Source organism: Pararhodobacter sp. CCB-MM2 (assembly GCF_001691415.1).
Classification (GTDB): Bacteria; Pseudomonadota; Alphaproteobacteria; order Rhodobacterales; family Rhodobacteraceae; genus Pararhodobacter.
Genome location: NZ_LRRR01000005.1, coordinates 115,344 through 171,705, shown reverse-complemented (window position 1 = coordinate 171,705; position 56,362 = coordinate 115,344). Strand labels below are relative to the sequence as shown.

Genomic DNA, 56,362 nt, shown 5'->3' with positions numbered 1-56,362 from the left:
GAGGCGCCGGCCGCAATGGCAATGGCCTCGTCGAATGTTGCCGGGGCGTGGTAACGCATCCTGCCTCCTGTCTTCCAGTGGGTTGGGGTGAACCTAACCCTTGGGGCGGCGCTGTCGATACCCTTCCTTCGCGCGTGCACGGAATTTGGCTTTGTCGGGTGAGGCCCGGATGGAAGAAGGCCCGGCGACAGTTTCCTGTCGCCGGGCCCTGTTTCCTGCCGCCGCAGGTTGGTTCAGGCGGGCAGCAGGAAGCAGGCCATGGCCGGCACCTGCAGCAGCTCGACGGAGCGTGCGACGGTGGCGGCGTCGAAGAAGTGTTCCGCGTCGAGCATGTTGAGGGTGCCGACTTGCGCGCCCTGCAGCTTGATCGGGATGTTCAGCACCGAGCCGAGGCCCAGCGAGCCGATCAGCTCGTGATCCGGGAACACCAGCGCGATCTCGGCCAAGGTGTTGCGGATGAAGCATTCGCCGCCCTCGATGACTTCCTCGTAGAAGGCGTCGCGGTCGATCGGCTTGTCGCCCGAGACCGGGTAGGCGGTCGCGTCATTGGTCCAGGCGCGCCGCGCGATCATCGTGTCGAAGTTCATCGTCGAGATGGTGAACAGCTTCACGCCCAAGGTGGCCTCGACAAGGCGGCCTAGCGCGTCGAAGGCCTCGGCCCGGGTCTGCGCCAATTCCAGCGCGGCGGTGAAGGTCGAAAGGGGGGTGGTCATGCCTGTTCCTGCCCAAGGTTGTCGTTCACGTCTTCATGCACGCTGAGCCGATAGAGCTCCCGTGCATACTCGGTCGCCAGCGTGCCGTGGCGCAGAGCCTCGGCGCTGGCGATTTCCTCGATACGGCCGTGCCGCATCACCGCCAGCCGGTCGCACATGAAGGCGACGACGGGCAGGTTGTGGGTGACCATGAGATAGGTCAGCCCGCGTTCTTTCCTGAGCCGTTTCAACAGGTTCAGGATCTCGGCCTGAATCGACACATCCAGCGCCGAGGTCGGCTCGTCGAGCAGTAGGAATTTCGGCTCCAGCGCCAGAGCGCGGGCGATGGCGACGCGCTGCCGCTGCCCGCCCGAAAGCTGGTGCGGGAAGCGGAAGCGGAAGCGCTCGTCGAGACCGACCTCCGCCAGCAGCTCCAGCACCCGCTTGTCGCGGTTGGGCTTGCCGTGGATCAGCAGCGGCTCGGCCAGCGTGGCGTCGATGGTCTTCCTCGGATGGAGCGAGCCATAGGGGTCCTGAAACACCATCTGGCAATGGGCCGAGAAGGCGCGGTCGGGGCCGTGGCTGCGCGGCTTGCCGTCCACGTCGATCGTGCCGGTCCAGTCGGGCGCGAGGCCCATGATCGCCTTCAGGATCGTCGACTTGCCCGAGCCGGATTCGCCCACCAGCGCGAAGCTCTCGCCCTCGGCTACATCCAGCGTCACGTCATGCACGACCTTGGTGTCGCCGTAGAAGATGTTCAGGTCTTTGAGATGGATCGCGCTCATGTGGCTGCCCATTGGCTGCGGTCGAGCGTCGGCAGCTCGGCCCGCGTTTCGTTCATGCGGGGGACGGCGGCGAGCAGGCCCTTGGTATAGGGATGCTGCGCCGCGTTCAGGTTTTTCGCGTCGAGCGTCTCGACGACCTGACCCGCGTTCATCACCATCACCCGGTCGCAATAGCGGCCCACCAGCTGCAGATCGTGGCTGACCAGCATCAGCCCCATGCCGTGCTCGCGCACCAGCTCGTCGATCAGGTCCAGCACCTGTCCCTGCACGCTGACATCGAGGGCCGAGGTCGGCTCGTCGGCGATCAGGATGCGGGGGCGGGGGATCAGCATCATGGCGATCATGATGCGCTGGCCCATCCCGCCCGAGACCTCGTGCGGATAAAGCTTCATCACCCGCTCGGGGTCATGGATGCGCACGGCGGCCAGCATCTCGGCCACGCGGTCCTTGAGCGCGCGGCGCGGCAGGCTTTCGTGGGTCTTCAGGGCTTCCTCGATCTGGCGCCCGATGGTCATCACCGGGTTGAGCGAGAATTTCGGGTCCTGCATCACCATCGAGATCCGCGCGCCCCGGATCTTGCGCATCTCGCGCGCCGAGAGGCCCTGCAACTCGCGGCCTTCAAAGGCCATGCGGTCGGCCTTCACCACGCCCGGCGCGCGGACGAGGCCCAGAATGGCCCGTCCGGTCATCGACTTGCCCGAGCCGCTTTCGCCGACGATGCCCAGCCGTTCGGTGCCCAGCTGGAAGCTGATGCCGTTGACCACATTCACCGGCCCCTTGGGGGTGGGGAAGGTGACCGAGAGGTTCTGGATGTCGAGCAAGCTCATGATTTGTCTCCGCTCTTCGGGTCCAGCACGTCGCGCAGCCCGTCACCGAGGAAGCAGAAGCCCAGGGAGACAAGGATGATCGCGAAGCCCGGCATGGTGGCGACCCACCATTGGTCGAGGATGAAGGTACGCCCGCGCGAGATCATCGCGCCCCATTCCGGCAGGGGCGGTTGCGCGCCAAGCCCGAGGAACCCGAGACCCGCTGCCGTCAGGATGATGCCGGCCATGTCCAAGGTCACGCGGATGATGGTCGATGACGAGCACAAAGGCAGGATATGCAGCCCGATGATGCGGGCATGGCTGCCACCGGCCAGCCGCGCAGCCTGCACGAATTCGGCGTTGCGGAAGGTCAGCGTCTCGGCCCGCGCGAGGCGCGCATAGGGCGGCCAGGCGGTGATGGCGATGGCGATGATCGCGTTCTCGATCCCCGGCCCGAGGGCGGCGACGAAGGCGAGCGCGAGGATCAGCTTCGGCATCGACAGGAAGATATCGGTGACACCCATGACGATCCGGTCGACCCAGCCGCCGAAATATCCCGACACCGCGCCGAGGATCAGGCCCAAGGGCGCCGAGATCACGGCCACGAGGCCCACGATCACCAGCGTCAGCCGAGCGCCATAGACCACGCGCGAGAAGATGTCGCGGCCCAGCTCATCCGTTCCCATCCAGTTGACGGCAGAGGGCGGCAGCAGGCGGTTGGCCAGATCCTGACCGACCGGGGAATAGGGCGCGATCCACGGCGCGAAACCCGCACACAGGATCAGCACCAGCAGGATCGCCATCCCCAGAGCCGCCAGCGGGTTGCGCAGGAGGCGGGTGAAGATGTCATAGGCACGCCCGAGGCTTGCCTGCAGGCGCGAGGCGGGGGCGTCGTCGGTCAGCCAGGTGGTCAGGCTCATGGATTTCCCCCTCAGGTCCGGCTGCGCGGGTCGAGAACGCGGTACAGCACGTCCGAGACCTTGTTGATGACGATGAACACCGCGCCGATCACCAGCGTCGATCCCAGCACCGCGTTCATGTCGGCGTTGAACAGCGCCGTGGTCAGGTAATTGCCGATGCCGGGCCAGCTGAACACGGTCTCGATCATCACCGAGCCCTCCAGAAGTGCGGCATAGCTCAAGCCGATCACGGTGATCAGCGGAACGCGGATGGTACCGAAGGCATGCACCCAGATCACCCGCCATTCCGGCACGCCCTTGACGCGGGCGGTGGTCACGTATTCCTGCCCCAGCTGGTCCAGCATGAAGCTGCGCGTCATCCGGGCGATATAGGCGAGCGAGAAGAACCCGAGGATCGTCGCCGGCAGGATGATGTGGTGCAGCGCCGAGAAGAACACGTCCAGATCGCCCTCGATCAGACTGTCCACCAGCAAGAGACCGGTGATCGGATCGACGAGGCCGTCATAATAGATGTCGACCCGCCCCGGACCGGCGACCCAGCCCAAGCCCGCATAGAACACCGCAAGGCCGACGAGGCCCAGCCAGAAGGCCGGCACCGAATAGCCCAGAAGCGCGAAGATGCGGATCAGCTGGTCGGTGATCCGACCGCGTTTCACAGCCGACAGCACCCCCAGCGGCACGCCCAGCAGGACACCGATGATGATGCCGATCGTCGCCATCTCCAAGGTTGCCGGGAAAACGCGCCGCAGATCCTCGGCCACCGGGCGGTTGGTCGAGACCGAGCGGCCCAGATCTCCGCTCAGCACGTCGCCGACATAGGTCACGAACTGCGCCGCCAACGGCCGGTCGAGGCCCATGGCCGCGCGGGCCGCCTCGTATTGGGCATTGGTTGCGCGATCACCCACCACAGACAGCACGGGGTCGATCGGAATGACCCGGCCGATGAAGAAGGTGATGGCCATCAGGCCGGCAAAGGTGAAGGCCAGAATCACCAGGAAACCGGCTGCGCTGCGCAGGCTCCGGACCCAGCGTGATCGTCCTATGGCGCTTGAAAACATGGGGCTCCTGCACGGGAAGGGTGGCCGCCTTGGCGGTCGGGGCAAGGGTGAAAAAGGTTGCCCGGATCGGCAACAATTTTCTTGGCTCTAACAAAAAGATTTGTTTAGATCAAAAAAATTTTGATGAACCGACAGGCGGAACCCCGACTCGCATGGCCAGACCGAAACCCCAGACCGATCCCAATCTTGGCTCGCGCATCCGCAAGCGGCGCAAGCAGATGGGGCTGACCCTGCAGCAGCTTTGCGACATGGCCGGGCTGTCTGCGGGGTTCCTCAGTCAGGTCGAACGGGGGCTTGCGACGCCGTCGCTTGGAACGCTGGCGCAGATCGCGCAGGGGCTGGGGCTGGGGATCGAGCATTTCGTCGGCGGCACGCGCCCCTCGGATGCGCTGACCCGCGCCAGCGAGCGGCGGCAATTCTCCATCGAGGGCTCGCAGATGGGCTATGAGCCGCTGGGCGCCTCGTTCCCCGGCGCCGAGCTGTCGTCCTATCTGCTGCACATTCCGCCGGGCTATGTGTCCGAAACCGTCTCGCACGAGGGGGAAGAGATCATCTTTCTCCTTGAGGGTGAGATCGTGAAGACACTGGGCGCGGAAACCTTTGTCCTGCGGGAAGGGGACAGCCTGCATTTCAGCGGCACCACCCCCCATTCCTGGGCCAACCAAACCGACACCACCGCGCGCCTGCTGTGGACCGGCACCCTGCCGGTTCTCAAGGGCCGCGAGGTGGAACGGCTGCCCGAGCTCATCCCCGAGATGATCCCCGAGGGGCTCAGAGCGACGAGCGACACCTGAAACACGAAAACCCAACTGGAGGTACGATGACCATGAATATCATCCGTCCCGCGCTGCTGGCCGCCGTTCTGGCCATGCCGCTGCAGGCCTATGCCGAGACCCCGGCAGACCTGCTGGTGGTCGCGCAGAACATCGACGACATCGTCGCGATCGACCCGGCGCAGGCCTACGAGTTCACCTCGGGCGAGCTGGTCACCAACGTCTACGACCGCCTCGTGCAATATGACGCTGCCGACACCACCGCGCTGGCCGCCGGTCTGGCGGAAAGCTGGGAGATCGACGCCGAGAACAAGGCGATCACCTTCACCCTGCGCGACGGCGCGACCTTCCACTCGGGCAACCCGGTGCGCCCTGAGGACGTCGTCTTCTCGCTGTCGCGTGTCGTGCAGCTGAACCTGACCCCGGCCTTCATCCTGACCCAACTCGGCTGGACGCCCGAGAACGTCGCCGAGATGATCACCGCCGGCGAAGGCAACACCGTCACCGTGCGCTATGACGGCGACTTCTCGCCCGCCTTCGTGATGAACGTGCTCGCTGCCCGTCCGGCCTCGATCGTCGACGAACAGACCGTCATGGCCAACGAAGTCGACGGCGACATGGGCAACGCCTGGCTCAACGCGAACTCGGCCGGTTCGGGCCCGTTCTCGCTGCGCATGTTCCGCCCGGCCGAGATGATCCGTCTGGAAGCCAACGCCGATTACTTCAACGGCGCCCCCGCCATTGAAGGCGTGATCATCCGTCACGTCGCGGAATCGGCCACCCAGCAGCTGCTGCTGGAACAAGGCGACGTCGACATGGCGCGCAACCTGACGCCTGACCAGATCGCCGGCCTCGACACCGATGCGATCACCGTCGAGACCTTCCCGCAGGCCGCCGTGCACTTCCTGTCGTTCAACCAGGCCGACGAGGAGCTGACCGACCCGGCCGTCTGGGAAGCCGCGCGCTACCTCGTGAACTATGAGGGCATGGTCGACACCTTCCTCGCCGGTCAGATGGAAGTGCATCAGGCGTTCTGGCCGGACGGCTTCCCGGGCGCGCTGAACGACACGCCCTACAGCTACGATCCGGCCCGTGCGGCGCAGATCCTCGCGGATGCGGGCGTCGAGACCCCGATCAACGTCACCCTCGACGTGATCAACGCGGCCCCGTTCACCGATATGGCGCAGTCGCTGCAGGCCTCGTTCGCCGAAGCCGGCATCAACTTCGAGATCCTGCCGGGCACCGGCAGCCAGGTGATCACCCGCTACCGCGAGCGTAGCCACGAAGCCATGCTGCTCTATTGGGGCCCGGACTTCATGGACCCGCATTCGAACGCCAAGGCCTTCGCCTATAACTCGAACAACGACCAGGACGCCTATGCGGCGACCACCACCTGGCGCAACTCGTGGGCCGTGCCCGCCGAGATGAACGAGGAGACGATGGCCGCGCTGACCGAGACCGACCCGGCGCGCCGCGAGGAGATGTATCTCGACCTGCAGCGTCAGGTGCAGGAGAACTCGCCCATCGTGATCATGTTCCAGGCGGCCTACCAGGTGGCGATGTCGAATGACGTGACCGGCTACGTGAACGGTGCGACCTCGGACTTCGTCTACTACCGTCTGGTCGAGAAAGCCGAGTGATCACGGCCTTCGCCTGACCCAAGACCGGGCCGTCCGCCACCGCGGGCGGCCCTTCCTTTCCCAAACTCTGCCAAGGGAGGCCCGCATGGGCATCTACGACACCCGCCTCGCCAGCCTGCGCAAGCTGATGGCCGACAGCGCGACCGATCTCGTCATCCTCGGTCCCTCGACCAACATGCTCTGGCTCACCGGCGTTGACCCGCATGGCGACGAACGCCCGGTGCTGACCGTCGTCTCCGCCGATTTCGCGGGCTTCCTGATGCCGGCGCTGAATGCCGACATGGCCCGCCAGCACACCGATCTGCCGTTCTTCGAATGGGCCGATGCGCAGGGCCCGGCCGAGGCGCTATCGGCGCTGCTCGATGCCGCCGATGCCAAGCGTCCCGGCCTGTCCATCGTCCTCGATGAGACGATGCGCGCCGATTTCGCGCTGATGGTCCTTGATGCGATGGACAGCCCCAAGCGCCGCTTCACCGCCGACACGATCGGCCGCCTTCGCGCCATGAAGGACGAGACCGAGGCGGATCTGCTTCGCACCTGCGCGCGCCTGAATGACGATGCCGTGCGCCATGCGATGACGCAGCTAAAGGCCGGCATGACCGAGCTGGACCTGCAGGCGATCCTCCATGATTATTACAAGGCTCATGGCGCCGCGCCGGAATTCACCATCATCGGCTTTGGTGCGAACGGGGCCTTCCCGCATCACCATACCGGCGACGCGGTGCTGGCGGACGACATGGCCGTGCTGATCGACACCGGCTGCCGGATCGGCGGCTATCCCTCGGACATGACCCGCAGCTTCTGGTTCGGCCCGAACGAGCCCGAGGAATACAAGACCGTACGCCGCGTGGTGAATGCTGCCGTCGAGGCCGCGATGGACGCTGCGCGTCCGGGCGTGAAGGCCTGCGACGTGGATGCCGCCGCCCGCAAGGTGATCGAGGACGCCGGCTATGGCCCGCGCTTCGTGCACCGTCTGGGCCATGGTCTGGGCATCGACGTGCACGAGACGCCCTATATCACCTCGACCGCCGAGACGGTTCTGGAAGCCGGGAACGTCTTTTCCATCGAACCGGGCATTTATCTGACCGGAAACTTCGGTGTGCGTCTTGAAGAGATCGTCATCCTGCGCGAGAAGGGCCCCGAGATCTTCAGCGGCCTCGAGCGCGTGCTGGATCTCTGATCCCATTTCGTGATCCCGCCTTCGGGCGGTGAGGAATCTGACAGGGCCGGGGGGCTTGTCAGGGGAAGGGGCGCGCGCCAGTCGCGCGCCCCACCTTATTCGCGCTGGATCATGGCTTCGGCCTCAGCCGCCGAACCTTTCGACCAGAAATGCGCCCAAAGCCCGCACCGCCTCCGACCGCGCCCCCTCGCGCGGGTAGAGCAACGTCATCGCCCGCGTGCCAGGCCGGGCATCCTCCAGCTCCAGCGCCACCAGCCGACCCATTGCCACATCATCGCCCACCAATCCCGCGGGCAGCATCGCCAGCCCCAAGCCGCGGCGCACCGCCATATGCCGCGCCGCGGTCGACGCTACGGCGATCCGCCAGCGCATGCGGGGCACTCCGTCGCCCAAAAGGCGGGTGAGCGGTTCGTCATCGCCGCTCGAGGCGACCATCTCGTGATCGGCGAGATCCGCCAGCCGTCGCGGCCGTCCCATCGCTTGCAGATAGGCGGGACTCGCGACCAGCCGATAGGCCTTGTCGCGCAACTGGACCGTGGCGATGTTGGTGTCCTCGATATGCCCGGTCATCAGCACGATATCCATCGCCTCACCGAGCGTGCCGCCGTCCTGCTCCTGAAGCGTCAGCGCGACCTGAACCTCGGGGTTGCGATCCAAAAACTCGCTCAAAGCAATGACCAGATCTGCCTGCCCAAATCCCGCCGGGGCTGACAGGCGCACCAATCCCATCGGTCCGGCGATCCGTTCGCGCATGCGACCGGCGGCCTGCTGCAGCGCCTCCAGATGCGGAACGATGCGGCCATGCAGCTCTCGCCCCTCATCAGTCAGAGCCCAGCTGCGGGTGGTGCGGTGCATCAGCTGCAGGCCCAACCCATCCTCAAGCGCGGCAAAGCGGCGGCTGAGCGTGGCCTTGGGCAGGTGCAATGCCGCCGAGGCCGCGGTCAGCGAGCCGTGGCTGACGATCGCATCAAAGATCACCAGTCCATCTAGGTCGTCGAAAATATCCGTCTCTTTCATCGGTCCCCACCCGACATCCCCTATCGCGCGGCCCCAGTAGCGGAAGCAGGTCAATCACACGCGCGGATACAAGGGAACACTACCAGATATGGTAGATCGGATCAGCACAGTGGGAAGGGAAATGTATGATTGCAATCAAAAGTTGAACAATCGTCGGTGAGATGCGGGGTTAAGGAGGCTGACACTGGCCCGTAGATGACCCGTGCGCGCCGCAGCATAGGCCGCGGCCTACCGGTGTCGTCCGTCAACGGATCAGCCAAATCCGTAGCGAGCATGGCGCGCGGATCGCGCCGCGTTGCAGGGGCGCGCCCCCTCCAACGGCGCAGCGGAAATCACAGAAGGTTCATTCGGGCGGTCAGTGCAGGCGCGAGACCATCCGTCCCGCAAACCACGCCGCCAATCCTTGTGTTCCCTCGGGGCGGCGGGGGCGACGGCCCAACGGGCCCGGAATCCCACGAGTGTTCTCGACACTCTCCAGAGCGAAGGGATTGCGCGCGCCCTTCATCGCGATGCTCTTGCCGTTCATGTCTTCGTCCTGTTTTCTCAGGGGCTCAAAGGCGTCATGCCAGCAGCCGGGATCTGAATTTCCCTTTGGATTAACCAACTCCCGCGCGGCGAATCGGTTCCCGGGCCGGGGGACACGGCCTCCCCACTGTGCGCCGTCCAGCCTTCATATCAGCGCATTTCCGGCACCGTCAGCTTGAGGGGGCGGCCTGAATACCGATCTCTGCGGCATGTCACCCTGTTCCGGCCGGAAACGACGCGTCACCGGAACCTTGGGTGCGGCGGGGCGTGGAAAGGCGCGGTCGCGGCATGGCCGTCTCTGCGCGCATCTGTCAGGCGCTCGCAAAAGCGGCAATCGTGTCGGGGCAGAGCGTATCGGGACCATTCCCTGCGTGCCCGTAGCAAGATTCCGCCACTTCAAACATGCCTATCAATCGCATGTTGCGATTGGCGCGGTTTGGGAAACAATCAAGCCTGATCAAGACGACCTTCAAAGAGAGGAGAGAAGGACGAGGGTCTGATCAGGAGGGGTTGTCCTCATCATGCGTCCAGCTCGCGCGCAGCCGGTGCGCAAGTCGCGTCAGCCATGCCGTATGTCCCACGTTGAACTAAATCGCGTTCTGCGCGTTATCCATCGGTTGCGGCTTTCAGAGGCTGCCGAAGCTTTGCCGATAGGTGTGACCAACGAGGCTCTCGCGCCAGAAACCGGAGATCTGAGCTGCTTGTGAATTTCTGTTCTTCCAAGGGAGGCACGTCTGCAACGTGCGTCTACGGCGCCGGGCAATGGCCTTTCGTCGCGCCGAGGTGGACGGCGCAAGCGAATAGTGCCCGCGGGCGCCCCGTATCCGGCCCCGTGTCCGGTCCCGTATCCGGCTTTGGCAAGCAGGATCGAGACCTGCCATGAAGACGATCGGACCGCCCCTTTTCCCGATGTCGGAGTCTGAAGCGCTGGCCGCCAAGGTCGTCGGCAAACCCATTGGTGTCGTTGCGACCATGTTGCCTCGGCTGTCTCCGCAGTGCCGTGTCACCACCGCGCAAGCGGTCAGCGTTGCGCTGCGCCTGGGCGCTCCGGCGGATGTCGCCACCGAGATCGTGCACCAGCATCTGCTGAAGCTTTTCGTCTCTTGGCCTGAGCATCTCGGGCTAGGCGCGCGGCCGCTTCCCGGAAACTGGGCGGATGATCCGGCAAGCGTTCTGGATGCCGTATTCGGCCCGCTTGGCGAACCCGTCAGCGCGGCGGACTTTGGCCAGTTCCTGCTTTCGGGGCATGGCGTGGCTCCCGTCTTACGCGCGATAGATCGGGTTTTCGAGAAGGGCGAGGCGTGCAGTGCCAAACTGCCGCTTGCGACTCCTCGTAACCTTTGGAGTGTCGCGCCGTTGGAAAACTCGGCCGCCATGCGGCACGTTTCGAACCCTGCGATGTTGGCCATCGAGGCGGCGCGGGGCCGGGGACCCCTGTGGCGCGCGACCGCACGGGTGTTCGACATTGCCGCTGTCTTCGACAAAGTGCTGCCCGCGCCATATTCTCCAGAGCCGGGGTCGGCAATCGTCTCCACCATGCGCGGCATCTATGGCCTGCAGCTGAAATCTGAAGCCGGGGTTGTGACCGCCTTCAGGCAGGTGACGCCGACCGATTGCCTTCTAGCCGCGGGCGGGGTGGTGCAGCAGAGCCTCGCGTCGCTGGACGTGGCGCGTCATGAACTGGCGCCTGTCGTGCTGGAAATCCTTGATCCATGTGGCCCTGCAAGCCTTCGAGAGTTGCTCGAAGCGCATCGCTAAGAGCCCGTCAGGCAGAGCAATTCACAAGCGACCGTCGATACCGCCACGAGAGGAACGTCCCGGCCTTCTCGCCGGGCAGGTCTCGGTCGCGGGCTCAGGTTTCGTGGATTTCGTACTCGCGCGCGATGCCGATGGTGGCACGGCCCCACTCACTGGCGCGTGTCCGCGACTGATGGGTATCGAAGGCCGCTCTGTCGACAAAACGCTCTTCGACATCCCATGTCATCGCCCCGGCGTGGCTCACATCGAAATAGAGGCAACCCGCTTCGTCCTTCGTCAGGCGAATATGCTCGGGCAGATACTCCCGAACGATGGCGGCTTGCTCCTCGCTGGCGCAAATCAGGCGCCCTGTCAGACGGATAGCCATACTGGTCTCTTCCTCGATCTTACATCGGTCCTCGGCAGCATGCGGTCGTGCTTGACTGCCTATGCTCCAAGCCCCGTAAAATGTCCGGATTCGGCGGCGGCGTAAACGTGGTCGTTTAGTTCTGTCCTCGCAGGGCGCGTCGAAACCGAGGCCCGTCGAATTGGCGCCAATGTCCTCGGATAGCCAGGCGCGGGGCGCTCGCTTCGGTGATCGCAGCGGTCGTTTCAGCAAGCCCGATCCTCGGGGGCGCGCTTGGGCGGATCCACGCCCGCACCGTCAATTCGAAGGTTCTTATTCCTCAAGCGGGCGAGTCGGATCGTGCTCCTTCGCTTGAGAGACGTGATAACCGGTGCCGGCGGCCTCGCGCGCTCTGTCTGGTCCGACAGTCGTTTCCCGGAGCCTTCCGCGCATCAAAAAGGCCCCGCAAGGGACCTGTTTTTGGGGGTCGCGATGTGCAAGTGGCGGAGAGACAGGGATTCGAACCCTGGAGACGGTCTCCCGCCTACACACTTTCCAGGCGTGCGCCTTCGACCACTCGGCCACCTCTCCGTGCGGTGCAGCAATAGCCTCGGGGCGCGGCGGGTGCAAGGGGTCTGATCCGCTGTCGAGGGCACAGAATGCTTTGCGTTCTCAGGCCGCCTTTGTGTATACGCAAGGCGGCAACAGATCGGGCATTTCGTGGCGAACCAAACCGAAACCATTCTGAGTACGCTCTTCGACTGGATTGACACAGGCCGGCTCAATCCCGGTGACGAGATCGAAGAGGCGACCTTGGTTCAGCAATTCGGCGTCTCCCGCACCCCGGTGCGCGAGGCCCTGATGCAGATCGAGGCGACCGGGCTCGTGAAACGACTGCCGCGCAAAGGTGTGGTCGTGTTCAAGCCGTCGCTCGAGGAGTTCCTCGCCATTCTCGAGGTCCATGCGAAGCTAGAAGGACAAGCGGCGGGCCTCGCCGCGCGCCGGTTGTCTGCCGGCGGCCGCGCCGCGCTGGAGGCGGCGACTGCGGCCTGCGAGACGCATTTTGCGACGCTGGGCGAGGCCGAGCCCGATGCCTATTACCAGCTCAACCTGCGCTTCCATGGCACGGTGGCCGAGGCGGCAGGTAACGCGTTTCTTCTGGAAATGATCAAGACCAATGCCCGCAAGCTCATGGCTTATTACCGTGCGCGCTACCGCTACGCGGGCTCGATCGAGGCCTCGGCGCGGGACCATCGGGCCATCGCCGAACTGATCTTCGCGCGTGACAGCGTGGCGGCGGAGGAGGCGATGCGGACGCATGTCCAATTCGATCAGGTGACCGCGATGGACCTGCTGGCGGCGCTAGGTTAACCCTTTTTCTGCCGTTCGGCCTCGCGCCGTGCCTGATGCAGGATCAGGCTGCGCAGGGCGATCCGGAGGCGCTGTGCATCCTCGCCATAGGGGTCGCCGAGAGGGGCGGTAAGTTCTGCGTCCAGAGCCTGAACCGCAGCCTTGGCCTCGATGATCTTGGCCTGACCCTCGTCGGTGAGAGAGAGCAGGATCGAGCGGCTGTCTTCCGGGTTCTGGAGGCGGGTGATGAGGCCCTGAGCCTCGAGCGCCCGAAGCAGTTTCGACGCGTAAATCGCTGATACGGAAAGCTTGTCCGCCAAGGCGCGCTGCGTCGGTTTCGCGCCGCGCCGGGTCAGCGAGGTCAGTGTCAGCAGCGCCGAATATTGCGCATGCGTCAGGCCGAGAGGGGTGGTGACGCGGTCGACTTCGGTCCGCCAGCGGGTGGAGAGCGTCCAGACGAGACTGCCGAGGGTCGTGCGATCCATGCGCCCTGTCCATGGTTAACGTATCCATGGACAGTACTGGGACCTGTGGACAAGTCAAGGTTGTGGCGTCAGCCGCGGGCTTGGGCGAAGAAGTGGGCGATCCATTCGGCCATTAACCCTGAATCCAGCGGATCCGCGCGCGATGTCCGGGCACGGGAGATGGCGTCGGGGGCGATCTCGTCCTCCAGCGCCTCGATCAGCTCGTCCATGAAGGCGCTGGTGATCTCGGGGTGGTATTGGGTGCTGAAGACCCTCGTGCCGAGCGCCAGATGGCCATGCGGCGTGGCGTCGGTCCCGCCGAGGACCTGCGCGCCGGGCGGGGGCACGAGCACCTGCTCGTTATGGGCAGCGTGCAGCCCGACCGACACCGGGGCACCCGTCATCCAGGGCGCGGGCGAAAGTGTGGGCACCTGCACCCGGCCCAGCACCCAGCCCTGCGGATTACGCCCGACCATACCGCCGAGCGCCTGCGCCACCGCCTGATGGCCAAAGCAGGCGCCGAAGACCGGCAGTTCCTGCGCCACCGCCGTGCGGATCAGGTCCAACAGCCGGGCGATCCAGGCGCCGTCGTCATTGACCGAGGCCGGGCTGCCCGAGACCATGATCCCGTCGAACCCCGTCAGCCCCTCGGGGAAGGCGCCCTCGGTCGCGCGGAAGTCGTGCAGCACCAGCTCGGGCGCATGGGGTTGCAGCAATGCCCGAAATTTCTCCGCCTCGCTGGGATTGCGGGCGGCGAGGGGGCTTCGGTCGGTGTTCGCGTCGAGAAAAGCGATATGCATGAAAATTCCATTTGCATACGTTGCAGATCCAATAATATACAAATCAAGCGAAGGTAAGCAAGGAGGTATGCATGACCATCTGGACGCCAACCGACGACGGGCAGGCCGACCTGACCTCGCATGACACCTTCGTGCACGGGGCCCCGCACAACACCTTCCAACGGATGCGCCGCGAGGATCCGCTCAGCTGGACCGATTGGGACGCGGGCGAGGGCTTCTGGTCGGTGACCCGCCATGAGGACATCCTCGCGCTGAACCGGCAGACGGACCTGCTGTCCTCGGCGCGCGGGATCCGGATGGAGGATCAGACCTACGAGGAATATCTCGCGCGGCGCACCTTTCAGGAAACCGATCCGCCTGAGCATACGCAGACGCGGATGAAGGTCGCGAAGGCCTTCTCGCCGAAGGTCATCGCCGGCTTCGAGCAGCAGATCCGCGATCTCTGCGACGAGATCCTCGAAGAGGCGCTGGCCGAAGACAGCTTCGACGCGACGAAGCGCATCGCGCGCGAATTGCCGATGCGGATGCTCGGTCGGATCATCGGCACGCCGGACGAAGACCTGCCGTGGCTGGTGTCGAAGGGCGACGCGCTCATCGCCAATACGGACCCGGATTTCACCGATCATGTCCTCGACAAGATGACGACCGATGAATACCGGATGATGCCCTTCAACTCGCCCGCCGGCGCGGAACTCTATGATTACGCGAAGAAACTCATGGCGGACAAGGCGGCGCGGGGCGATACGGAAGGCGTGCTGCACCTGATCCTGCAGCCCGGCCCCGATGGCAGCACGATCTCGGAGACCGAGTTCCGCAACTTCTTCTGCCTGCTAGTTGCGGCGGGCAATGACACCACCCGCTATTCCATCGCCGCCGGCATTCAGGCGATGGCGCATCAGCCGGAATTGCTGGGCCAGATGCAGGCGGGCGAGATCTGGGACACGGCACCCGACGAGATCATCCGCTGGGCCACCCCGGCGCTCTATTTCCGCCGCACCGCGATCCGCGATTTCGAGATGCATGGCAAGACTGTGCGCGCGGGCGACAAGGTGCTCTACTGGTTCTCGAGCGGGAACCGCGACGAGACGGCCTTCGACCAGCCCTTCCGCGTCGACCTCGGACGCAAGCCCAACAAGCATCTGAGCTTCGGGCAGGGCGGGCCGCATCTGTGCCTCGGGATGCATCTCGCGCGCTTGGAGGTGCGGGTGCTGTTCCAGGAACTGGCGAAGCGGCTGGCCGCCATCGAACCGGCCGGGCCGCATAAATTCCTCCGCTCGAATTTCGTGGGCGGCATCAAGGAACTGCCCGTGCGTATCCGCCGGGCGTGAAGAACAAAAAGAACAGGGAGAAGAACAACATGCGCGACCGCCTCAGACCCGTCTGGTGTGACCATCTGTCAATCCTGCGCGGCAAATACCTGCCGCAGGAGAAGATCGGCTCGGGCGCGACCCGTTTCGCCCAGCCCTGCTTTGCCGTGCATTACGACAAGGATCTGATCGTCGATGCGCCGGGCACCGCCTGCCTTGAAGGCCTGCCGGATATGGAGCTGCGCTGGGACGCGCATGACATTCGGCCGGGCTGGGAGCCGGGCGTGCATATGGTCACCGGCGACCTTTACGACCGGCATGGCGCGCTGATCCCGATCGCCGGGCGCGCGGCGCTGAAGAATGCGATCGCCGGCTGGGCCGTGCATGGCCTGACGCCCAAGGTCGGCATCGAACTTGAGGCCTTCGCTTTCACCCGCGCCGAGGATGGCAGCCTGCAGCCCTATGACGTGCCGGGCGGGCATGTCTATGGCGGCGGGCCGTTCAACGACCCCTTGGGCTTCATCGATGCGATCTGGGAGGTGGCAGAGGCCGCGGGCTTCAAGCTGGAGCTGGTCACCACCGAATACGACACGCCGCAATACGAGTTCACTTTGGCCTTCGACGAGGCTCTCGCAGCAGTCGACGATATCGTCCTGTTCCGCCAGTTGGCGCGCGAGGTGGCCTTCCGCAAGGGGGTGATCCTCAGCTTCCTGCCGAAGCCGTTGTTCGACCGGGGTGGCTCGGGCATGCATGTCAACCTCAGCTTCGCCGACAAGGCGGGCAATAACGCGCTCTCCTCGGGCAACACGGGCGGCATCGCGGGGCTGACCGAGCTGGGGCAGGGCTGTGTCTCGGGCTGGATGAAGCACCACAAGGCCATGGCCGCACTGACCGCACCCTCGGTCAATTCCTACGCGCGGCTGCAGCCGGCCTCGATGTCGGGCTATTGGTGCAACTGGGGCGAGGATCATCGCGGCGTGACCACCCGCGTCTCGGGCGAGGGCGGCAAGAAGGCGCGGCTCGAACACCGGATGGCGGATGCTTCGGCCAACCCCTATGCGGCGGTGGCGGCGGTCCTTCAGGCGGCACGGCTGGGCTATGAGAACCGCTACGACCTGCCCGCGGCCGAGACGCAGGATTGCTTCATGGGCCAGACGGCGGCATTCGGCGTGGCCGAGAGCCTCGGCGCGGCCCTCGATGACCTCGAGGCCGATACCGCGATGGTCGCGGCGATGGGGGCGGAGTATTGCGCCCACCACATCCACATGAAGCGCGTCGAGGTCGAGAAGACCAAGGACATGACCCCGGAACAGGCGCGCGATTTCGCGATCTGGTTCGTGTGACGGAGGGAGCGATGAAAGCCACCTGGATATTGCCCGACGGGCAAGAGATCAGCGCCGAAGTGCCGGCGGGCCACCATCTGATGGAAGCGGGCGTCAACGCGGGTGTGCCGGGGATTATCGGCGAATGCGGCGGCACGCTCAGCTGTGCGACCTGCCATGTCTATGTCGACGCGGCCTGGGCCGAGGCCGCCGGTGCGCCCGAGGATTTCGAGGACGCGATGCTGGACGCGACCGAGGCGCCGCGTTTGGACCGCTCGCGCCTGTCCTGCCAGCTGGTCATGGGGCCGGCGCTGGACGGCATTGTCCTGCGGGTGCCCGAGGTCTGAGGGCGCTCCCGAAGGCGAGTATTTGAGACAAGGTGAAAGGGCTGGCGGCGCGCTTAACGGGGCGCGGCGCTGGTCGAGCCGCGGATGACGAGATGCGCCTCGATCAGCTCGCGTTTGCGGGGCAGGGGCCGGCCTTCGGTCAGGGCGGCGATCAGGCTCTCGGCGGCGCGGCGACCAAGGCGTGCGCGCGGCTGGTGGATCGTCGTCAGCGCCGGGATGTAGCGGTCGGCGAAATCCACATCGTCGAAGCCCACCACGCTGACATCGCCCGGCACCGCGATGCCCATTTTCGCGCATTCCGACATGAAGCCGAAGGCGCATTCGTCCGAGGCGGCGAAGACCGCGCGCGGCCGGTCGGGCATCGTGGCCCAGTTTCGCGCCGCTTGTGCGCCCGAGCGCATCGTGAAGTCGCCCGCCACTTCCAGCCCCTCGACCCCACGCGCCGCCACCGCTTGCCAGAAGCCCGTCAGGCGCGAGGTGCCCAGCACGTTGTCCTGCGGCCCCGCGACATGCAGGATCCGGCGGTGGCCGAGATCGGCCAGATGCTCGACCGCCAACGCCACGGCAGCCTCGTTGTCGATGGCGAGGCCGGGCAGGTCATAGGCCGGGTTCCATTCGCAAAGCTCGACCATCGGCAGCGGCCAGCCGCGCACCATCTCGGGGTCGAGTGAGCCGTCGAGCAGGATGATCCCGTCCGCGCGCCCGTCATGGCCGAGGGTCGCCAGCCGCGCGGCCTCGGCCCGGCTATCCGAGATCTGCACCGTCAGCCCGGCTGCGCCGGCAACCTCCTGAATGGCCGCGATGATCCGGCTGAAGAAGGTGTTGGCGAGATTGGGCGCGAGCACGAGGATCGAACGCGCGCGTTGCTGGCGCAGATCGCGCGCGGCGGCGTTGATCCGGTAGCCCGTCGCCTGCACCGCCTCCATCACCCGCGCGCGCGTTTCCTCGCCCACCACCTCGGGATGCGAGAGGGCGCGGCTGACGGTGGCGGTCGAGACGCCGGCAGCGGCGGCGACATCGGCGAGGCGGGCTCGGGTTTTCATTCCTGCGGAAGATTTCGGCGGAGGGCAAAAGTCAAGCTTGCAATATGCGCATTCGCCTGTTGTAATCGATTACATGGCCCTGAGTCGAGCCGGATCGCGCGTTTTGCGCATCGCGGTGGCAGGGGGCCGAGGGAGGACATATGAAAACGATCAAGGGCCCCGGCCTGTTCCTTGCGCAATTCGCGGGGGACGAAGAGCCGTTCAATTCCTGGGACAGCATCACCCGCTGGGCCGCCGATTGCGGCTACAAGGGCGTGCAGGTGCCGAGCTGGGACGGACGGCTGATCGACCTCTCGCTCGCGGCGGAAAGCCAGGGCTATTGTGACGATTTCCTCGGACAGGCGCGGGCCAATGGCGTCGAGGTGACCGAGCTTTCGACCCATCTTCAGGGCCAGCTGGTTGCCGTGCATCCGGCCTATGACGAGGCTTTCGACGGCTTTGCCGCCGAGGCCGTGCGCGGCAACCCGAAGGCGCGGCAAGAATGGGCCGTCGATCAGGTGAAGAAGGCGCTGACGGCCTCGAAGCGGATGGGTCTGACGGCGCATGCGACCTTCTCGGGTGCGCTGGCCTGGCCCTTCGTCTACCCCTGGCCGCAGCGCGCGCCGGGGCTGGTGGAGACGGCCTTTGATGAGCTGGCGAAACGTTGGCTGCCGATCCTCAACCATGCCGAGGATTGCGGGATCGACGTCTGCTACGAGATCCATCCCGGTGAGGATCTGCATGACGGCGTGACCTATGAGATGTTCCTCGAGCGCACGGGCAACCATGCGCGGGCGAACATGCTCTACGATCCGTCGCATTACGTCCTGCAATGCCTTGATTATCTGGACAATATCGACATCTACAAGGACCGCATCCGGATGTTCCACGTCAAGGATGCCGAGTTCAATCCGACCGGCCGGCAAGGCGTCTATGGCGGCTTCCAATCCTGGGTGAACCGCGCCGGGCGCTTCCGCTCGCCGGGCGACGGGCAGGTGGATTTCGGGCAGGTTTTCTCGCGCCTCACCGCCGCCGGTTTCGATGGTTGGGCCGTGGTGGAATGGGAATGCTGCCTCAAGCATCCCGAGGACGGTGCGCGTGAAGGTGCGGCCTTCGTCAAGGACCACATCATCCGCGTGACCGAGAAGGCCTTCGACGATTTCGCGGGCGGCGGCACGGATGAAGCGGCCAACCGTCGCATGTTGGGGATCTGATCATGAAACCCATTCGTCTTGGCATGGTCGGCGGCGGGCAGGGGGCCTTTATTGGCGAGGTGCATCGCTTCGCCTCGCGGCTCGACGGGCAATATCAACTGGTGGCGGGCGCGTTGTCATCGTCACCGGAGAAAGCGGCGGCCTCGGGCGCGGCTTTGGGCTTGGACCCCGCGCGCAGCTATACGTCGTGGGCCGAGATGGCGAAGGCCGAGGCCGCGCGTGACGAAGGGATCGAGGCGGTCGCCATCGTCACCCCGAACCACGTTCATGCCGGCCCCGCGATGGCCTTTCTTGAGGCCGGAATCCATGTGATCTGCGACAAGCCCCTGACCGCGACCATGGCGCAGGCCGAGGCGTTGGAACAGGTCGTTCGCCGCTCTACCGCGTTGTTTTTCCTCACGCATAATTACACCGGCTATCCGATGGTCCGGCAGGCGCGTCAGCTGGTCGAGGACGGGGCACTGGGCAAGCTGCGGCTCGTGCAGGTGGAATATGTGCAGGACTGGCTGACCGATCCGGTCGAGCAGGCCGGCGACAACAAGCAGGCCGAATGGCGCACCGATCCTGAGCGTTCCGGCGCTGGCGGGTCGACGGGCGACATCGGCACCCATGCGCATAACCTCGCCTGTTTCGTGTCCGGTTTGACGGTGTCGAAACTGGCGGCGGACTTGGATGCTTTCGTCCCCGGACGGGCGCTCGATGACAACGCCCATGTGCTGATGCGCTTCGAGGGTGGGGCGAAGGGGATGCTGTGGTGCAGCCAGGTCGCGCCGGGCAATGAGAACGGCCTCAAGCTGCGCATCTTTGGCGACAAGGGCGGGCTGGAATGGGCGCAGGAAGACCCGAACCGGCTGTGGTTCACGCCGCATGGCGAACCCAAGCGCCTGATCACCCGCAATGGTGCGGGCTCGGGCCCCGGATCGCAGGCTGTCTCGCGTATCCCGGCGGGGCATCCGGAGGGGTATCTGGAGGGCTTCGCGAATATCTACACCGGCGCCGCTGAGGCGATCCGCGCCCATCAGGCCGGACAGCCGCTGCCTGAGGGCGCGGCGCTGCTGCCGGGCATTGACGCTGGTATGGCAGGCATGCGCTTCGTGGCCGCTTGCGTCGAAAGCTCCAAGCGTGATGCGGCTTGGGTGACGCCGTGACCCCGTTTCTGGCGCTGGACAATGTCTCGAAAAGCTTCGGCCCGATCGAGGTGCTGCACGGCATCTCGCTGCAGCTGCGCGCGGGCGAGGTCCATGCGCTGATCGGCGAGAATGGCGCGGGCAAGTCGACAACGATGAAGATCCTCGCGGGCTACCAGCCGGCGACCTCGGGGGCGATCCGGCTGGAGGGGCAGGCGATCGCGTTCCCCACCATGCGCGCCGCCGAGGAACGCGGGATCGTCATGATCCATCAGGAATTCAACCTCGCCGAGCCGCTGACGGTGGAGCAGAACATGTTCCTCGGGCGTGAGCTGCGGCGCGGCCCCTTCCTGCGCCGGGCCGAGATGGCGCGCCAGACCCGCACGCAGCTGGACCGGGTCCGGTGCCGGGCCGAGACGGATGCGCTGGTGCGGGATTTGTCCAATTCCGACAAGCAGATGCTGGAGATCGCCAAGGCGCTCTCGCGTGAGGCGAAGCTTCTGATCATGGACGAGCCGACGGCGGTTCTGACCCCCAACGAGACCGAGATCCTGTTCGAGCAGGTGCGCGAACTCAGGGCGCAGGGGGCGGCTGTGCTGTTCACCTCGCACAAGCTCGACGAGGTCAAGGCGATTGCCGACCGGGTGACGATCATGCGCGACGGGCGTGTGGTGCATTCCGGTCCCGCCAGCGAAATGACCGAGCACCAGATGGCCGAGGCCATGGTCGGGCGCGAGCTGTCGGATCTGTACCCGGACCGCGCCGTGCAGGCGTCGGGCGCTGTCGTGTTGCGGGTGCGGGACCTCGATGTGCCGGGCCATGCCAGCGGCATCGGGCTGGAGCTGCACAAGGGCGAGATCCTTGGCATCGCGGGCATGGTCGGCTCGGGCCGGACCGAGGCGATGGAGGGGCTGTGTGGCCTGCGCCCGGCGAAAGGCCATGTGGAGATCGACGGGCAAGCGGTGACGATCCGCCGCCCCTCGGACGCGCTGAGCCGCGGGCTGTGCTATCTGACCGAGGATCGCAAGACGCGCGGCCTTCTGCTGGGCAAGTCGATGCGCGAGAACGTCACGCTGCAGGCCATTCCCCGGACGGCGGGCGTGATGATCGACCGCGCGGCCGAGGAGGCGGTGCTGGACCGCGCCATTGCCGATTTCGACATTCGCGCCGGTGCGCGCAGCGTGAAGGCCGGCAACCTCTCGGGCGGGAACCAGCAGAAGCTGCTTCTGGCCAAGGTCATGCAATCCGATCCCCGGATCCTGATCGTCGACGAGCCCACACGCGGCATCGATATCGGCACCAAGCAGCAGATCTACCGCTTCCTGCGCGATTTGGCCGGGCAGGGGCTGTCGGTGATCGTCGTCTCGTCCGAGATGCAGGAACTGATCGGCCTGTGCGACCGGGTGATGGTGATGCGCGAGGGGCGGATCACCGGCCAGGTCACCGGCCAGGACATCAACGAACGTGCCATCGTCCGACTGGCGATGGGGCTGGCCGAGGCGGAGACCTCGCCGCGCAGGGAAGACGCTTACCATGACTGACACCGCCGCCACCGCACCCGCGCGCCCCAGCCGCCGCCTGCCGCCGATGAGCGTGCTGGGCCCGGTTCTGGCGCTGATCATCCTGATCGCCGTCGGCGCCATGCTGAACCCCAACTTCCTCAGCTATGCCAATATTTCCAACGTGTTGTCGCGCTCGGCCTTCATCGGCATCATCGCCGTGGGCATGACCTTCGTCATCACCGCAGGGGGCTTGGACCTCTCGGTCGGCTCGATGGCGGCGTTCATCGCGGGGCTGATGATCCTGGTGATGAACGCGGCGCTTCCGTCCCTTGGCGTGGGTCTGCCGGTGATCCTGCTGGGCATCGCTACGGCGCTGGTGGCCGGTCTGGTCGCGGGGTTGATTAACGGGCTGCTCATCACCCGAGCGGGGATCGAGGCCTTCATCGTCACGCTGGGTGCGATGGGCATCTACCGCAGCCTTGTCACCTGGCTCGCCGACGGCGGCACCCTGTCCCTGGCGTTTGAGCTGCGCACCTTCTACCGCCCGGTCTACTACGGCGGGATCATGGGCGTGTCCTGGCCGATCATCGTCTTCATCGCGGTAGTGATCCTGGGCGAGATCTTCATGTCGCGCGGCGTCTTCGGTCGCCATGTCGCGGCCACTGGCGCCAGCCTTGAGGTCGCCCATTACTCAAACGTCAATACCAACCGCGTGCGCCTGATCACCTATGTCGTGCTGGGCCTCTTGGTCGGCGTGGCGACGATCATGTATGTGCCGCGCCTCGGCTCGGCCTCGTCGACGACGGGCCTGCTGTGGGAGCTGGAGGCGATCGCCGCGGTGATCATCGGCGGCACGGTGCTGAAGGGCGGCTTCGGGCGCGTCTGGGGCACGGTGATCGGCGTGCTGATCCTCAGCCTGATCGAGAACATCCTGAACCTGACCGACCTTGTCTCGCCCTATCTGAACGGGGCCGTGCAGGGCGTCATCATCATTCTCGCTGTGATCCTGCAGCGTGAAGGAAAGACCGGCAAGTAACGGCCGGATTATTGAGTAACCGAATGAATTGGGAGGAATTCGGATGACCTATGCAGGGAAAATTCTGCTCACCGCCAGCGCCCTCGCGCTGAGCACCGGCGCCGCTCTGGCGCAGGACACCACCGTGATCGGCGTGTCGATCCCCGCCGCGACGCATGGCTGGGCCGGCGGCATGAACTTCCACGCGCAACAGACTGTCGCGCGTCTGGAAGAGACCTATCCGCAGCTCGATTTCGTGCTGGCCACGGCATCGAACGCGGCCGAGCAGGTGAACGACATCGAGGACATGGTCGCCACGCGCAACATCGCCGCGCTGGTGGTGCTGCCCTTCGAATCCGAGCCCCTGACCGGCCCGGTGCAGGCGCTGTCGCAAGCCGGCACCTGGATCACCGTCGTCGACCGCGGCCTCTCGGTCGAGGGGATCGAGGATCTCTACGTCGCGGGTGACAACCCCGGCTTCGGCCGCGTCGCCGGTGAGTATTTCACCGAAGCCATGCCGGACGGCGGCCAAATCGTCGTGTTGCGCGGCATCCCGACCACCATCGACAACGAGCGCCTCGCCGGGTTCGAGGGCGCGATCGAGGGCTCGGGCATCGAGATCCTCGCCGCCGAGCACGGCAACTGGAACCGCGACGACAGCTTCACCGTGATGCAGGACTTCCTGTCGCGCTATCCCAACATCGACGCCGTCTGGGCCTCGGATGACGACATGGCCGTCGGCGCCATGGCGGCCATCGATGCCGCCGGTCGTGAGGACATCCAGTTTGTCCTCGGCGGGGCCGGCATGAAAGAGATGATCCAGCGCACCATGGAAGGCGACGCGATGGTTCCGGCCAACGTGACCTATCCGCCGGCAATGATCGCCACCGCGATCGAGATGACCGCCGTCGGCATGGTCTCGAACGCGCCGGTTTCGGGCCAGTTCACCATCGGCTCGGTGCTGATCACCCAAGAGAACGCCGAGCGTTTCTACTATCCCGACAGCCCGTTCTGATCGCACCGATCCACTCCTGACGCGCGTAACGAGTACCGCCGGGCCCGAAAGGGTCCGGCTTTTTCGTGCCGGAACGTCACGACGAGAAAAGCGTTGACAGACCAACCCTTCGTCGATCACTCTCCAACCGTTGTCGTCTCAACGCTTCGGCCTTCGGTCGTGGCTCTGCCGACGACCTGGAGGAGGAAACCATGAGTCTGAATGAAAGCCCGCGGTCGCTCAGCGACCTGATGGCGACGGTGAGCAATGTCACCGATCACCTGTTCCGCAATGCGCCCAAGAACGCGCTGACCATCTACACGCAGATGATGCCCGGCGACGGCGTGCGGCCCGAATTCACCACCTGGCGCGACGAGCAATGGGCGTGGCGCAACACTATCGCCGTGCATGACCAGAGCTATCACATGCAGTCGCTGCATGTGCGCGGCCCGGATGCCCTGGCCTTCACGCAATACCTGTCGGTCAACACCTTCAAGAACTTCGGCATCGGCGCGGCAAAGCAGCTCGTGTGCTGCTCGCCCGAGGGGTATCTGATCGGCGACGCGATCCTCTACCGCATGGACGAGGACGATTACATGGTCGTCGGCAACCCGGCGACGACGGAATGGGTCGAGTTCAACGCCCAGACGCTGGAGTATGACGTCACCACCGAGCTCGACCCGATGTGGACGCTGAACCCGAAGAAGGCGCGCGAATTCTACCGCTTCCAGGTCGAAGGCCCGAAGGCGATGGAGCTGCTGGAGGAGCTGAACGGCGGCCCGCTGCCTGAGATCAAGTTCTTCAAATCGGCCGAAATCGGTCTCGGCCGCTTCCGCGCCCGTGGCATGCGCCACTCGATGGGCGGCATGCCGGGGCTGGAGATCTACGGGCCTTGGGCGGACTACAAGGACGTCAAGCGCCTGTTCCAGAAGGCGGGCGAGAAATACGGCCTGCGCATGGTCGGCTCGATCGCCTATTTCACCACCGTGATCGAAAGCGGCTGGTGGGCGGTGCCGGTCTCGGGCGTCTACACGGGGCAGGGGACGAAGCCCTACCGCGACTGGTGCTCGGCCAAGAACGCGGCGATGCGCATGTCGCTGGGCGGCAGCCTCTATAGCCAGAACATCGAGGATTACTACGTCACGCCCTATGACGTGAACTACGGCCATATCATCAAGTTCGACCATGATTACATCGGCCGCGAGGCGCTGGAGGCGATGGCCGACAAGCCGCATCGCCGCAAGGTGACGCTGGTGTGGAACGCCGACGACGTGCTGACGGTGATGCAGTCGCAGTTCGAAGAGGGCGAGGCCAAGGACAAGCCGCTGCCGATCACGCTGCCGCTCGCGGCGATCGGCCGGATGCATTACGACAAGGTCACCGACAAGGACGGCAAGATGATCGGTCTGGCCACCTATCCGGGCTATACCGCGAACGAGCGGGCGATGATGTCGCTGGCCTCGGTCGACATGGACCATGCCGAGCCCGGCACCGAAGTCGTACTGATCTGGGGCGAGGATGGCGGCGGCAGCCGCAGCGCGGGCAATATCGAGCCGCATAAACAGGTGAAGATCCGCGCCACCGTGGCCCCGAGCCCGATCAGCCGCGCCGCCCAGAGCTATCGCTCGGACATCGGCATCAAGCGCGGCTCGCTCAGCGACGTCTAAGGCATCGGGGGCGCGGCCGGGGAGGGTCGCGCCCCTTCACATCCGGGAGGGAGGAGCCCGCATGACCCATCCGATCAACCGGGCCGAGGAGACGCGGCGCTGGTGGCACGAGGTGCTCGAGACCTATCTCGAGGACCGCTCCGAGCCGTTGAATGACCGCTATTGGTCGCCCATGGACACCTGGTCGCGCGACCGTATCCGCGCTGTCCAAGACGAGAAGATCGCCGCCGTGGCGCCCTTCCTCTATGAAAACAGCGGTTTCTATCGCCGTCGCTTCGACCGCCTCGGCATCGCGCCGACCGATCTGCACTCGGTCGACAGCCTGCTCGCTAACTGGCCCGTCGTCACCAAGCAGGAGATGATGGAGGACGCGATCGCCAACCCGCCCTTCGGCACCTATACCACCTGTGGCGACGCGGAATGGGCGGACCGCGGCTGGATGCATTTCTCGTCGTCAGGCTCGACCGGCGTGCCGCGCGTGTTCCGCTACACCCATTTCGACCGCCGTTTCTGGGAGCAGGCCAATGCCCGCGCGCTGTATTCGGGGGGCTTGCGCAAGGGCGACATCGCCTTCCCGATGGTGGGCTTCGGGCCCCATGTCTTCGCCTGGGGCGTGCAATACACGCTGGCCAAGATGAACCTGCCGGTCATCCCCGGCGGCGGCATGGATGCCAAGGCCCGCGCCCATCATATCGAGCGGTTCAAGCCGACGACGCTGGTCTGTACGCCCTCCTACGCCTTCTACCTCGGCGGGGTGATGAAGGAGATGGGGCTCGATCCCGCTGCCTCGTCGGTCAAGTGGATGGTGACGGGCGGCGAGCCGTTTTCCGGCGTCGAGGGCACGATCGAGAAGCTGCAGGACCTCTGGGGCGCGAAGGCGGTCGAGTTCTACGGCTGCACCGAGGCCTCGCCCCATTGCGGCGGCTATTCCTGTCCCGAATACCAAGCGGGCGACGAGAATTTCGTCCATCTGATGGAGGATATTCAGGTCTGGGAAACCGTCGATCCCGACAGCCTGACCCCGGTGCCGATGGGCGAAAGGGGCCTCACCGTCTGCACCAACCTCAACTCGGAAAGCTCGCCTCAGCTGCGTTTCCTCGTCGGCGATTACACCCGCCTGTCGGACGCGCCTTGCGCCTGCGGACGCAATCATCTCAAGGGGATGGGCTGCATGACCGGGCGGTCGGATGACCTGATCAACCTGCGCGGCATCAAGTTCTTCCCGGTGCAGATCGAAGAGGCCGTGCGCGCCGTGAAGGGCACGGGCGATGAGTTCCAGATCCGGCTGAAGACGCTCGATGACGGGCTCGACGTGATGACGGTTCTGATCGAACATGCGGATGCTGCGGCCGGTGAGGCGGTAACGCGCGAGATCCGCTCGCGCTGCGAGATCCGTTGCGCGGTCGAGGTCGTGGCGCCGAACTCGCTGCCGAAATCCGAGATGAAGGCCAAGCGGGTCTATGACGAAAGGAACAAGGGCTGATGCTGTCGAACACTCTGAGCCGCCGCGTCGAATGGGGCGATTGCGACCCGGCCGGCATCGTCTTCAACCCGCAGTTCTTCCGCTGGTTCGACCACGGCACGACGATGCTGTACGAGGCCGCGGGCTGGCCCAAGCCCGAGATGCTGAAGCATTTCAACGCCGCCGGCTGCCCGCTGGTCGACACCCGCGCGGTGTTCAAGGCGCCCTGCCGCTATGGCGACGATGTCGAGATCACCACCCAAATCGTCGAGGTGAAGGACCGCAGCTTCGACATCCGCCACAGCCTGACGCTCAACGGCAAGCTCTGCGTCGAGGGGTTCGAGACCCGCGTCTGGACCGTGAAGGACCCCGAGCGCGGCATCAAATCCGCGCCGATCCCCGACGAGTTGCGCGCCCGTTTCAAGGGCGAGGCATGAGCGCGGATCGCGAAGGTCGCTGCCTGTGCGGCGACCTCACCTATGCCGTGGCGGGCGAGCCTGCCACGGTGACGGTGTGCCATTGTCGCTTCTGCCAGCGTGCGACGGGCGGGGCCTATCTGGTCGACGCGCTGTTCAAGCGCGATCGCTTCCGGGTGACCAAGGGCACGCCCGCGCGCTACGACCATCTGTCCGAGGGCAGCGGGAACATCGTCCACATCCAGTTCTGTGCCCGTTGTGGCACGAAACTCTGGTTGGAATTCCAACGCTTTCCGCAGCTGGTGGGGATCTATGCCGGGACTTTGGATGATCCTAACGGCATCGACCGCAGCCCAGCCCGCACGCATTACATCTTCACCGATCAGGCGGCCGACTGGACGGTTCTTCCCGCCGGCGCGCGGCTCTACCCCGGCGACACGACGGGGCCGGATGGGCAGCGGGTCACGCCCCTTTGCCTGACCGAAGCCCGGATTACTGGCGCTTGAAGATCAGAAGTCCTGACTGTCGATGGCCAGCAGGTCGGGGATGCGCTTGTGCATTCGGCGCAGAAGCTCGGCCAGCACCGTCACCTCGACGCGGCTGAGGTCGGACAGCATCAGCGCCTCGCGCCGGCGGGCGACGACGATGATGCGGTCGTGCAGGGCCCAGCCCTCGGGCGTCAGCTCCACCAGCTTGCGGTGGTTCTGCGGGTCCTCTTGCCAGCTTTTCACCAGCCCGCGCTCTTCCAGTCCCTTCAGCGCCCGGCTGGCAGCGGCCTTGTCCAGACCGATCACCTGACAGATGCGATAGGCGGTGATGCGCGGCTCGATCGCCAGCATGGCGATGGTGCGCCATTCGGTGACGCCCACGCCGAATTCCTTCAGGTACAGCCCCGACGAGCTGCGCGACCACTTGTTGCCGATGGCCGAGATCAGGAACGGGATATAGCCGTCGAGGTCCAGCACCGCATGCCCTTCACGGTCGAGGGCGGGCATATTGGTGCCGTCGATCTCGGGGGCATCCTTGCGCATGGGGTCTTCTCCGTTCAGGCGGGTCGTCCTTCGCTTCTAACGACGCGCTGCAGCGAAGGCCACAGATGATTGCAACCCTCAGGATGCCGCCATTCTGCCACCAAAAGCGTTGACAGCACAAATATTGATATGACAACGTTGACGCGTTCGGGGTGGAGGTCCCGGGCAGGTCGAAGGGGCAGGGCCCCGCGGCCGGGAGGAAAGTTTCGCGCAGATCACAGCTTGGCCGGTCACCTGTCCGGACAGTGATGGCGCTTGGATAACGTTTTGGGAGGACACCATGAATCGGACCATCGCCCTTGCGGCGGCGGCCGGCCTGTTTGGCACGGCTGCATCCGCACAAGACGCCTACCGCATCGGCCTCAGCGGCGCCCTGACCGGGCCGACCGCCGGCAGCTACGCCCCCGCCATCGAGGGCTTTCAGCTCTATATCGACCGTCTCAATGAAGCGGGCGGGATCGACGGCCACCCGGTCGAGCTGATCGTGCTCGACGACAGCGGCGAGGCCTCGCGCGGGGCCACCAATTCGCGGCGGCTGCTCGGGCAGGAGGATGTCCTTCTGATGATCAACGCGAGCCTGTCGTCGACCTTCGCGCCGATGATGGCCGATGCCAGCCGCGCCGGTGTGCCGCTGCTCTTTGCCGCCTCGGCCTGCCCGGCAGAGGTCTTCCCGCCCGCGCAGCCGCTCTTCTACTGCACCACCGCCTTCGGTGCGGTCTATGACAGCCGCGCGACCCTCGATTTCATCGAGGCGCAAGCCGGCAGCGACATCTCGCTGGGTCTGTCGGCCATGGCGATCCCGCTCTCGCGCGGCGAGATCGAGGCGGCGGAAGGCTTGGCCTCCGAGCGCGGCATGCGCCCGCAGGCGCCCACCATCGTCCCGCCGCCCACGGCCGATTACACGCCCTTCGCCACGTCGATCAGCCAAGCCGGCGCGGATTGGGTCTATTCCTGGGCCCCCTGGGTGACCGAGGTGCGCACTTTCGAGGCCCTTCGCCGACTGGGCTGGGAGGGTGAGTACATCGCCTGGGCGCATCTGGAAGCCGAGGGCGAATTGGCACGCCTGCAGGACCCGGGCTTCCACGCCATCGGCGCGAACTCGCTCTTTGCCGAGGATCTGCCCGTCCATCAGGAGATCCGCGCCGCTGCCGAGGCCGCCGGGGCCACCTACAGCCCCGACCAGATGGCCGAGGGTTGGGTCGCGGGCCTCGTGGTCGAGGCCGCCCTGCGCGGTGCCGGCTGGCCCGCCACGGCCGAGAGCGTCAACGCGGCGATGTCGCAGCTCGATGTTGACACTCAGGGCCTGCGCGGCGGGCCGATCCAGTGGAGCGCCGAGAACCATTTCCGCGCGACGCAATATTACCGTGTCTATCGCTGGGATGCCGACCAGTCCGCCATCGAGGTGGTGCAGGACTGGACGCCCTATACGGTCGAATGAGGGCCTGACCCGATGCAGCTTCTGGCGAATATCATCGTCCTCGGCGCGATCTATGCGCTGATCTCCTGCGGCTATGTGCTGATCTACCGCGTGAGCCGCGTTCTGAACCTCGCCCATGGCGAGCTGATGATGGTGGGCGCCTATCTGCTGCTGACCACGGCCGGGATGATCCCGAACCCGTGGATTGCCATCCCCGTGGCGGGGCTGCTCAGCCTCGCCATGGGGGCCTTGGTCTACCTCTTGCTCATGCGGCGGATGACCGGCGAGAGCGTGCTGGCCGCGATCCTGACGACCATCGCGCTGGGGATCCTGCTGCGCGGCGTCGTGGTGATCTTCTTCTCGGCCGCGCATCAATACCCCTCGGTGCCGCTGGGCCTGCATGCCAGCTCCGTCGAGGTTCTGCCGGGCGCGCGCATCTCCAGCCTGTCGCTGGTCCTCGTCGTGGTCACGGCGCTGGTCTATGGCAGCCTCTTCGCCTTCCTGCGCCTGTCGCGCTGGGGGCTAAGGATGCGGGCGGCGGGGCAGAACCCCTTGCTCGCCGCGCAAAGGGGCATCAACCTGCACGGCATCTACGCCATGGTCTGGGGGATCGCGATCTTCACGGGCTCCATCGCCGGGATGCTGATCTCGCTCGATGCGGGCCTTGATCAGACGCTGATCATGATCGGGCTGAAGGCCTTCCCCGGCGCGCTGGTCGGCGGGCTCGACAGCCTGCTCGGGGCCTTGGTCGGTTCGCTGATCGTCGCCGCTGCCGAGGTTCTGCTGATCCAATACGTCAACCCGCTTCTCGCGGATGTCGTGCCCTTCCTGATCCTGATCGCCATGCTGGTTTTCCGTCCCTGGGGCCTCTTTGGCACGCGCGAGGCGCTGGACCGTGTCTAAGACGAAACTCCTTGCCCTGATCCTCGCCGCTGCCGCGCTGCTGGCGCTGCCCTTCACCGTCTCGGGCGCGTGGATGGACATCGCCAACCAGATCCTGCTGGCCTCGATCGGCGCTTTGGCCCTGATGCTGCTCACAGGCTTTGCCGGGCAGATCTCGCTCGGGCATGCCGGGCTACTGGCCGCGGGCGCCTTCACCGCCGGCATCCTGTCGCGGGAGTTGGGCGCGCCCTTCTGGGTGGGCATCCCCGCCGCCGGGCTCACCGGCGCGTTGCTGGGGGTGATCTTCGGCCTGCCGTCGCTGCGCCTGCGCGGGATCTACCTCGCCGTCAGCACCCTCGCGCTGCATTTCCTCGTGGTCTATCTGGGCGGCGAATACGAGACACGGCGAGGCTTCTCGACCGGCATTCTGATCGACCCGCCGATGGTCTTCGGGATCGAGCTCTGGGACCCCTTCGCCTGGTATCCTGTCCTTCTGGTCGGCGCGATCCTGACCTATGCGCTGTCGCGCAACCTGTTGAAGTCCCGCACCGGCCGCGCCTGGGCCGCGATCCATGACACCGAGCCGGTCGCCGCCGCACTGGGGATCAACGTCGCCCGCACCAAGCTCTGGGCCTTCGTCATCACCTCGGCGATCACCGCCATGGCCGGCGCGCTCTTCGCCTATTACCGCGGTTTCGTCTCGATCGAGGCCTTCTCGCTCTTTGTCACCATCCAATATGTCGCGATGATCATCATCGGCGGCATGGGCAGCCTGACCGGCGCGGTGCTGGGCGCAGCCTTCGTCACCCTGCTGCCGCATCTGATCGAGGGCGCGACGCGCTATCTGCCGACCGGCGGCGCGATCTCGGGCTCGGTCTTTGCCATGAATTACGCGGCCTTCGGGCTCATCATGATCGCCTTTCTGGTCTTCGAGCCGGGCGGCCTCATGGGCATCGCGCGCCGTCTAAAGGGGAGGGGCTGATGGCATTCCTCGAGGTCAAGGACCTGCATGTCAGCTACCAGCGCGCGATCACCGCGCTGACCGGCGTGAGCTTCACCATGGAGGAGGGCCAGATCATGGCCATCCTCGGCGCGAACGGGGCGGGCAAGACCACGACCCTGCGCGCGCTCTCGGGCTTCATCGGGTTGGACAATGCCCGCGTCACCAAGGGCCGCATCGGTTTCGACGGGCAGGACCTGACCCGCCGCCCGCCCTATGAGGTGACGCGGCAGGGCGTGGTGCTGGTGCCCGAGCGGGACAAGGTGTTCCCCAACCTCTCGGTCCACGAAAACCTTGAGGTCGTCACCTCGCGCGCCTCGGGCACGCGGCGGTCGGAACTGACCGACCTCGTCTACACCCGCTTTCCCCGTTTGGCTCAGCTCAGGAAGCGCGAGGCGGGGCTGCTGTCGGGTGGCGAGCGGCAGATGCTGGCGCTGGGGTCCGCCATCGTCTGCGCGCCGCGGCTCCTTTTGATCGACGAGTTGTCCCTCGGCCTCGCCCCGGTGATCGTCGAAGAGATCGTCGAGCATCTGCGCGTCATCCGCCAGGACCTGTCGCTGACGATCCTGCTGGTCGAACAAAGCGCCGCCGTGGCTTTCCGCCTCGCAGACAGCGCCGTGGTGCTGGAACATGGCGAGGTGGCGCTGACCGGCACATCTGAGGCGCTGCAATCGGACAGCGCGGTGCAGAACGCCTATCTCGGCACCGGGACCGAGGGGCGGCGCAGCTACCGCGCGGTGGCCGAGGCAAGGCGGCTGGCAGAGCAGGAGGGCCGGGCATGAGGGATCTGGAAGTCGACGCGATCTCGCTCTCCTTCGGCGGGCTGCAGGTGCTGAACGAGGTCTCGCTCTCCGTCAGCAAGGGCGAGATCCTTGCCCTGATCGGGCCCAATGGCGCGGGCAAGACCACGGTGTTCAACTGCATCTCCGGCCTCTACCGACCCTCGGGGCAGATCCGCTTTAAGGCGCAGGACATCGCGGGGCTGAGACCGCATGACGTGGCAGCCTTGGGCATAGCCCGGACCTTCCAGCATGGCGAGGTCTTCGCCCGCCTCAGCGTCGCCGACAACCTGATGGCCGCGCGCCACCGGATGATCCGCTCGAACCCGCTGACGGAGCTGCTGGGCCTGCCCTCGGCCCGGCGGCAAGAGCGCGAACACCGGGCCGAGATCGCCCGGATCCTCGATCTCGTGGACCTGACACCCGTCGCCGACATGCCCGTTACGGCCCTGCCTTACGGGACGCAAAAGCTGGTGGGGTTCGCCCGCGCGCTGGCCTTGGGCCCGTCGCTTTTGCTGCTGGATGAACCCTCGGCCGGCCTGACGCGCGATGAACGCGAGGATCTGGCGCATTTCATCCTGAAGACCCGCGACGCGCTGGGCATCGCGATGATCTGGATCGAGCATGACATGCAGATGGTCGCTGATCTGGCCGACCGTATCCATGTTCTGGACTACGGCCGCTCATTGGCCGATGGCCCGCCGGCGCAGGTTCTGAACGACCCCGATGTGATCCGCGCCTATCTGGGAACGACAGGAGACTGACCCCCGTCCGTGCAACTGCAGCGCGATTCAGGCCCCATTAAGGTGAGTCGGGTACTCATATTGAGACTCAGCTTGTTGCACGGTGCCCCCATGACCGCAGATCTGTCCGATAAAGACCTCGAAACTGCCCGCAAGCAGCTCATCAAAGCCAGCATGCTGCTGCGGGTGAGCCTCAATGACGAAAAGGTGCTCTCGGCCAACCGCGCCGCCGGTCAATTGGTCGGCGGGGACAATGCGAACCCGGTCGGGTTGCATTTCCCCTCGGTGTTCCGGGAATCGGACTATGTGAAGGAATGCCTCAGACAGGCCGCCGATAGCGACCAGCCGGTCCAGTTCCACGTCCATCTCGCCGATGAGAATGCGATCGTCACCTTCTTCGGGGTCGCCTCGCAAGCCGATGAGAATGGCGAGATTTCGGTTCTGGTCGATGGCCGCCTCGTGCCCTTCGACAGTGAGACAAAATCCAAGCTCGACGCGGTCGAGCGGATGCAGGCGGTGATCGAATTCGACCTCGAGGGCAATGTCCTGCGCGCCAACGCCAATTTCCTCGGGCTGATGGGCTACAAGGCCGAGGAACTGCGCGGCAAGCATCACAGCCTGTTCTGCCCTGAATCCCTCGTGAAGAGCGCGGAATACCGCACGATGTGGGAGAAACTCGCCCGTGGCGAGGCACTGGACGGCGAGTTCGAGCGCAAGGACAAATCCGGCAAGACCGTCTGGATCCGCGCGAACTACAACCCGGTGTTCGGGCCGGACGGCAAGGTGCAGCGCGTCGCCAAATTCGCCATGGACGTGACCGAGGCGAAGCTGGCGCAGGCCGAGAGCACGGCGACGATGGCCGCGGTCGGCCGCTCGATGGCGCTGATCGAATTCGACCTCGATGGCCATGTACTGTCCGCCAACGACGCCTTCCTCAAGGTGATGGGCTTCCGGCGCGAGAATGAGAACGTCATCGGCCTGCATCACAGCACCTTCTGTGACAAGGATTACGCGGCCTCGCCCGAATACAAGGAATTCTGGCGCCGCCTGCGCAAGGGCGAGCCCGAATCCGGGGAATTCCCCCGCAAGGCCGCCGATGGCCGCCGGGTCTGGCTGCGCGCCAGCTACAACCCGGTGGTGGGGCCCGACGGCACGGTTATGAAGGTGGTGAAGGCCGCGCTGGACGTCACGGCCGAGCGCACCGCCAACAAGGAAATCGCCGAACGGATGGAGGCCGTGAACAGCTCGCAGCTGGTGGCCGAATACACGCCGGACGGTCTGCTTCTGTCGATGAACCAAGCCTATCTCGATCGCTCGGGCTACGAGCTGTCGGCGCTGCTGAACAAGCCCGCCGCCACCCTCTGGGTCCGCAACGGCGAGGAAACGCGCGAGTATCAGCGCTTCTGGCACGCCCGCACCGCCGGTGAGCGCATCACCGAGACCGGCCGTCGCTTCGGTCGTCGCGGCACGGATTTCTACGTCAACGCGACCTTCACGCCGATCCGCGACATCGAAGGCCGCGTCGTCCGCGTGTTGGAGTTGGGCCAGGATGTCACCGAGGAACGCAACCGCAACGCCATCTTCGAAGGCACGGTCAAGGCCATCAGCCGCGCGCAGGCGGTGATCGAGTTCGACCTCGACGGCACGATCCTTGGGGCGAATGACAACTTCCTCGACCTGCTCGGCTACAAGGAGCGCGAGGTTGTCGGCAAACATCACCGCATCTTCTGCCCACCCGAGGTTGCCAGTTCCGAAAGCTATCGCACCTTCTGGGAAACGCTGGGCCGCGGCGAGTTTGTGCAAGGCGTGTTCGAGCGTATCACCGCGCGCGGCGAGGAAATCAGCATTCGCGCCAGCTACAACCCGATCTTCGATGTCGATGGCAAGCCGGTGAAGGTGATCAAGTTCGCCACCGACATTACCGCGCAAATCCGCCGCAATGCGGAATTCGAGAGCAAGTTCAAAGCGATCGACCGTGCGCAAGCGGTGATCGAGTTCGACCTTGAGGGCAATGTCCTCGCCGCCAATGAGAACTTCCTGCGGGTCACCGGCTATTCCTCGCGTGAGGTTCTGGGCCAGCACCACGCGATGTTCTGCACGCCGGATCACGTCAAATCCCAGCAATACCGCGATTTCTGGATCGCGCTGCGCAAGGGCGAGGTCACCTCGGGCCGCTTCCACCGCGTCGCCAAGTTCGACCGGGATTTCTGGATCCACGCGACTTACGCGCCCTTGCTGGACAGCCATGGGAAGCCCGTCGGGGTGATCAAATACGCCCATGACGTCACCGCTCAGGTTGAGATGGAGACGATGATCCATGACCGCGCCGAGGAGATGCGTGGCATGGTCGGGCAGCTGGAAGCCTCAATCGGTCAGATCGACGCCTCGACCCGTTCGACCATCGCCGTCGCCAAGGATACCGAGGGTGCGGCGTCCGGCGGTTTCGCGGAACTGAACCGCGCCATCGAAACCATTGACGAGATCGCCCGCGGATCGAAAGACGTGACCGAAATGGCGCGCGTGATCTCTGAAATTGCGAACCAAACCAACCTTCTGGCCTTCAATGCCGCCATCGAGGCCGCACGGGCCGGCGAGTATGGTGTGGGCTTCTCTGTCGTGGCCGATGAGGTGCGCAAACTGGCCGAACGCAGCTCCAAGGCCGCGCAGGAGATCACGCGTCAGGTCAATGAGAGCAGCACGCAGGTCGCGCTGGGCAAGGACCGCTCCAATTCGGCCCGCGCCGCGTTCGAGCGGATCGTCGAAGGGGTGAACGAGACCGGCGGGGCGGTCGACCTGATCTCGCGGTCAGTCGAACAGCAGAAAGAGGTCTCCCGCGCCGTCGTCGGTTTGATCGGCTCGCTGGCCCAGGTGGCGAAGGCCGGCTGACATGGATGGTGCGACCCTGCCATCCCGGCGCGACGCGGTTGCGCCGGACGAGGACCTCGCCGAGCGCTCGACGCCCATCGCCTTGGTGGAACTGGGTGCCCTGACGATCGGCATCGATGTGGGCGATCTGCGGGAAGTGATGCTGGCGCCCACGGTCTTCGACCCGCTGCCGACCACCGCCCCCGGTGTCATCGGATCCGCTACCCTGCGCGGGCGGGTGATCCCGGTGGTGGACTTGGCACCCTTGCTGGGTTTCCCGGCCCTCCATCGGTCTGAGGATCGCAGCGCACCGGGCGTGGTGGTCATCGTCGGCGCGGGAGAGGAGGCCTATGGCATCCTTGCCGATGACGCCCGCCAGATTGTCCCGCGCGCGCAGTGCCAACCGCAAGGCATGGTGCGCCGGGGTGAGGCCCTGACCGACCGGCTGTTGCCGACCATCCTGTTGATCGATCAGCGCAGCATCGGCGTCCTCGATGCGACGGTCTTGCCGGGCCTCGGAATTCCCATGGCCCGTGGCGGCAGGGTGCGGCGGCAGCGGCGCGACAGTGCGGATCAGTTCCTGATCTTCCAACTCGGCACCCGGCGCTTCGGGCTGCCCTTGGGGGTGATCGCCGCGACCTTGCCGGAGATCGACATCGACCCCTCCGTGCTGCGGTCCGGCCCGAGCGAGGGGGGCGTCACCCATCTGGGCACTGAACGCGCCTTGGTGAACCTTGCGGTGCTCCTCGGCTTCGGCGCGACCAACAGCGGTGGCGTCAAGGGACGGGCCTCCTCCATTCTGATGAGCTATGGCGAGCGGGGATCCCTTGCGCTTAGGGCCGATCGGGTATGCGATATCCGTAGCTTCTCGGCCGATGAGATCGCCCCCATGCCCAGCCTGCTCAGCGGTCGGCCTGACATGTTCCGGGGCCTGAATGTTGATCCCGAGGCGGGGGAAACCTTCCTTCTGGACGGGGAGAAACTGCATGCGGACCCGGTCCTCGGGACGCTGTCGGAGCTTGCGCATCCCGTGATCGAAGCCGGCATTGACCCACGCGGCGTGGGGCATGACGGTCCGACAGAGCAATCGACCGGTCACAAGAAGGGCCGGCGCACGGTTGCGCTTTTGGTCGAGGCCGGTCTCAAGGGCGCCTTCGTGCTGGAAGACGTCCGCGAGATTGTCGAGCGACCGGCGCTCTCCGGCGATGACGGTGGCGACACCTACCTGGGGACGATGGCGCTGCGCGACGGTGGCTTGATCCCGGTCTTCGCGCTGGCGCCGCTGTTTGGTCACGCGCAAAGCCCGCGGCAGCCGGGATCTGCGGTTGTCGTCGTGCAACGCGATGGCGAACGGGTCGGTCTGGCGATCGATGCGGTTTGCGGCGTGGAGCCGATGACGGAACTGTGCCCCGAGAGCGGCAGCGAGGGCGCCATCCTTGAACGCCGGCGCGGCGACGACCAAACCTATTGGGAGGTCATTCGCCCAAGCCGCTTACCACTGATGGGCGGGCAGGGGGCCTGACCCCCTGCCGCAGTTTTCAGGTGATGACATCGGGCTCGGTGCGGCCCGTCCGCTCGACAATGCCGGCGATCTCCTGCGTGGCGGCGATCACCGGGGCCAGCGCCTGCCGCGGGTCTTGGCTGAAGTCTGCCGGGTCGAAACGTTCGAGATAGACGCGCAGGGTCGCACCCTCGGTTCCGGTGCCCGACAGGCGCAGGACGACGCGCGCGCCGCCCTCGAAGCGGATCTGCACGCCCTGTCCCGCCGAGACTGAACCATCGACCGGATCTGTGTAGGAGAAATCCTCGGCACTCTCGACGGTGAGACCGGCGAAGGTCTGTCCGGGCAGATCGGCCAGACGGGCTTTCAGATCGCCGACCAGCGTGTTTGCGACCGTGCTGTCGATCGCCTCGTAATCGTGGCGCGAGTAATAGGTCCGGCCGAACTCGGCCCAATGTTCGGCCATCACGGCGGCGACCGACTGCTTCTTCACGGCGAGGATGTTGAGCCACAACAGCACCGCCCACAGGCCGTCCTTCTCGCGGACATGGTCCGAGCCGGTGCCGGCAGATTCCTCGCCGCAGAGAGTTGCCATGCCGGCGTCCAAGAGATTGCCGAAGAACTTCCAGCCGGTCGGCGTGGCGAAACAGGGCATGCCGCGGGCCTCGGCCACGCGGTCGACGGCGCAGGAGGTCGGCATCGAGCGCGCGACACCCTTCAGCCCGGCAGCATAGCCGGGGGCGAGGTGGGCATTCGCCGCCAGCACCGCCAGCGAATCCGAGGGGGTCACATAGGCGCCCTTGCCGACGATCATGTTGCGGTCGCCGTCGCCATCCGAGGCGGCGCCGAAATCGGGCGCATCAGCGCCGTACATCGCGTCCATCAGGTCCTTGGCCCAGACCGGGTTCGGGTCCGGATGGCCGCCGCCGAAATCCGGCGAGGGCACGGCATTGACGACCGAGCCTGGTGCCGCGCCGAGCCGGCGCTCAAGGATTTCCAGCGCATAGGGGCCGGTGATCGCGTGCATCGCATCGAAGCGCACGCGGAAGCCACTTTGAAGAAGCGCGCGGATCGCGTTGAAATCGAACAGCTTCTCCATCAACGTGGCGTAGTCGGTGACGGGATCGACGACCTCCAGCTGCATCGGGCCGAAGGCGCGGCTGCCGATCTGGGCAAGGTCCGCATCGGGCGCGTTCAGGATGTCATAGCTGTCGATGATCTCGGTCGCGGCGAAGATGGCTGCCGTCACGCCTTCTGGGGCCGGGCCGCCATTCGCCATGTTGTACTTAATGCCGAAATCCTCGTCCGGGCCGCCGGGATTGTGGCTGGCCGAAAGGATCACGCCGCCATCGGCTCCGCGCACCCGGATCAGGTTCGAGGCGGCGGGGGTCGACAGGAAGCCGTTCTGGCCGACGATTACCTTGGCGGCGCCGGAGGCCGCGGCCATTTTCAGGATCGTCTGGATCGCGGCATCGTTGAAGAAGCGCCCGTCACCGCCGACCACCAGCGTCTTGCCGCTGATGCCGCCGATGCCGTTCCAGATCGACTGGACGAAATTCTCCAGATAGCCGGGCTGCATGAACACGCGGGTCTTCTTGCGCAGGCCCGAGGTTCCGGGCTTCTGACCGGCGATGGGTTTGGTGGCAATGCGTTCTACATCAGTCATTTAAGCAATCCTTCCGGCCTCGGCCATGATGAGGCTCGTGTGTTCCAGCGATGGGGCGGAAATGAGGCCCGACAACGGCAGCGGCAGTCTGCGGCACCAGTTCGGATGCTCGTAGACTGTGCCCGGCAGGTTGCATTGCTCGACCGCCGCCGCCAGATCCTCGCCCTGCACGGCGACCAGATGGCTGGCCGTCAGTGCCAGATGCCGGTGCATCGCCGCCATATCCGCCCCGCCGGCGAGCGCCTCGAAAGCGGCCACGTCGGCCGCCCGTTCCGCCCGCGCGGCAGGTTCGTCGGGAACCTCGCCCAATTGCGCCCGCCAGTCAATGTCGCGGCCCTGACGCCAGCCCTCCCAGGTCGGCAGGTCATGCGTGGCCCAGGAGGCCAGCGCGGTCGCGGTATAGGCCTCGGGCGGCAGGAAGTCGCGGGTGTCGTCCCAGTCACGCTCGAACATCGCGACGCGGCAGCCCATGACGCCCGAGGCATCGAGCGCGGTGCGCAAGCCGTCCGGAATGGTGCCGAGATCCTCGCCGATCACCGGGGCGCCGGCGCGGGTGGCCTCGATGCGAAGGACGGCCAGCAGCTCGTCGCGCGGCATGGTGACATAGAGGCCGGGCAGACCGTCGGGCAGCCAGAAGCTGCGCTCGAGCCCAAGGATATGGTCGATGCGCAGCAGGCCGCAGAGTTTCAGCTGGGCGCGGAGCGTCTGGGCGAAAGCGGCATAACCGGTCGCGCGCAGGACGTCGGGGCGCAGGGGCGCAAGGCCCCAGCGTTGGCCGGAGGGGCCCAGCAGATCCGGCGGCGCGCCGAGGCTGACACCTTGCGCAAAAGAGCCGCGTTCGGCCCAGGTTTCGGCGCCGTGGGGATGGGTGCCGACCGCGATGTCGAGGTACAGGCCAAAGCCCATCCCGGCCGATTTCGCGCGGATCTGGCTGTCAGACAATTGGCGCTCGGCCTGCCATTGGGCCCAAGCGTGGAAGCGAAGCCGGTCTGAGCTGTCCCGCGCAAAGCTTTGCACTGCTTCGCTTTTCGGGTCTTGAAGGGGTTCCGGCCAATTGTCCCAATACGGTCCGTAGCGTTCCGAGAGCGCTTGGTGTGTCGCGAATTCCGACAGCGCCGGGCCTTGGTCGATGCACCATTGATCGAAGGCGGGATCACCGGGGAAGGCCTTGAAGGCAGCCTCCAGCGCGGCGCGTTGCGCGGGAATCGCGCGGGCGTAGTCGATCAGCGCGCCGCTCTCGGGCAGATCGGCGCCCGCATCGACATGCATCGTGTTCAGCCGGCGCCGGTGCGAGGGTGCGTAGGGCGAGAAATTGCCGGGATCCTCGGGAAAGCCCGCGTGGATCGGATTGATCCCGAGGAAGGACGCGCCCTTCGCCGCCAGCCCCTCGGCCAGCGTGCCGAGTTGGGGATAGCTGCCCATGCCGGCCTGCGCGCCCTCCCACAGGGCGAAAAGCGGCAGGGTCACTCCCCAGCGACGGGGCGGCATCGGCAGGCGCGGGGGCTCCGCCAGAAGGTGGATCGTGCGGCCGTCGTGCTGCAGGCGGGGATAGCCCATCGGCAGCGCCGGGAGCGGACCCTCGCCGCGCAGTTCCTCGCCCGTTTCGGTGTGCAGCACCCAGGCGCCGGCGGGCCAGTCGGTCGTCATCCCGGCCTTCACCGCGCGCGAGGTGGCGCGCATCAGGGCGGCGGGCAGGGCGGCGGCGGGGTTGTCATGTCCGAGCGCCGAGAGGATCGCGCGCCGGCTTTCCTCGGGCGCCTCCTGCATGCGGCCGGCGCCGTCCTTGTAGACCCAGACCAGTCCGGCGGCAGCGCAGAGCGCGTCGAGATCCTGCGTCATGCGTCTTCCAACACGAGGGCCGAGACCGAGTGGCCCGGCACGATCAGCTTGCCGAAAGCGATACGCTCGGCCGGGGCCTTGGGGTTGAAACTGTTGATCCGGCGCGACCAGACCTTGCCGTCGGGCGCGGGCGTCAGTGTCACCTCGACCTGATCGCCGGCGTTGAAGACCAGAAACAACGCCTCCTCCAGATCGGCATAGGCCGGTGTGCCCGAGGCCGTCCGCAGCTCGACGCAGACATGGGCCAGCGCGGGGTCCTCCCAATCGGCGGGGGTCATGCGGCGGCCCTCGCGGTGCCACCACAGCACATCGGCTTTGCCGTCCGAGGTTCGGGCCTTGGAATGCAGGAACAGCTTCTGGCGCAGGATCGGATGCGCCTTGCGGAAGGCGATCAGGCGCTTGGTGAAGGCCAGCATGTCCAGATCCATGTCCGACCAATCGAGCCACGTCAGCTCGTTATCCTGACAATAGGCGTTGTTGTTGCCCTGCTGGGTATGGCCGATCTCGTCGCCCGCAAGGATCATCGGCGTGCCTTGGCTCAGCAAGAGCGTGGCCATCAGGTTGCGCCGACGCAGGGCGCGGGCCTGCACGATCTGCGGCTCGTTCGAAGGGCCCTCGACGCCCATGTTGTCCGAGAAATTCTCGGAATGGCCGTCGCGGTTGTCCTCGCCGTTGGCGCTGTTCTCCTTCTTGGAATAGGAGACCATGTCCATCAGGTTGAACCCGTCATGGGCAGCGATGAAGTTGACCGAGGCCGTCGCCCCGCGCCCCGAATGGTCGAACTGCATGGCCGAGCCGGTCAGACGCGCCGCGAGTTCCGGCGCCGGACGTGGATCGCGGCGCCAAAAGCGGCGCACGCCGTCGCGGTACTTGTCGTTCCACTCGTGGAAGGGATGCGGGAAGGCGCCCAACTGATAGCCGCCGGGGCCGATATCCCACGGCTCGGCGATCAGTTTCACGCGGTTCAGCACCGGGTCCTGACGGATCGCGGCGAAGAAATTACCGTTGGGTTGGAAGCCGCTCTCGTCGCGCGCCAAGGTCGAGGCGAGGTCGAAGCGGAAGCCGTCGACATGCATGACCTCGACCCAGTAGCGCAGGCTGTCGATCACCATCCGCAGGACCATCGGGTGGTCCATGTTCACCGTGTTCCCGCAGCCCGTGTCGTTGATGTAATGGCGCGGATCGGGGGCGAGGCGGTAATAGCTGCGGTTGTCGATGCCGCGGAAGGACAGGGTCGGGCCCAGTTCCGAGCCCTCGCAGGTGTGGTTGTAAACCACGTCGAGGATCACCTCGATGCCCGCCGCATGCAGGCGCGCGACCATGTGCTGGAATTCGTTGATCTGGCCGTTGACCAGATAGCGCGGATCGGGGGCGAAGAAGCCCAGCGTCTGGTAGCCCCAGTAGTTCGTCAGCTTCTTTTCGATCAGCCAGCGGTCGTTGAGGAAGCTCTGCACGGGCAGCAGCTCGATCGCGGTGATACCAAGGTCCACGAGGTGATCGACCATCCGGTCCGAGGCCACGCCAAGGAAGCTGCCCGGATGCGGCACGCCGGCCATCTGGGTCAGGCCTTTGACATGGGCCTCGTAGATCACGGATTCATTGGCCGGGATCACGGGCGGGCGGTCATTGCCCCAATAGAAGCTGGGGTCCTCGACCACGCATTTCGGCATGAACCGCGCGGAGTCGCGGGTGGAGAAGGTCAGGTCCAGCGACTTCGCCCCGGCGTTGTAGCCAAACAGCGCGTCCGACCAGCGCGGATGGCCGGTGAGCCGCTTGGCATAGGGGTCGATCAGCAGCTTGTTGGCGTTGAAGCGGTGGCCTTCCTCGGGCTTGTAGGGGCCATGCACGCGATAGCCATAGAGCTGGCCGGGGAACAGGCCCGGCACGCGGCCGTGCCAGACATAGCCCGTCCGCTCGGGCAGGCGCAGGCGCTGGGTCTCGCGCTGGCCGTCGGGCGAGAAGAGGCACAGGTCGACGGCGGTGGCGTGTTCCGAGAACAGGGCGAAGTTCACCCCATCCCCGTCGAAGGTCGCCCCGATCCGGTCGTGGCGGCCGCATTCGATGGTCAGGTTCATGCGGTTTCCGTTGCGGCTTCGTCGGCAAGGCGCGCGTAGAGCGCGGCATAGAGCGGGGCCGAGCCCTCCCAGCCGACGGGGTGTTTCATGGCGTTCTTCTGCAGGCGGCGGAAGACGGCCGGCATGGCATGCAGCGCGCAGAGCTGGCGCAGGGCCTCCTCCAGCGCGGGGACGGATTGCGGGTCATGCACGATGCCGGTGGCGCAGCCTGCGGCCAGCGCGGCGGCATTGGCGTGGATCACCGTATCGGCCAGACCGCCGGTGCGCGCGACGACCGGCAGCGCGCCGTAGCGCAGGCCATACATCTGCGTCAGGCCACAGGGTTCGAAGCGCGAGGGGACCAGCACCGCCTCGGCCCCGGCATAGAGGCGATGCGACAGGGCCTCGTCATAGCCGATCCGGACCGAAACCTGACCGGGATGGGCATCGGCGGCGGCGAGGAAGGCATGTTCCAGCTTGCGGTCGCCCGATCCCAAGAGCGCCAATTGCCCGCCCTGTTCCAGAAAGGCAGGCAGGGCATCGAGCAGCAGGTCCAGCCCCTTCTGGTCCGACAGCCGCGAGACGACGACCGCCAAGGGCCCGCCCGAGGCCGCGAGGCCGAATTCGGTGCGCAGCGCGCGGGTGTTGGCGGCCTTGCCGGGCGGGCCTTTGAACGGGCTGATGAGGGGATCGGCCTCGGGGTTCCACGTCTCCGTGTCGATGCCGTTCAGGATGCCGCTCACATCGGCCCAACGGGCACGGATCACCCCGTCGAGGCCCATGCCGAATTCGGGCGTCGTCAGCTCCTGCGCGTAAGTGGGGCTGACGGTGTTGATCGCCCGTGCGCCCGTCAGACCGGCCTTCAGCGCCGAGATATGGCCGTAGTATTCATAGCCATCGAGGTCGAAGCCCGCACCGGTCAGGCCCAGAGCCGACAGCCTCTCGCCGGGCGCAAGGCCGTGGAAGGCGATGTTGTGGATGGTCATCACGCAGGGAATGTGCAGCCCGCCTTGACGCAGGTAGACGGGCGTCAGCCCCGCCTGCCAGTCGTGCAGATGCACCAGCTCCGGCCGCCAGCCGTCCAGCGCGCCGCCGGCAATCCGCGCGGCGGCGAGGCTGAGGGCCGCAAAGCGCAAGTCGTTGTCGCGCCAGTCATTGCCGTCGGCATCGAGATAGGGCGACCCCTCGCGATCAAACAGCGCCGGTGCATCGAGGACCAGCAGGTCCAGCCCCTCGGCCTTGGCGCTGACGATCCGGGCTTCGACGCCCAGAAGGTCGGACCATTCGGCGATGACCTTCGCGCGTTTCAGCGCGCTCATGACCTTGCGATAGCCCGGGATCAGCGTCCGCACCGCCCAGCCCTGTGCCGACAGAACGGCGGGCAGGGCGCCGACGACATCGGCCAGCCCCCCTGTCTTGACCAGCGGCGCACATTCCGAGGCCACGGCGAGGACGGGACGGGGGGCTCTACTCATGTCATTTCACTCCGGCTCGTCGGTCGAGCATCGATTGGGTAATGAGCGTCACCCCACCCGGGGTCACGCGGAAGAACTTCGAATCCTCGTCCGGGTCCTCGCCGACAACCAGCCCCTCGGGGATGGTGACACCGCGATCGATCACCACCTTGGTCAGCCGCGCATGACGGCCGATGGTGGCAAAGGGCAGGACCACGGCTTCGGTCAGGGTGCTCCAGGAATTGGAATGCACGCCGGTGAACAGCAGCGAGTTGCGCACCTCGGTGCCCGAGATGATGCAGCCGCCCGACACCAGCGAGGACAGCGCCAGACCGCGGCGGTGTTCCTCGTCATGGATGAACTTCGCGGGGGGGACGCTTTCGGAATAGGTCCAGATCGGCCAGTCGCGGTCCCACAGGTCCAGCTCGGGGTCGAAGCCCGTGAGGTCGATATTGGCTTTCCAGAACGCATCGACCGTGCCCACGTCACGCCAATAGGCCGGGGCATCGGCCCGGTGGCGCACGCAGCTGTCCTCGAAGCGGTGAGCGACGGCCTTGCCGTTCTTCACCACGGTCGGGATGATGTCGCCGCCGAAGTCATGCTTGGAATTCGGGTCATGGGCGTCATCCATCAGCATCTGCCGCAGGAACTTCCAGCGGAAGACGTAGATCCCCATCGACGCGAGCGACAGATCCGGCTGGCCGGGAATGGCAGGCGGGTCCTTGGGCTTCTCGACGAAATCGGTGATCCGCCCCGAGGGATCGACAGCCATCACCCCGAAAGCCGTGGCATCGGCGCGCGGCACGGTCAGGCAGCCCACGGTGACATCCGCGCCGGCCTCGACATGCTCGCGAACCATGACCTCGTAATCCATCTTGTAGATGTGGTCGCCCGCAAGGATCACCACATAATCGATGTCATAGCTGTCGACGATATCGATGTTCTGGAAGACGGCATCCGCGGTGCCCTCGTACCAATGGTTCTCATCCACCCGCTGCGAGGCGGGCAGGATATCGAGGTACTCGTTCCGCTCGGCCCGGAAGAAGTTCCAGCCGCGCTGGCAATGACGGATGAGCGAATGCGCCTTGTACTGGGTGGCGATGGCCATCTTGCGGATGCCCGAGTTCAACGCGTTCGAGAGGGCGAAGTCGATGATCCGCGTCTTGCCGCCGAAATAGACCGCGGGTTTGGCGCGGTTGTCGGTCAGTTCGTGCAGGCGGGAGCCTCGCCCACCGGCAAGGATGAAGGCCATGGTGCGCGAAGACAGGCGCTGCGGCGCGGTGTTCATGCGATCTCCTCCGGGATCAGGAACAGCGTCGAAAGACCGGGCAAGGTGATCTCGGCGCTGAAGGGTTGTCCGGCATGCTCCGGGCCGTCGGCGATGACCGCGCCCAGATTGCCGTGGTTGCCGCCGCCATAGCGGTCGGCATCGGTGTTGAGCGCCTCGCGCCAGCGTCCTCCACTGGGCAAGCCCAGCCGCCAGCGGCGCTCAACAGGGGTAAAGTTCGACACCACGACCACCGGCCGCTGCCCGTCAAAGCCGCGCCGCACCCAGGACAGCACAGATTCCGCCGCAGCATCGCGGTCGATCCATTGGAAGCCCTCGGGCTCGGCGTCCTTCGCGTGCAGCGCAGGCTCCGCGCGGTAGAGCGTGTTCAGATCGCGGACGAGGGATTGCAGCCCGGCATGGCCCGGAACTCCCAGCACGCCCCAATCGAGCGACTGGTCATGGTTCCATTCATGGCCCTGACCGAATTCGCAGCCCATGAACAACAGCTTCTTGCCCGGATGCCCCCACATGAAGGCATAATAGGCCCTGAGGTTTGACAGTTTCGCGGCATGGTCGCCCGGCATTTTCTGCAGCATCGAGCCCTTGCCGTGCACGACCTCGTCGTGGCTGATCGGCAGGACGTAATTCTCGCTGAACCCGTAGACCAAGCCGAAGGTCATCAGGTTGTGGTGGTGGCGCCGGTGGATCGGGTCATGTTCGATGAACCGCAGCGTGTCGTTCATCCAGCCCATGTTCCACTTGAACCCGAAGCCGAGGCCGCCGGTATGCGCGGGCGCCGTGACGCCGGGCCAGGCGGTGCTTTCCTCGGCCACGGTCATCAGGCCCTGCGGCCCCTCGCCATAGGCCAGCGTGTTCATCTGCTTGAGGAAGTCGATGGCCTCGTAATTCTCGCGCCCGCCGTCGCGGTTCGGGATCCAGGCGTCATGTGCGCGGGAATAATCGCGGTAGAGCATCGAGGCCACGGCATCGACCCGCAGGCCATCGAGATGGAACTCGCGCAGCCAGTAGACGGCGTTCGCTTCGAGGAAGTTGCGGACCTCGTTGCGGCCGAAATTGTAGATATGGGTGTTCCAGTCGGGGTGGAAGCCTTCGCGCGGGTCGGCATGCTCGTAGAGCGCCGAGCCGTCGAAATAGGCCAGCCCATGCGGATCGTTGGGGAAATGCGCGGGCACCCAATCCATCAGCAGGCCCATGCCCTTGTCATGCGCGGCCTCGACCAAAGCTCGGAAATCGTCGGGCGTCCCGTGACGGCTTGTGGGGGCATAAAGCCCGGTCGGCTGATAGCCCCAGCTGCCGCCGAAAGGGTACTCGGCCATCGGCATCAGCTCGATATGGGTGAATCCCATGTCATGCGCATAGCCCACCAGTTCCTCAGCGGCCTCGCGGTAGGTCAGGCTGCGCCCGTCGCGGTGACGCCAGCTGCCCAGATGGACCTCGTAGATCGAGATCGGCGCATGGCGGTTGTTCATGCCGTGGCGCGCGTCCATCCAGCCGCCATCTTGCCAGTCATGCGCGCTGGGCGCGGGCACCAGCGAGGCCGTGGCGGGCGGATGCTCGGTCGCGCGGGCCATCGGATCGGCCTTGAGGAAGGGCGCGCCTTCCCGCGGGCGGATCTCGTATTTGTAGGGCTCGCCGGGTTGCAGGCCGGGCAGGAAAATCTCCCAGATGCCATTGCCGCGATGACGCATCGGCGCGCGGCGGCCGTCCCAGCCGTTGAAGCCGCCGACCACCGAAACCCCGCGCGCATTGGGCGCCCAGACGGCGAAATGCACGCCCTCGGTGTCGTCATGCGCCATCGGATGCGCGCCAAGCGCCTCCCACAGGCGGTGATGACGCCCCTCGGCCATCAGATGCAGGTCCAGATCGCCCAAAACTGGGCCGAAGCGATAGGGATCGTCGTAGTCCCAGCTATGCGTGCCGTCGGTGCCGCGAAGCCGATACCGCTTGCGCCGCCCGAGGTCGCCGCAGAACACACCGCCGCCTTTAGGCTCCAGATCGATGATCGCGGAAGGGGTGATCGCCTGCATCGCCGTGGCATGCGCGTCGAAGGCGACCAGCGTGCCGGTCTGCCCCCTGTGACGCGGGCCGAAGACGGCAAAGGGATCCTCGATGCGACCCTCGATGATAGCGGTCACATCGTCGTCTGAAATGCCCCGAGGGGCCTGAGAAACTGCCCGAGCCATGCGAGATTTGTCGCGCAGGTCCCGGTGAAAGGCAATGGAATTGTTAACCTTTGTGGCGCGCGAGCCTGCCCGCGCGCCACATTGATCATCAGATCATCGGGCTGATGTTCCAGATATCGCCCATGTAGCCCTTGATCGTCCGGTCCGAGCTGAACCAGCCGGTCCGCGCCGCGTTCAGAGCCGCCATCCGGGTCCAGTTGTCGCGGTCGAACCAAGCGGTATCGACGCGGCGCTGGGCGTCCCAATAGCTGTCGAAATCGGCACAGACGGTGAAGTAGTCATGCGCCCGCAGGTTCTGCGTGATCATGCGGTACATCGCCTTGTCCCCGTTCGAGAACATGCCGGCCTCGATCGCCTCGATGGCGGCGGTCAGGCGGGGGCTCTCGGCGATGGCGCTGGAGGCGTGATCGGGATGGCGGCGGCGTTCGACGACCTCGTCGGCGGTCATGCCGAAGAGGAAGAAGTTCTCCTCGCCCACCAGATCGCGGATCTCCACGTTGGCGCCGTCGAGCGTGCCGATGGTCAGCGCGCCGTTGAGCGAGAACTTCATGTTGCCGGTGCCCGAGGCTTCCTTGCCCGCGGTCGAGATCTGTTCCGACAGATCCGCCGCCGGGATCAGTTTCTCGGCCATGGTGACGTTGTAGTTGGGCGGATAGACCACGGTCAGCAGCTCGCGCGTCGCCTTGTCGGCATTCACCACGCGGGCGACGTTGTTGATCAGGTGGATGATCTCCTTGGCCATGACATAGCCCGGCGCCGCCTTGCCGCCGAAGATCTTCACCCGCGGCGCCCAGCCGGCCTTGGGGTTCTCGCGCATCTCGAGCCACAGAGCGATGGTCTCGAGGATGTTGAGATGCTGGCGCTTGTATTCGTGGAAGCGCTTGATCTGCACGTCGAACATCGCGTCCGGGTTGACCGAGATACCCATCGTCGTGCCGATCCACTCGGCCAGATCGGCCTTGTTGGCGGCCTTCACGGCGGCGAAACGGTCGCGGAATTCCTGCGTCTCGATCGCCGGTTCCAGCTCGGTCAGACGCTCCAGATGGTCTTCCCAGCCCTCGCCGATGGTCTCGGTGATCAGCGACGACAGGCGCGGGTTGGCGCCCTTGATCCAGCGACGCGGGGTGACGCCGTTGGTCTCGTTGACGATCCGGTCGGGGTGCAGGGCATGCAGGTCTGAGAAGACGGTCGATTTCACCAGCTCGGTATGCAGCGCCGAGACACCGTTCACGCGATGCGCCATGATGAAGGACAGCTCGCCCATCTTCACTTCGCCATTCTCGAGGATCGAGCTCTTGCGCGTCGGATGAGCCTTGGCATGCATCTCGTCGATCCGCTCGATGATCTGCATGTGGCGCGGCAGAACCTCGGCCATCAGGCTTTCCGACCAACGCTCCAGCGCCTCGGGCATCAGCGTGTGGTTGGTGTAGCCGAGGCAGGCGCGGGCGGTGTCGACGGCTTCCTCGAACGGCAGGCCGCGCTCATCGGCCAGAAGGCGGATCAGCTCGGGGCCGGCGATGGCCGGGTGGGTGTCGTTCATCTGGATCGCCACGCGCGAGGGCAGGGCGCGCAGGTCGCTGTGTTCCGAGGTAAAGCGGCGCAGGATGTCGCGCAGCGAGGCGGCGGTGAAGAAGAATTCCTGCTTCAGCCGCAGCTCCTTCCCCTGCGCGGTGGTGTCGTCGGGATACAGGACGCGGCTGATCGTGCGGGCCAGCGCTTCGGGCGCGGCGGCGCCGGTGAAGTCGCCCTTGTTGAAGGCGGCGAGGTCGAAGGCGCGCAGCGGCTCGGCGCCCCAAAGGCGCAGGGTGTTGGCCCATTTGCCCTGCCAGCCGACGATCGGCGTGTCATAGGCCTTGGCCATCACGGCGTTCTCGGGCGTCCAGACGGCGCTGCGGCCGCTCTCGGCCACCGAGCCACCGAAGCCGATGCGGAAACTGGCTTCCGGGCGCTCGAATTCCCAGCCATGCGACTGACGCAGCCAATCCTCGGCATCCTCGACCTGACGGCCATCGGGGCCGAAGCTCTGGCGGAACAGGCCATGCTCATAGCGGATGCCATAGCCATAGGCCGGGCAGCCCAACGTCGACATCGAATCGAGGAAACAGGCGGCGAGGCGGCCGAGGCCACCGTTCCCCAGCGCGGCATCCGGCTCGTCGTTCAGCACGTCGCGGAAGTCGAACCCGAGGCCCGAGACAGCCTCATGCGCAGCCTCGGTCAGGCCCACGTTCAGGATCGCGTCTTCCAGCAGACGGCCGATCAGGAATTCCATCGACAGGTAATAGACCCGCTTCGACTGGGCGGCATAGGTGGCGCGGGTGGCATGGAACCAGGGCTCGATAATCCTGTCACGGATCGCCAGGGTCAGCGCCATGCGCATGTCGTAGAGGCTGGCATGGGCAAGATCCTTGCCCTGCGAGAACTCGAGATGGCGCAGGATCGCTTCGCGCAATTCGGTGGCAGTCATCGGCAACGTGTCCTTGGTGATCGCAGTGGGCTGCCAGCCTGAAAGGCCCGACATCCCCTTGTCAAAGGTCATGGATCGGTTCGTACGCATTCCCTGCTCCTGTTCGGCACAACTTGGCAATGGGGCTCGGACAAAGAGCCACCCTGGATTGCGATAATTGGGCTGAAACGGGCCAAAACCGGGCAGAGTTGGTCGGCGATGGCGACAAAAGCAGGGTTTTTTGCAGCCGCAGCATAATTGGTTAACCTATGGGTCCCAGAATGCTGCGGCTGTTTCTTCCTGAGGTCAGCGCGTCTGCTCGGAGAGGCGGCGCTTGACGTAGGCTTTCACGGTGTCGAGCATCGGGTTCATGTGCTGCTCTTCGTCGCGGAAGAAGTGATCCGCGCCTTCGACTTGCTCATGGGTGATCGTGATGCCCTTCTGCTCGTGAAGCTTGTTCACGAGGCCGGTCACGTCCTTGGGCGGCGCGATCCGGTCAGCAGTGCCGTTGATGATCAGCCCCGAGGAGGGGCAGGGCGCCAGGAAGCTGAAATCATACAGGTTCGCGGGCGGTGCGACCGACACGAAGCCGGTGATGTCCGGCCGGCGCATCAGCAGCTGCATGCCGATCCAGGCGCCGAACGAGAAACCGCAGACCCAGCAGTGCCGGGTGTTCTGGTTCATCGACTGCAGGTAATCCAGCGCGGCCGCGGCATCGGACAGCTCGCCGATACCTTGGTCGTATTCACCCTGGCTGCGACCAACCCCGCGGAAGTTGAACCGCAGCACCGAGAACCCCAGCGAGTGGAAGGCATAGTGCAGGTTATAGACGACCTTGTTGTTCATCGTGCCGCCGAACTGCGGATGCGGGTGCAGCACGATGGCAATAGGCGCGTCACGGTTCGGTTGCGGGTGGTAACGTCCTTCGAGACGGCCATCAGGGCCGGCAAAAATCACTTCGGGCATCCAGGGACCTTCTGCTGCCTCAGGGGGAGTTCCAGTCGCGGCGTCCTTTGTTGACAAAAGAAGTCGGCTAATCTAGAACGTTTCTAACTTCTGCGCCCGTCTCGGGCAGAGTCGGGTTCGGCGGGATAGCAGTTAAGCAAGGCCGCGTCATCCGTCAATCTTTTTGCGACCCCGTGGCGGCTGCGGCGGGGCAATGATCCGGGGTTTGCGCCATGAAACTATCGACGAAGGGACGTTACGCGACGGTGGCCATGGTCGATCTGGCCATTCTGCAGCGTCAGGCGGCCTCGCGCCACGTCTCGCTGGCCGAGATCGCCAAGCGTCAGGACGTGAGCCAGCCCTATTTGGAGCAGCTGTTCGTCAAACTGCGCCGCGCGGGGCTGGTCGATTCGGTGCGCGGTCCGGGGGGCGGCTACCGTTTGGCGCGGGATCCATCCGAGATTCGCGTCTCCGAGATCCTCGAGGCTGTCGAAGAAACCGTCAGCGCGATGGAGAAGGGCGGCGGCGCCTCGGGCGCGATGTCCGGCAGTCAGGCGCAGTCGATGACCAACCGTCTTTGGGAAGGTCTCTCGGCGCATGTCTATGTCTTCCTGCACCAGACCACTCTGGCCGATGTGGCGCGCAACGGGCTGAAGCCCTGTCCCGCCGTGCCGAGCCTGTTTCAGGTCACGGCATGAGCAGGCTCTATCTCGACTGGAACGCCTCGGCGCCCCTGCGACCCGAGGCCCGCGCCGCGATGATCGCGGCGATGGACCTTGTGGGCAACGGCAGCTCGATCCATGCCGAAGGGCGGGCCGTCAAAGGCCTGATCGAGCGCGCGCGGGCGCAGGTGGCGACGGCCCTCGGCGCGGATGGGGCGGATATCGTCTTCACCTCGGGCGCGACCGAGGCAGCGGCGCTGGCCATGGCCGGGCGCGATCTCCATTGCGCGGGCGTCGAGCATGACGCGGTCTCCAGCTGGGGGCATGTCGACCTGCCGGTCGGCCGCGACGGCGTGGTGAGCGTAGCCGATCCGGCGAACAGCACGCTGCAGCTGGCGAATTCCGAGACCGGGATCGTGCAGGACCTGCCCGCCGGTCTGGCGCTCAGCGACCTGACGCAGGCCTTCGGCAAGCTGCCCATCGCCTTCAATTGGCTGGGCTGCGACATGGGGCTGATCTCGGCGCACAAGCTCGGCGGCCCGAAGGGCGTTGGTGCGCTGGCGCTACGGCTGGGCCTCGATGTGCAGACCCAGATCAAGGGTGGGGGTCAGGAGATGGGCCGCCGCGCGGGCACGGAGAACGTGATCGGCATCGCCGGTTTCGGTGCCGCGGCCGAGGCGGCAGCGCTTGACCTTGCCAACGGGGTCTGGGACGAGGTCGCCGAGATTAGAAATCTTCTAGAATCGGCTCTGGAAGCAGACTGCGCAGGTATTATCTTGACGGCCAAGGGCTGCCCGCGTCTGCCCAACACCCTGAGCCTGATCGCTCCGGGCTGGAAGGGCGAGACGCAGGTGATGGCCATGGACCTTCAGGGCTTCGCCGTCTCGGCGGGTTCGGCCTGTTCCTCGGGCAAGGTCTCGGCCAGCCGGGTGTTGCGCTCGATGGGCTATTCCGAGGCCGAGGCGGGTTCGGCGCTCAGGGTCTCGATCGGCCCCGGGGTCACGAAAGACGACGCACTGCGGTTCGCCGCGGTCTATGCCAAGGCCTGGAAACGGGCGGGCGAACGCATGAAACAGGCAGGCGCAGACCTGCCGCGATAAACGGGATGACGAAGCATGGCGGCTTTGGACAATACGGCAGAGGTCCGCGAGGGCGTGGATCGGGAGACGGTGGAAACCGTCCAGTCGATGGCCGGCAAGTACAAGCACGGCTGGGAAACCGAGATCGAGATGGAGTTCGCGCCCAAGGGCCTGAACGAGGACATCGTCCGCCTGATCTCGGAAAAGAACGGCGAGCCGGAATGGATGCTGGAATGGCGCTTGGGTGCCTTCCGCCGCTGGCAGCAGATGGAAGAGCCTGATTGGGCGATGCTGGAGATCCCGGCGATCGACTATCAAGAGCAATATTACTACGCCAAGCCCAAGAGCATGGCCGAGAAGCCGAAGTCTTTGGACGAGGTCGATCCGAAGCTGCTGGCCACTTATGAGAAGCTGGGCATCCCGCTGAAGGAGCAGATGATCCTTGCCGGTGTCGAAGGCGCCGATGGCGAGGTTCAACCCGAGCGCAAGGTCGCCGTGGATGCGGTGTTCGATTCCGTCTCCGTCGGCACGACCTTCAAGGAAGAGCTGAAGAAGGCCGGCGTCATCTTCTGCTCGATCTCGGAGGCGATCCGCGAATATCCTGATCTGGTGAAGAAGTACCTCGGCTCTGTCGTGCCGGTCTCGGACAACTTCTTTGCCACGCTGAACTCGGCGGTCTTCTCGGACGGCTCGTTCGTCTATGTCCCCGAGGGCACCAAATGCCCGATGGAGCTGTCGACCTATTTCCGTATCAACGCGGAGAATACCGGCCAGTTCGAACGCACGCTCATTATTGCCGATAAAGGTGCATATGTGAGTTACCTTGAGGGCTGCACCGCCCCCAAGCGTGACACCAACCAGCTGCACGCAGCCGTGGTGGAAATCGTCGTGCTCGAGGATGCCGAGGTCAAATATTCGACCGTGCAGAACTGGTATCCGGGCGATGAGGACGGCAAGGGCGGCATCTACAACTTCGTCACCAAGCGCGCCGATTGCCGCGAGGACCGGGCGAAGGTGATGTGGACGCAGGTCGAGACCGGCTCGGCCATCACCTGGAAATACCCGTCCTGCATCCTGCGCGGCGATGATACCTCGGGCGAGTTCTACTCGATCGCCATCGCCAACAACTGGCAGCAGGCCGATACCGGCACCAAGATGATCCATCTGGGCAAGAATTCGCGCTCGCGGATCGTGTCGAAGGGCATCTCGGCCGGCCATGCCCAGAACACCTATCGCGGCCTCGTGACCATGCACCCCAAGGCCACCGACAGCCGCAATTACACGCAATGCGACAGCCTGCTGATCGGCGATCAATGCGGCGCCCATACCGTGCCCTATATCGAGGTGAAGAACGCCTCCTCGCGCGTTGAGCACGAGGCGACGACGTCCAAGGTGGATGACGACCAGCTGTTCTATTGCCGCCAGCGCGGCATGGACGAGGAAGAGGCTGTGGCCCTGGTCGTCAACGGCTTCTGCCGCGAGGTTCTGCAGGCCCTGCCGATGGAATTCGCCATGGAAGCGCAGGCTTTGGTCGCGATCTCGCTGGAAGGGTCGGTGGGGTGACGCTGGAGCTTTTGCAGTTCCTGCTGGTCAAATCCGCCGGCGTGGGCGTCGGGATCTTTGTCGGGACGCTGCTGGGACTGGGTTTCCGGCGGCGCAACACCGGCAAGACCGACGGCCTCTTGGGCGGCTCGGTGCTGCTGACGGCGCTTGTCGTCGGTCTGGCCGCGCTGCTGGCGATGATGGTGTTCACCTGGATCGGGATGCGTTGAGATGATCGTCACCACCACCCCCAGCGTCGAAGGACGCCCCATCCGCACCTACCACAGCATCGTCGTGGGCGAGGCGATCATGGGCGCCAATGTCGTGCGCGACTTCTTCGCCTCGATCACCGATGTGGTTGGCGGGCGCTCGGGCGCCTACGAATCCAAGCTGCAGGATGCCCGCAAGGTCGCCCTGCGCGAGATGGAGGAACGGGCCGCGCAGATGGGGGCGAATGCCGTCGTCGGCGTCGATCTCGATTACGAGGTGGTGGGCGATTCCATGATGATGGTCTCGGCTTCGGGCACCGCTGTAACCTTGGGCTGAGGGGGACGCGATGGACTGGAAATGGCTGCTCTCGGCCGGTGAACCGCGCCCGCGCTATGTGCTGCTCGTCGCCATCGGCGTCGTGCTGATGATGTCGCTGACCTATTCCATCTGGTACCCGGGCGGCCGCGGCATGGCCGCCTTTGCCGCCATCATCGCCGTGGTGCTGTCGCATCTGTCGGCCAAATTCGTCATGCGTCGGTGAGAAGATGACCCGCTGCCGTCCTGTTGAAGCCCTTTGCATCCCGTCGTGCCCGTCGCGCGGGGCGGAGGGCTGCGCATGATCGGCAGCTGGTTCGAGACCGAGGTCCAGGTCGCCCCGCCGCCCGTCGAGGCGGAATCGCTGCCGCCAATGGTGGAGCGTCTTGCGGCGTGGCGTGAGGGCGCGCCGCTGATGCTGGCACCGATGGCGATGGTGCAGGCGACGATCCGCAACCGGCCGGTGGCCTTCTGCGTGAACTTCGCCGACGACCCGATCCAGAATGCCCACCGCAAGGGCCGCTTCTACGAGGGGGGCGATCTGGCGCAGGTCATCGCCCATATCCCGCCCGGCGCGACGGTGCTGGATATCGGCGCCAATGTCGGCAACCACGCGCTCTATTTCGCGATGTTCACCGGCGCCTCCCGCGTCATTCCCGTCGAGCCGAACCCGCTGGCCTTGGAGCCCTTGGTTGCCAATATCCTCGCCAACCGGATGCAGGGGTTGATCAGCCTCGACTACCTCGGCTTCGGTTTGGGGGCTGAGGACAGCGCGGGCTGGGGCATGAAGAAACACGACCGCAACCTCGGCGCGACGAAAATGTTCGCGGGGCAGGGTGACCTGCAGGTCCGGCGCGGCGATGACGTTTTCGCCGACCTGACCCCCGCCTTCGTCAAGATCGATGTCGAGGGGATGGAGATGGACGTGCTGGCGGGCCTCGACGGCCTGATCGCCCGCGCTCGTCCGACCCTG

The 56,362-nt window shown here is 65.6% G+C and carries 52 protein-coding genes and 1 tRNA gene (2 of these 53 only partly in view); 31 read left to right on the top strand and 22 right to left on the bottom strand.

The features are described 5' to 3' along the window. The 6 genes from BCY78_RS08185 to BCY78_RS08160 all read right to left on the bottom strand — a co-directional run. Positions 1-59: the start of a xanthine dehydrogenase family protein subunit M gene (locus tag BCY78_RS08185; RefSeq protein WP_068300222.1), read on the bottom strand. 799 nt of this gene lie to the left of the window's left edge; only the first 59 of its 858 coding nucleotides appear in the window; its start codon is at positions 57-59; the stop codon falls past the left edge of the window. A 174-nt stretch (positions 60-233) separates the two neighbouring features. Further along, complete coding sequence (locus tag BCY78_RS08180) at positions 234-713, bottom strand: hypothetical protein (RefSeq protein WP_068300220.1); 480 nt, start codon at positions 711-713, stop codon at positions 234-236. After that, entirely contained in the window at positions 710-1,477 is a 768-nt protein-coding gene (locus BCY78_RS08175) for an ABC transporter ATP-binding protein (RefSeq protein WP_068300219.1), read from the bottom strand. Before BCY78_RS08175 ends, BCY78_RS08180 begins: the two co-directional genes overlap by 4 nt. Next, positions 1,474-2,304 carry an ABC transporter ATP-binding protein gene (locus tag BCY78_RS08170; RefSeq protein ID WP_068300217.1) on the bottom strand — a complete coding sequence of 277 codons (831 nt, stop codon included), beginning with the start codon at positions 2,302-2,304 and terminating at the stop codon, positions 1,474-1,476. The genes BCY78_RS08175 and BCY78_RS08170 overlap by 4 nt, the downstream gene beginning before the upstream one ends. Beyond that, entirely contained in the window at positions 2,301-3,203 is a 903-nt protein-coding gene (locus tag BCY78_RS08165; RefSeq protein ID WP_068300215.1) for an ABC transporter permease, read from the bottom strand. The genes BCY78_RS08170 and BCY78_RS08165 overlap by 4 nt, the downstream gene beginning before the upstream one ends. 11 nt (positions 3,204-3,214) lie before the next feature. After that, positions 3,215-4,261 (bottom strand): ABC transporter permease, encoded by a 1,047-nt coding sequence (locus BCY78_RS08160; protein WP_068300213.1) that lies wholly within the window; start codon positions 4,259-4,261, stop codon positions 3,215-3,217. A gap of 152 nt (positions 4,262-4,413) precedes the next feature. On the opposite strand from BCY78_RS08160, the gene BCY78_RS08155 reads away from it, so the two are divergent. The 3 genes from BCY78_RS08155 to BCY78_RS08145 all read left to right on the top strand — a co-directional run bounded on the left by BCY78_RS08155 (position 4,414) and on the right by BCY78_RS08145 (position 7,854). Next, positions 4,414-5,055: a helix-turn-helix domain-containing protein gene (locus BCY78_RS08155; protein ID WP_068300211.1), complete on the top strand. Its 642-nt coding sequence runs from the start codon at positions 4,414-4,416 to the stop codon at positions 5,053-5,055. Positions 5,056-5,087: 32 nt separating this feature from the next. Further along, entirely contained in the window at positions 5,088-6,674 is a 1,587-nt protein-coding gene (locus tag BCY78_RS08150; RefSeq protein ID WP_068300345.1) for an ABC transporter substrate-binding protein, read from the top strand. 85 nt (positions 6,675-6,759) lie between these two features. Next, the gene (locus BCY78_RS08145) at positions 6,760-7,854 is read left to right on the top strand and encodes a Xaa-Pro peptidase family protein (protein ID WP_068300209.1); all 1,095 of its coding nucleotides are present in this window, start codon (positions 6,760-6,762) and stop codon (positions 7,852-7,854) included. A 123-nt stretch (positions 7,855-7,977) separates the two neighbouring features. Here the strand turns inward: BCY78_RS08145 and BCY78_RS08140 are convergent, their stop codons facing one another. Continuing rightward, on the bottom strand, positions 7,978-8,871 hold the full coding sequence (locus tag BCY78_RS08140) for a LysR family transcriptional regulator (protein WP_068300207.1): 894 nt from the start codon (positions 8,869-8,871) through the stop codon (positions 7,978-7,980). A gap of 355 nt (positions 8,872-9,226) precedes the next feature. After that, positions 9,227-9,397 (bottom strand): hypothetical protein, encoded by a 171-nt coding sequence (locus BCY78_RS25540; RefSeq protein WP_158515910.1) that lies wholly within the window; start codon positions 9,395-9,397, stop codon positions 9,227-9,229. 878 nt (positions 9,398-10,275) lie between these two features. Here BCY78_RS25540 and BCY78_RS08135 point away from each other — a divergent pair. Then, positions 10,276-11,154 carry a hypothetical protein gene (locus tag BCY78_RS08135; RefSeq protein ID WP_068300205.1) on the top strand — a complete coding sequence of 293 codons (879 nt, stop codon included), beginning with the start codon at positions 10,276-10,278 and terminating at the stop codon, positions 11,152-11,154. A 94-nt stretch (positions 11,155-11,248) separates the two neighbouring features. Here BCY78_RS08135 and BCY78_RS08130 read toward each other — a convergent pair whose 3' ends face one another. Both BCY78_RS08130 and BCY78_RS08125 read right to left on the bottom strand, forming a co-directional pair. Continuing rightward, positions 11,249-11,521 carry a putative quinol monooxygenase gene (locus BCY78_RS08130; RefSeq protein ID WP_068300203.1) on the bottom strand — a complete coding sequence of 91 codons (273 nt, stop codon included), beginning with the start codon at positions 11,519-11,521 and terminating at the stop codon, positions 11,249-11,251. Between the two features lie 459 nt (positions 11,522-11,980). Next, positions 11,981-12,070 (bottom strand) — tRNA-Ser (locus tag BCY78_RS08125). A gap of 129 nt (positions 12,071-12,199) precedes the next feature. Here BCY78_RS08125 and BCY78_RS08120 point away from each other — a divergent pair. Further along, complete coding sequence (locus tag BCY78_RS08120; protein WP_068300201.1) at positions 12,200-12,850, top strand: GntR family transcriptional regulator; 651 nt, start codon at positions 12,200-12,202, stop codon at positions 12,848-12,850. Here BCY78_RS08120 and BCY78_RS08115 read toward each other — a convergent pair. Together BCY78_RS08115 and BCY78_RS08110 are read right to left on the bottom strand one after the other, a co-directional pair. After that, complete coding sequence (locus BCY78_RS08115) at positions 12,847-13,314, bottom strand: MarR family winged helix-turn-helix transcriptional regulator (protein ID WP_068300199.1); 468 nt, start codon at positions 13,312-13,314, stop codon at positions 12,847-12,849. The two genes, BCY78_RS08120 and BCY78_RS08115, sit on opposite strands and share 4 nt — an antisense overlap. A gap of 68 nt (positions 13,315-13,382) precedes the next feature. Further along, complete coding sequence (locus tag BCY78_RS08110; RefSeq protein ID WP_068300197.1) at positions 13,383-14,093, bottom strand: type 1 glutamine amidotransferase; 711 nt, start codon at positions 14,091-14,093, stop codon at positions 13,383-13,385. Positions 14,094-14,164: 71 nt separating this feature from the next. On the opposite strand from BCY78_RS08110, the gene BCY78_RS08105 reads away from it, so the two are divergent. Genes BCY78_RS08105 through BCY78_RS08095 form a run of 3 tightly spaced genes read left to right on the top strand, consistent with a single transcriptional unit; the run spans position 14,165 to position 17,069 of the window. Then, the gene (locus BCY78_RS08105; protein WP_068300195.1) at positions 14,165-15,421 is read left to right on the top strand and encodes a cytochrome P450; all 1,257 of its coding nucleotides are present in this window, start codon (positions 14,165-14,167) and stop codon (positions 15,419-15,421) included. A gap of 29 nt (positions 15,422-15,450) precedes the next feature. Continuing rightward, positions 15,451-16,743, top strand: a complete 1,293-nt coding sequence (locus BCY78_RS08100) for a glutamine synthetase family protein (protein WP_068300343.1) — start codon at positions 15,451-15,453, stop codon at positions 16,741-16,743. Between the two features lie 11 nt (positions 16,744-16,754). Continuing rightward, on the top strand, positions 16,755-17,069 hold the full coding sequence (locus BCY78_RS08095; protein WP_068300191.1) for a 2Fe-2S iron-sulfur cluster-binding protein: 315 nt from the start codon (positions 16,755-16,757) through the stop codon (positions 17,067-17,069). Between the two features lie 53 nt (positions 17,070-17,122). On the opposite strand, the gene BCY78_RS08090 is transcribed toward BCY78_RS08095, so the two are convergent. Continuing rightward, on the bottom strand, positions 17,123-18,112 hold the full coding sequence (locus BCY78_RS08090) for a LacI family DNA-binding transcriptional regulator (protein WP_068300189.1): 990 nt from the start codon (positions 18,110-18,112) through the stop codon (positions 17,123-17,125). Positions 18,113-18,252: 140 nt separating this feature from the next. Between BCY78_RS08090 and BCY78_RS08085 the strand changes: the two genes are divergently transcribed. The 9 genes from BCY78_RS08085 to BCY78_RS08045 all read left to right on the top strand — a co-directional run bounded on the left by BCY78_RS08085 (position 18,253) and on the right by BCY78_RS08045 (position 27,994). Next, positions 18,253-19,305, top strand: coding sequence for a sugar phosphate isomerase/epimerase (locus BCY78_RS08085; RefSeq protein ID WP_068300187.1), 1,053 nt, complete (start codon positions 18,253-18,255; stop codon positions 19,303-19,305). A 2-nt stretch (positions 19,306-19,307) separates the two neighbouring features. Beyond that, the gene (locus BCY78_RS08080; RefSeq protein WP_199523130.1) at positions 19,308-20,453 is read left to right on the top strand and encodes a Gfo/Idh/MocA family protein; all 1,146 of its coding nucleotides are present in this window, start codon (positions 19,308-19,310) and stop codon (positions 20,451-20,453) included. Continuing rightward, the gene (locus tag BCY78_RS08075) at positions 20,450-21,973 is read left to right on the top strand and encodes a sugar ABC transporter ATP-binding protein (protein WP_068300341.1); all 1,524 of its coding nucleotides are present in this window, start codon (positions 20,450-20,452) and stop codon (positions 21,971-21,973) included. Before BCY78_RS08080 ends, BCY78_RS08075 begins: the two co-directional genes overlap by 4 nt. Further along, a complete protein-coding gene (locus BCY78_RS08070) occupies positions 21,966-22,970 on the top strand; it encodes an ABC transporter permease (protein WP_068300186.1) in 1,005 nt (334 codons plus the stop codon). The genes BCY78_RS08075 and BCY78_RS08070 overlap by 8 nt, the downstream gene beginning before the upstream one ends. Positions 22,971-23,013: 43 nt before the next feature. Further along, positions 23,014-23,964: an ABC transporter substrate-binding protein gene (locus tag BCY78_RS08065; protein ID WP_068300184.1), complete on the top strand. Its 951-nt coding sequence runs from the start codon at positions 23,014-23,016 to the stop codon at positions 23,962-23,964. 191 nt (positions 23,965-24,155) lie between these two features. After that, the gene (locus BCY78_RS08060) at positions 24,156-25,610 is read left to right on the top strand and encodes a glycine cleavage system protein T (RefSeq protein WP_068300183.1); all 1,455 of its coding nucleotides are present in this window, start codon (positions 24,156-24,158) and stop codon (positions 25,608-25,610) included. A 61-nt stretch (positions 25,611-25,671) separates the two neighbouring features. Beyond that, positions 25,672-27,093, top strand: coding sequence for a phenylacetate--CoA ligase family protein (locus BCY78_RS08055; protein WP_083194896.1), 1,422 nt, complete (start codon positions 25,672-25,674; stop codon positions 27,091-27,093). Then, a complete protein-coding gene (locus BCY78_RS08050) occupies positions 27,093-27,509 on the top strand; it encodes a thioesterase family protein (RefSeq protein WP_068300181.1) in 417 nt (138 codons plus the stop codon). Before BCY78_RS08055 ends, BCY78_RS08050 begins: the two co-directional genes overlap by 1 nt. Continuing rightward, positions 27,506-27,994 (top strand): GFA family protein, encoded by a 489-nt coding sequence (locus BCY78_RS08045; protein WP_068300179.1) that lies wholly within the window; start codon positions 27,506-27,508, stop codon positions 27,992-27,994. The genes BCY78_RS08050 and BCY78_RS08045 overlap by 4 nt, the downstream gene beginning before the upstream one ends. Positions 27,995-27,997: 3 nt before the next feature. Here the strand turns inward: BCY78_RS08045 and BCY78_RS08040 are convergent, their stop codons facing one another. Then, positions 27,998-28,519: a MarR family winged helix-turn-helix transcriptional regulator gene (locus BCY78_RS08040; RefSeq protein ID WP_199523129.1), complete on the bottom strand. Its 522-nt coding sequence runs from the start codon at positions 28,517-28,519 to the stop codon at positions 27,998-28,000. 280 nt (positions 28,520-28,799) lie between these two features. On the opposite strand from BCY78_RS08040, the gene BCY78_RS08035 reads away from it, so the two are divergent. The 7 genes from BCY78_RS08035 to BCY78_RS08005 all read left to right on the top strand — a co-directional run bounded on the left by BCY78_RS08035 (position 28,800) and on the right by BCY78_RS08005 (position 37,727). After that, positions 28,800-29,957: an ABC transporter substrate-binding protein gene (locus BCY78_RS08035; RefSeq protein ID WP_068300178.1), complete on the top strand. Its 1,158-nt coding sequence runs from the start codon at positions 28,800-28,802 to the stop codon at positions 29,955-29,957. A 12-nt stretch (positions 29,958-29,969) separates the two neighbouring features. Next, the gene (locus tag BCY78_RS08030) at positions 29,970-30,839 is read left to right on the top strand and encodes a branched-chain amino acid ABC transporter permease (protein WP_068300177.1); all 870 of its coding nucleotides are present in this window, start codon (positions 29,970-29,972) and stop codon (positions 30,837-30,839) included. Then, positions 30,832-31,800: a branched-chain amino acid ABC transporter permease gene (locus tag BCY78_RS08025; RefSeq protein WP_068300175.1), complete on the top strand. Its 969-nt coding sequence runs from the start codon at positions 30,832-30,834 to the stop codon at positions 31,798-31,800. The genes BCY78_RS08030 and BCY78_RS08025 overlap by 8 nt, the downstream gene beginning before the upstream one ends. Then, on the top strand, positions 31,800-32,600 hold the full coding sequence (locus BCY78_RS08020) for an ABC transporter ATP-binding protein (RefSeq protein ID WP_068300173.1): 801 nt from the start codon (positions 31,800-31,802) through the stop codon (positions 32,598-32,600). Before BCY78_RS08025 ends, BCY78_RS08020 begins: the two co-directional genes overlap by 1 nt. Beyond that, entirely contained in the window at positions 32,597-33,361 is a 765-nt protein-coding gene (locus tag BCY78_RS08015; protein ID WP_068300171.1) for an ABC transporter ATP-binding protein, read from the top strand. Before BCY78_RS08020 ends, BCY78_RS08015 begins: the two co-directional genes overlap by 4 nt. Before the next feature lie 90 nt (positions 33,362-33,451). Beyond that, on the top strand, positions 33,452-36,226 hold the full coding sequence (locus BCY78_RS08010; RefSeq protein ID WP_083194895.1) for a PAS domain S-box protein: 2,775 nt from the start codon (positions 33,452-33,454) through the stop codon (positions 36,224-36,226). 1 nt (position 36,227) lies between these two features. Further along, positions 36,228-37,727: a chemotaxis protein CheW gene (locus BCY78_RS08005; protein WP_068300169.1), complete on the top strand. Its 1,500-nt coding sequence runs from the start codon at positions 36,228-36,230 to the stop codon at positions 37,725-37,727. Positions 37,728-37,743: 16 nt separating this feature from the next. Here the strand turns inward: BCY78_RS08005 and BCY78_RS08000 are convergent, their stop codons facing one another. The 8 genes from BCY78_RS08000 to BCY78_RS07965 all read right to left on the bottom strand — a co-directional run bounded on the left by BCY78_RS08000 (position 37,744) and on the right by BCY78_RS07965 (position 51,602). Then, positions 37,744-39,372 carry an alpha-D-glucose phosphate-specific phosphoglucomutase gene (locus BCY78_RS08000; RefSeq protein ID WP_068300167.1) on the bottom strand — a complete coding sequence of 543 codons (1,629 nt, stop codon included), beginning with the start codon at positions 39,370-39,372 and terminating at the stop codon, positions 37,744-37,746. Next, positions 39,373-41,211 (bottom strand): 4-alpha-glucanotransferase, encoded by a 1,839-nt coding sequence (gene malQ / locus BCY78_RS07995; protein ID WP_068300166.1) that lies wholly within the window; start codon positions 41,209-41,211, stop codon positions 39,373-39,375. Beyond that, positions 41,208-43,286, bottom strand: a complete 2,079-nt coding sequence (gene glgX / locus BCY78_RS07990) for a glycogen debranching protein GlgX (RefSeq protein ID WP_068300163.1) — start codon at positions 43,284-43,286, stop codon at positions 41,208-41,210. The genes malQ and glgX overlap by 4 nt, the downstream gene beginning before the upstream one ends. Continuing rightward, a complete protein-coding gene (gene glgA / locus BCY78_RS07985) occupies positions 43,283-44,740 on the bottom strand; it encodes a glycogen synthase GlgA (protein WP_068300161.1) in 1,458 nt (485 codons plus the stop codon). The genes glgX and glgA overlap by 4 nt, the downstream gene beginning before the upstream one ends. 1 nt (position 44,741) lies before the next feature. Beyond that, on the bottom strand, positions 44,742-46,007 hold the full coding sequence (glgC, locus tag BCY78_RS07980; protein WP_068300158.1) for a glucose-1-phosphate adenylyltransferase: 1,266 nt from the start codon (positions 46,005-46,007) through the stop codon (positions 44,742-44,744). Next, positions 46,004-48,193, bottom strand: a complete 2,190-nt coding sequence (gene glgB / locus BCY78_RS07975) for a 1,4-alpha-glucan branching protein GlgB (protein ID WP_068300156.1) — start codon at positions 48,191-48,193, stop codon at positions 46,004-46,006. The genes glgC and glgB overlap by 4 nt, the downstream gene beginning before the upstream one ends. An 88-nt stretch (positions 48,194-48,281) precedes the next feature. Beyond that, complete coding sequence (locus BCY78_RS07970) at positions 48,282-50,657, bottom strand: glycogen/starch/alpha-glucan phosphorylase (RefSeq protein ID WP_068300332.1); 2,376 nt, start codon at positions 50,655-50,657, stop codon at positions 48,282-48,284. Positions 50,658-50,942: 285 nt separating this feature from the next. Then, the gene (locus BCY78_RS07965) at positions 50,943-51,602 is read right to left on the bottom strand and encodes an alpha/beta hydrolase (protein ID WP_068300155.1); all 660 of its coding nucleotides are present in this window, start codon (positions 51,600-51,602) and stop codon (positions 50,943-50,945) included. A 212-nt stretch (positions 51,603-51,814) separates the two neighbouring features. Here BCY78_RS07965 and BCY78_RS07960 point away from each other — a divergent pair, with 212 nt between their 5' ends. From BCY78_RS07960 to BCY78_RS07930, 7 genes are all read left to right on the top strand, one after another. Continuing rightward, positions 51,815-52,279, top strand: coding sequence for an Rrf2 family transcriptional regulator (locus BCY78_RS07960; RefSeq protein ID WP_068300153.1), 465 nt, complete (start codon positions 51,815-51,817; stop codon positions 52,277-52,279). Next, on the top strand, positions 52,276-53,343 hold the full coding sequence (locus BCY78_RS07955; RefSeq protein ID WP_068300151.1) for a cysteine desulfurase family protein: 1,068 nt from the start codon (positions 52,276-52,278) through the stop codon (positions 53,341-53,343). Before BCY78_RS07960 ends, BCY78_RS07955 begins: the two co-directional genes overlap by 4 nt. Before the next feature lie 15 nt (positions 53,344-53,358). Beyond that, on the top strand, positions 53,359-54,885 hold the full coding sequence (sufB, locus tag BCY78_RS07950; protein WP_068300149.1) for a Fe-S cluster assembly protein SufB: 1,527 nt from the start codon (positions 53,359-53,361) through the stop codon (positions 54,883-54,885). Beyond that, positions 54,882-55,094 (top strand): hypothetical protein, encoded by a 213-nt coding sequence (locus tag BCY78_RS07945; protein WP_225295092.1) that lies wholly within the window; start codon positions 54,882-54,884, stop codon positions 55,092-55,094. Before sufB ends, BCY78_RS07945 begins: the two co-directional genes overlap by 4 nt. A 1-nt stretch (position 55,095) precedes the next feature. After that, entirely contained in the window at positions 55,096-55,410 is a 315-nt protein-coding gene (locus BCY78_RS07940) for a heavy metal-binding domain-containing protein (protein WP_068300146.1), read from the top strand. A 10-nt stretch (positions 55,411-55,420) separates the two neighbouring features. Further along, the gene (locus BCY78_RS07935) at positions 55,421-55,615 is read left to right on the top strand and encodes a hypothetical protein (RefSeq protein ID WP_068300144.1); all 195 of its coding nucleotides are present in this window, start codon (positions 55,421-55,423) and stop codon (positions 55,613-55,615) included. A 75-nt stretch (positions 55,616-55,690) separates the two neighbouring features. Then, positions 55,691-56,362, top strand: the 5' portion of a protein-coding gene (locus BCY78_RS07930; protein ID WP_068300141.1) for an FkbM family methyltransferase. The gene runs 147 nt beyond the window's last position; only the first 672 of its 819 coding nucleotides appear in the window; the start codon lies at positions 55,691-55,693; the stop codon falls past the right edge of the window.

Excerpts from the sequence above, each read along its gene's own strand:
- BCY78_RS08180 (WP_068300220.1), bottom strand. The coding sequence starts at position 713 with ATGACCACCCCCCTTTCGACCTTCACCGCCGCGCTGGAATTGGCGCAG.
- BCY78_RS08175 (WP_068300219.1), bottom strand. The coding sequence starts at position 1,477 with ATGAGCGCGATCCATCTCAAAGACCTGAACATCTTCTACGGCGACACC.
- BCY78_RS08170 (WP_068300217.1), bottom strand. The coding sequence starts at position 2,304 with ATGAGCTTGCTCGACATCCAGAACCTCTCGGTCACCTTCCCCACCCCC.
- BCY78_RS08165 (WP_068300215.1), bottom strand. The coding sequence starts at position 3,203 with ATGAGCCTGACCACCTGGCTGACCGACGACGCCCCCGCCTCGCGCCTG.
- BCY78_RS08160 (WP_068300213.1), bottom strand. The coding sequence starts at position 4,261 with ATGTTTTCAAGCGCCATAGGACGATCACGCTGGGTCCGGAGCCTGCGC.
- BCY78_RS08155 (WP_068300211.1), top strand. The coding sequence starts at position 4,414 with ATGGCCAGACCGAAACCCCAGACCGATCCCAATCTTGGCTCGCGCATC.
- BCY78_RS08150 (WP_068300345.1), top strand. The coding sequence starts at position 5,088 with ATGAATATCATCCGTCCCGCGCTGCTGGCCGCCGTTCTGGCCATGCCG.
- BCY78_RS08145 (WP_068300209.1), top strand. The coding sequence starts at position 6,760 with ATGGGCATCTACGACACCCGCCTCGCCAGCCTGCGCAAGCTGATGGCC.
- BCY78_RS08140 (WP_068300207.1), bottom strand. The coding sequence starts at position 8,871 with ATGAAAGAGACGGATATTTTCGACGACCTAGATGGACTGGTGATCTTT.
- BCY78_RS25540 (WP_158515910.1), bottom strand. The coding sequence starts at position 9,397 with ATGAACGGCAAGAGCATCGCGATGAAGGGCGCGCGCAATCCCTTCGCT.
- BCY78_RS08135 (WP_068300205.1), top strand. The coding sequence starts at position 10,276 with ATGAAGACGATCGGACCGCCCCTTTTCCCGATGTCGGAGTCTGAAGCG.
- BCY78_RS08130 (WP_068300203.1), bottom strand. The coding sequence starts at position 11,521 with ATGGCTATCCGTCTGACAGGGCGCCTGATTTGCGCCAGCGAGGAGCAA.
- BCY78_RS08115 (WP_068300199.1), bottom strand. The coding sequence starts at position 13,314 with ATGGATCGCACGACCCTCGGCAGTCTCGTCTGGACGCTCTCCACCCGC.
- BCY78_RS08110 (WP_068300197.1), bottom strand. The coding sequence starts at position 14,093 with ATGCATATCGCTTTTCTCGACGCGAACACCGACCGAAGCCCCCTCGCC.
- BCY78_RS08105 (WP_068300195.1), top strand. The coding sequence starts at position 14,165 with ATGACCATCTGGACGCCAACCGACGACGGGCAGGCCGACCTGACCTCG.
- BCY78_RS08100 (WP_068300343.1), top strand. The coding sequence starts at position 15,451 with ATGCGCGACCGCCTCAGACCCGTCTGGTGTGACCATCTGTCAATCCTG.
- BCY78_RS08095 (WP_068300191.1), top strand. The coding sequence starts at position 16,755 with ATGAAAGCCACCTGGATATTGCCCGACGGGCAAGAGATCAGCGCCGAA.
- BCY78_RS08090 (WP_068300189.1), bottom strand. The coding sequence starts at position 18,112 with ATGAAAACCCGAGCCCGCCTCGCCGATGTCGCCGCCGCTGCCGGCGTC.
- BCY78_RS08085 (WP_068300187.1), top strand. The coding sequence starts at position 18,253 with ATGAAAACGATCAAGGGCCCCGGCCTGTTCCTTGCGCAATTCGCGGGG.
- BCY78_RS08080 (WP_199523130.1), top strand. The coding sequence starts at position 19,308 with ATGAAACCCATTCGTCTTGGCATGGTCGGCGGCGGGCAGGGGGCCTTT.
- BCY78_RS08070 (WP_068300186.1), top strand. The coding sequence starts at position 21,966 with ATGACTGACACCGCCGCCACCGCACCCGCGCGCCCCAGCCGCCGCCTG.
- BCY78_RS08065 (WP_068300184.1), top strand. The coding sequence starts at position 23,014 with ATGACCTATGCAGGGAAAATTCTGCTCACCGCCAGCGCCCTCGCGCTG.
- BCY78_RS08060 (WP_068300183.1), top strand. The coding sequence starts at position 24,156 with ATGAGTCTGAATGAAAGCCCGCGGTCGCTCAGCGACCTGATGGCGACG.
- BCY78_RS08055 (WP_083194896.1), top strand. The coding sequence starts at position 25,672 with ATGACCCATCCGATCAACCGGGCCGAGGAGACGCGGCGCTGGTGGCAC.
- BCY78_RS08050 (WP_068300181.1), top strand. The coding sequence starts at position 27,093 with ATGCTGTCGAACACTCTGAGCCGCCGCGTCGAATGGGGCGATTGCGAC.
- BCY78_RS08045 (WP_068300179.1), top strand. The coding sequence starts at position 27,506 with ATGAGCGCGGATCGCGAAGGTCGCTGCCTGTGCGGCGACCTCACCTAT.
- BCY78_RS08040 (WP_199523129.1), bottom strand. The coding sequence starts at position 28,519 with ATGCGCAAGGATGCCCCCGAGATCGACGGCACCAATATGCCCGCCCTC.
- BCY78_RS08035 (WP_068300178.1), top strand. The coding sequence starts at position 28,800 with ATGAATCGGACCATCGCCCTTGCGGCGGCGGCCGGCCTGTTTGGCACG.
- BCY78_RS08030 (WP_068300177.1), top strand. The coding sequence starts at position 29,970 with ATGCAGCTTCTGGCGAATATCATCGTCCTCGGCGCGATCTATGCGCTG.
- BCY78_RS08020 (WP_068300173.1), top strand. The coding sequence starts at position 31,800 with ATGGCATTCCTCGAGGTCAAGGACCTGCATGTCAGCTACCAGCGCGCG.
- BCY78_RS08015 (WP_068300171.1), top strand. The coding sequence starts at position 32,597 with ATGAGGGATCTGGAAGTCGACGCGATCTCGCTCTCCTTCGGCGGGCTG.
- BCY78_RS08010 (WP_083194895.1), top strand. The coding sequence starts at position 33,452 with ATGACCGCAGATCTGTCCGATAAAGACCTCGAAACTGCCCGCAAGCAG.
- BCY78_RS08005 (WP_068300169.1), top strand. The coding sequence starts at position 36,228 with ATGGATGGTGCGACCCTGCCATCCCGGCGCGACGCGGTTGCGCCGGAC.
- BCY78_RS08000 (WP_068300167.1), bottom strand. The coding sequence starts at position 39,372 with ATGACTGATGTAGAACGCATTGCCACCAAACCCATCGCCGGTCAGAAG.
- malQ (WP_068300166.1), bottom strand. The coding sequence starts at position 41,211 with ATGACGCAGGATCTCGACGCGCTCTGCGCTGCCGCCGGACTGGTCTGG.
- glgX (WP_068300163.1), bottom strand. The coding sequence starts at position 43,286 with ATGAACCTGACCATCGAATGCGGCCGCCACGACCGGATCGGGGCGACC.
- glgA (WP_068300161.1), bottom strand. The coding sequence starts at position 44,740 with ATGAGTAGAGCCCCCCGTCCCGTCCTCGCCGTGGCCTCGGAATGTGCG.
- glgC (WP_068300158.1), bottom strand. The coding sequence starts at position 46,007 with ATGAACACCGCGCCGCAGCGCCTGTCTTCGCGCACCATGGCCTTCATC.
- glgB (WP_068300156.1), bottom strand. The coding sequence starts at position 48,193 with ATGGCTCGGGCAGTTTCTCAGGCCCCTCGGGGCATTTCAGACGACGAT.
- BCY78_RS07970 (WP_068300332.1), bottom strand. The coding sequence starts at position 50,657 with ATGACTGCCACCGAATTGCGCGAAGCGATCCTGCGCCATCTCGAGTTC.
- BCY78_RS07965 (WP_068300155.1), bottom strand. The coding sequence starts at position 51,602 with ATGCCCGAAGTGATTTTTGCCGGCCCTGATGGCCGTCTCGAAGGACGT.
- BCY78_RS07960 (WP_068300153.1), top strand. The coding sequence starts at position 51,815 with ATGAAACTATCGACGAAGGGACGTTACGCGACGGTGGCCATGGTCGAT.
- BCY78_RS07955 (WP_068300151.1), top strand. The coding sequence starts at position 52,276 with ATGAGCAGGCTCTATCTCGACTGGAACGCCTCGGCGCCCCTGCGACCC.
- sufB (WP_068300149.1), top strand. The coding sequence starts at position 53,359 with ATGGCGGCTTTGGACAATACGGCAGAGGTCCGCGAGGGCGTGGATCGG.
- BCY78_RS07940 (WP_068300146.1), top strand. The coding sequence starts at position 55,096 with ATGATCGTCACCACCACCCCCAGCGTCGAAGGACGCCCCATCCGCACC.
- BCY78_RS07935 (WP_068300144.1), top strand. The coding sequence starts at position 55,421 with ATGGACTGGAAATGGCTGCTCTCGGCCGGTGAACCGCGCCCGCGCTAT.